This is a genomic window from Pseudomonas agarici (assembly GCF_900109755.1).
In the GTDB taxonomy this organism is placed as follows: Bacteria; Pseudomonadota; Gammaproteobacteria; order Pseudomonadales; family Pseudomonadaceae; genus Aquipseudomonas; species Aquipseudomonas agarici.
Map to the genome: position 1 here is coordinate 38259 of NZ_FOAR01000004.1, position 56463 is coordinate 94721.

53 protein-coding genes and 2 pseudogenes (1 of these 55 cut by a window edge) are annotated in these 56463 nt (G+C 58.3%); 23 read left to right on the forward strand and 32 right to left on the reverse strand.

What is annotated here, in order from left to right:
- On the forward strand, positions 1-1428 hold a 1428-nt coding region (locus tag BMX68_RS04950), incomplete at its 5' end, for an autotransporter domain-containing protein (RefSeq protein ID WP_074861908.1).
- A gap of 543 nt (positions 1429-1971) precedes the next feature.
- Positions 1972-2265: a hypothetical protein gene (locus BMX68_RS04955; RefSeq protein ID WP_017132320.1), complete on the forward strand. Its 294-nt coding sequence runs from the start codon at positions 1972-1974 to the stop codon at positions 2263-2265.
- A gap of 104 nt (positions 2266-2369) precedes the next feature.
- On the opposite strand, the gene BMX68_RS04960 is transcribed toward BMX68_RS04955, so the two are convergent.
- Positions 2370-2561, reverse strand: a complete 192-nt coding sequence (locus BMX68_RS04960; protein WP_017132319.1) for a hypothetical protein — start codon at positions 2559-2561, stop codon at positions 2370-2372.
- Positions 2562-2806: 245 nt separating this feature from the next.
- On the opposite strand from BMX68_RS04960, the gene BMX68_RS04965 reads away from it, so the two are divergent.
- Positions 2807-3139: a hypothetical protein gene (locus BMX68_RS04965; protein ID WP_017132318.1), complete on the forward strand. Its 333-nt coding sequence runs from the start codon at positions 2807-2809 to the stop codon at positions 3137-3139.
- Between the two features lie 82 nt (positions 3140-3221).
- On the opposite strand, the gene oadA is transcribed toward BMX68_RS04965, so the two are convergent.
- Complete coding sequence (gene oadA / locus BMX68_RS04970; RefSeq protein WP_017132317.1) at positions 3222-5036, reverse strand: sodium-extruding oxaloacetate decarboxylase subunit alpha; 1815 nt, start codon at positions 5034-5036, stop codon at positions 3222-3224.
- An 11-nt stretch (positions 5037-5047) separates the two neighbouring features.
- Positions 5048-6463 (reverse strand): acetyl-CoA carboxylase biotin carboxylase subunit, encoded by a 1416-nt coding sequence (locus BMX68_RS04975; RefSeq protein WP_060783087.1) that lies wholly within the window; start codon positions 6461-6463, stop codon positions 5048-5050.
- A gap of 199 nt (positions 6464-6662) precedes the next feature.
- Here BMX68_RS04975 and BMX68_RS04980 point away from each other — a divergent pair, with 199 nt between their 5' ends.
- A complete protein-coding gene (locus tag BMX68_RS04980; RefSeq protein ID WP_026013215.1) occupies positions 6663-7625 on the forward strand; it encodes a LysR family transcriptional regulator in 963 nt (320 codons plus the stop codon).
- On the opposite strand, the gene BMX68_RS04985 is transcribed toward BMX68_RS04980, so the two are convergent.
- The 3 genes from BMX68_RS04985 to BMX68_RS04995 form a co-directional block, all read right to left on the reverse strand.
- Entirely contained in the window at positions 7567-7758 is a 192-nt protein-coding gene (locus BMX68_RS04985) for a PA3496 family putative envelope integrity protein (protein ID WP_074861911.1), read from the reverse strand. The two genes, BMX68_RS04980 and BMX68_RS04985, sit on opposite strands and share 59 nt — an antisense overlap.
- A gap of 139 nt (positions 7759-7897) precedes the next feature.
- The gene (gene hexR / locus BMX68_RS04990) at positions 7898-8764 is read right to left on the reverse strand and encodes a transcriptional regulator HexR (RefSeq protein ID WP_017132313.1); all 867 of its coding nucleotides are present in this window, start codon (positions 8762-8764) and stop codon (positions 7898-7900) included.
- 192 nt (positions 8765-8956) lie between these two features.
- On the reverse strand, positions 8957-11818 hold the full coding sequence (locus BMX68_RS04995) for a putative bifunctional diguanylate cyclase/phosphodiesterase (protein ID WP_017132312.1): 2862 nt from the start codon (positions 11816-11818) through the stop codon (positions 8957-8959).
- A 315-nt stretch (positions 11819-12133) separates the two neighbouring features.
- Between BMX68_RS04995 and uvrD the strand changes: the two genes are divergently transcribed.
- From uvrD to BMX68_RS05015, 4 genes are all read left to right on the forward strand, one after another.
- Positions 12134-14314, forward strand: a complete 2181-nt coding sequence (gene uvrD, locus BMX68_RS05000; RefSeq protein WP_017132311.1) for a DNA helicase II — start codon at positions 12134-12136, stop codon at positions 14312-14314.
- Between the two features lie 38 nt (positions 14315-14352).
- Positions 14353-14793 carry an EamA family transporter gene (locus BMX68_RS05005; RefSeq protein ID WP_017132310.1) on the forward strand — a complete coding sequence of 147 codons (441 nt, stop codon included), beginning with the start codon at positions 14353-14355 and terminating at the stop codon, positions 14791-14793.
- A 191-nt stretch (positions 14794-14984) separates the two neighbouring features.
- Complete coding sequence (locus tag BMX68_RS05010; RefSeq protein ID WP_060783086.1) at positions 14985-15851, forward strand: Tim44 domain-containing protein; 867 nt, start codon at positions 14985-14987, stop codon at positions 15849-15851.
- 135 nt (positions 15852-15986) lie between these two features.
- Complete coding sequence (locus BMX68_RS05015; protein WP_017132309.1) at positions 15987-16394, forward strand: SMI1/KNR4 family protein; 408 nt, start codon at positions 15987-15989, stop codon at positions 16392-16394.
- 29 nt (positions 16395-16423) lie between these two features.
- On the opposite strand, the gene BMX68_RS05020 is transcribed toward BMX68_RS05015, so the two are convergent.
- Positions 16424-18187 carry a cation:proton antiporter gene (locus BMX68_RS05020; RefSeq protein ID WP_017132308.1) on the reverse strand — a complete coding sequence of 588 codons (1764 nt, stop codon included), beginning with the start codon at positions 18185-18187 and terminating at the stop codon, positions 16424-16426.
- A 286-nt stretch (positions 18188-18473) separates the two neighbouring features.
- Between BMX68_RS05020 and BMX68_RS05025 the strand changes: the two genes are divergently transcribed.
- Positions 18474-18959, forward strand: a complete 486-nt coding sequence (locus BMX68_RS05025) for an acyl-CoA thioesterase (protein WP_017132307.1) — start codon at positions 18474-18476, stop codon at positions 18957-18959.
- A gap of 31 nt (positions 18960-18990) precedes the next feature.
- On the opposite strand, the pseudogene BMX68_RS25325 reads toward BMX68_RS05025, so the two are convergent.
- Positions 18991-19099, reverse strand: a pseudogene (locus tag BMX68_RS25325) (pyridoxal kinase); the annotation flags it as partial.
- A gap of 114 nt (positions 19100-19213) precedes the next feature.
- Here BMX68_RS25325 and BMX68_RS05030 point away from each other — a divergent pair.
- Entirely contained in the window at positions 19214-19618 is a 405-nt protein-coding gene (locus BMX68_RS05030; protein ID WP_017132306.1) for a DUF3301 domain-containing protein, read from the forward strand.
- A 2-nt stretch (positions 19619-19620) separates the two neighbouring features.
- Here BMX68_RS05030 and BMX68_RS05035 read toward each other — a convergent pair whose 3' ends face one another.
- Positions 19621-20595 (reverse strand): CobW family GTP-binding protein, encoded by a 975-nt coding sequence (locus BMX68_RS05035; protein WP_017132305.1) that lies wholly within the window; start codon positions 20593-20595, stop codon positions 19621-19623.
- Between the two features lie 32 nt (positions 20596-20627).
- On the opposite strand from BMX68_RS05035, the gene BMX68_RS05040 reads away from it, so the two are divergent.
- A complete protein-coding gene (locus tag BMX68_RS05040; RefSeq protein WP_017132304.1) occupies positions 20628-20987 on the forward strand; it encodes a hypothetical protein in 360 nt (119 codons plus the stop codon).
- 70 nt (positions 20988-21057) lie between these two features.
- On the opposite strand, the gene zigA is transcribed toward BMX68_RS05040, so the two are convergent.
- Positions 21058-22269, reverse strand: a complete 1212-nt coding sequence (gene zigA / locus BMX68_RS05045; RefSeq protein ID WP_017132303.1) for a zinc metallochaperone GTPase ZigA — start codon at positions 22267-22269, stop codon at positions 21058-21060.
- A gap of 313 nt (positions 22270-22582) precedes the next feature.
- Between zigA and BMX68_RS05050 the strand changes: the two genes are divergently transcribed.
- The 5 genes from BMX68_RS05050 to BMX68_RS05070 all read left to right on the forward strand — a co-directional run bounded on the left by BMX68_RS05050 (position 22583) and on the right by BMX68_RS05070 (position 26518).
- A complete protein-coding gene (locus BMX68_RS05050) occupies positions 22583-22960 on the forward strand; it encodes a hypothetical protein (protein ID WP_017132302.1) in 378 nt (125 codons plus the stop codon).
- A 231-nt stretch (positions 22961-23191) separates the two neighbouring features.
- Positions 23192-24088, forward strand: coding sequence for a GTP cyclohydrolase FolE2 (gene folE2, locus BMX68_RS05055; RefSeq protein ID WP_026013213.1), 897 nt, complete (start codon positions 23192-23194; stop codon positions 24086-24088).
- Positions 24085-24753 (forward strand): metal ABC transporter ATP-binding protein, encoded by a 669-nt coding sequence (locus BMX68_RS05060; protein WP_017132300.1) that lies wholly within the window; start codon positions 24085-24087, stop codon positions 24751-24753. The genes folE2 and BMX68_RS05060 overlap by 4 nt, the downstream gene beginning before the upstream one ends.
- A complete protein-coding gene (locus BMX68_RS05065; RefSeq protein WP_017132299.1) occupies positions 24753-25619 on the forward strand; it encodes a metal ABC transporter permease in 867 nt (288 codons plus the stop codon). Before BMX68_RS05060 ends, BMX68_RS05065 begins: the two co-directional genes overlap by 1 nt.
- Before the next feature lie 11 nt (positions 25620-25630).
- Complete coding sequence (locus BMX68_RS05070) at positions 25631-26518, forward strand: metal ABC transporter substrate-binding protein (RefSeq protein ID WP_017132298.1); 888 nt, start codon at positions 25631-25633, stop codon at positions 26516-26518.
- A gap of 132 nt (positions 26519-26650) precedes the next feature.
- Here BMX68_RS05070 and BMX68_RS05075 read toward each other — a convergent pair whose 3' ends face one another.
- Positions 26651-27166 carry a DUF3617 domain-containing protein gene (locus tag BMX68_RS05075; protein ID WP_017132297.1) on the reverse strand — a complete coding sequence of 172 codons (516 nt, stop codon included), beginning with the start codon at positions 27164-27166 and terminating at the stop codon, positions 26651-26653.
- 128 nt (positions 27167-27294) lie between these two features.
- On the opposite strand from BMX68_RS05075, the gene cls reads away from it, so the two are divergent.
- Entirely contained in the window at positions 27295-28734 is a 1440-nt protein-coding gene (gene cls / locus BMX68_RS05080) for a cardiolipin synthase (RefSeq protein WP_017132296.1), read from the forward strand.
- 138 nt (positions 28735-28872) lie between these two features.
- Here the strand turns inward: cls and cfaB are convergent, their stop codons facing one another.
- The 5 genes from cfaB to hflK (BMX68_RS05105) form a co-directional block, all read right to left on the reverse strand.
- The gene (gene cfaB / locus BMX68_RS05085) at positions 28873-30057 is read right to left on the reverse strand and encodes a C17 cyclopropane fatty acid synthase CfaB (RefSeq protein ID WP_017132295.1); all 1185 of its coding nucleotides are present in this window, start codon (positions 30055-30057) and stop codon (positions 28873-28875) included.
- A 298-nt stretch (positions 30058-30355) separates the two neighbouring features.
- Complete coding sequence (locus BMX68_RS05090) at positions 30356-32263, reverse strand: heavy metal translocating P-type ATPase (RefSeq protein ID WP_017132294.1); 1908 nt, start codon at positions 32261-32263, stop codon at positions 30356-30358.
- The gene (gene hflK, locus BMX68_RS05095; RefSeq protein ID WP_017132293.1) at positions 32260-33318 is read right to left on the reverse strand and encodes a protease modulator HflK; all 1059 of its coding nucleotides are present in this window, start codon (positions 33316-33318) and stop codon (positions 32260-32262) included. Before hflK (BMX68_RS05095) ends, BMX68_RS05090 begins: the two co-directional genes overlap by 4 nt.
- Positions 33315-34337 carry a protease modulator HflC gene (gene hflC / locus BMX68_RS05100; RefSeq protein ID WP_017132292.1) on the reverse strand — a complete coding sequence of 341 codons (1023 nt, stop codon included), beginning with the start codon at positions 34335-34337 and terminating at the stop codon, positions 33315-33317. The genes hflK (BMX68_RS05095) and hflC overlap by 4 nt, the downstream gene beginning before the upstream one ends.
- Positions 34334-36295, reverse strand: coding sequence for a protease modulator HflK (hflK, locus tag BMX68_RS05105; protein ID WP_017132291.1), 1962 nt, complete (start codon positions 36293-36295; stop codon positions 34334-34336). The genes hflC and hflK (BMX68_RS05105) overlap by 4 nt, the downstream gene beginning before the upstream one ends.
- A 758-nt stretch (positions 36296-37053) precedes the next feature.
- Here hflK (BMX68_RS05105) and BMX68_RS05110 point away from each other — a divergent pair.
- Positions 37054-37392, forward strand: coding sequence for a hypothetical protein (locus BMX68_RS05110; protein WP_026013211.1), 339 nt, complete (start codon positions 37054-37056; stop codon positions 37390-37392).
- Positions 37393-37515: 123 nt separating this feature from the next.
- On the opposite strand, the gene BMX68_RS05115 is transcribed toward BMX68_RS05110, so the two are convergent.
- Positions 37516-38181, reverse strand: a complete 666-nt coding sequence (locus BMX68_RS05115) for a glutathione S-transferase family protein (RefSeq protein WP_017132289.1) — start codon at positions 38179-38181, stop codon at positions 37516-37518.
- 134 nt (positions 38182-38315) lie between these two features.
- A complete protein-coding gene (locus BMX68_RS05120) occupies positions 38316-39131 on the reverse strand; it encodes an alpha/beta fold hydrolase (RefSeq protein WP_017132288.1) in 816 nt (271 codons plus the stop codon).
- 232 nt (positions 39132-39363) lie between these two features.
- On the opposite strand from BMX68_RS05120, the gene BMX68_RS25335 reads away from it, so the two are divergent.
- Complete coding sequence (locus tag BMX68_RS25335; RefSeq protein ID WP_086009305.1) at positions 39364-39813, forward strand: hypothetical protein; 450 nt, start codon at positions 39364-39366, stop codon at positions 39811-39813.
- 139 nt (positions 39814-39952) lie between these two features.
- Here the strand turns inward: BMX68_RS25335 and BMX68_RS05130 are convergent, their stop codons facing one another.
- Positions 39953-41143, reverse strand: coding sequence for an MFS transporter (locus tag BMX68_RS05130; protein WP_017132286.1), 1191 nt, complete (start codon positions 41141-41143; stop codon positions 39953-39955).
- A gap of 108 nt (positions 41144-41251) precedes the next feature.
- Here BMX68_RS05130 and BMX68_RS05135 point away from each other — a divergent pair, with 108 nt between their 5' ends.
- Positions 41252-42172, forward strand: coding sequence for a LysR family transcriptional regulator (locus tag BMX68_RS05135; RefSeq protein WP_017132285.1), 921 nt, complete (start codon positions 41252-41254; stop codon positions 42170-42172).
- 156 nt (positions 42173-42328) lie between these two features.
- On the opposite strand, the gene BMX68_RS05140 is transcribed toward BMX68_RS05135, so the two are convergent.
- Positions 42329-43216, reverse strand: coding sequence for a LysR family transcriptional regulator (locus tag BMX68_RS05140; RefSeq protein WP_060783080.1), 888 nt, complete (start codon positions 43214-43216; stop codon positions 42329-42331).
- Between the two features lie 156 nt (positions 43217-43372).
- Between BMX68_RS05140 and BMX68_RS05145 the strand changes: the two genes are divergently transcribed.
- Positions 43373-44080, forward strand: coding sequence for an SDR family NAD(P)-dependent oxidoreductase (locus tag BMX68_RS05145; RefSeq protein ID WP_017132283.1), 708 nt, complete (start codon positions 43373-43375; stop codon positions 44078-44080).
- A 185-nt stretch (positions 44081-44265) separates the two neighbouring features.
- On the opposite strand, the pseudogene BMX68_RS25085 reads toward BMX68_RS05145, so the two are convergent.
- Positions 44266-44744 (reverse strand): annotated as a pseudogene (locus tag BMX68_RS25085) (isocitrate lyase/phosphoenolpyruvate mutase family protein); the annotation flags it as partial.
- 276 nt (positions 44745-45020) lie between these two features.
- Here BMX68_RS25085 and BMX68_RS05155 point away from each other — a divergent pair.
- Both BMX68_RS05155 and BMX68_RS05160 read left to right on the forward strand, forming a co-directional pair.
- Positions 45021-45281: a DUF4238 domain-containing protein gene (locus BMX68_RS05155; RefSeq protein ID WP_176986731.1), complete on the forward strand. Its 261-nt coding sequence runs from the start codon at positions 45021-45023 to the stop codon at positions 45279-45281.
- Between the two features lie 802 nt (positions 45282-46083).
- Positions 46084-46983, forward strand: a complete 900-nt coding sequence (locus tag BMX68_RS05160) for a LysR family transcriptional regulator (RefSeq protein ID WP_060783078.1) — start codon at positions 46084-46086, stop codon at positions 46981-46983.
- Here BMX68_RS05160 and BMX68_RS05165 read toward each other — a convergent pair.
- The 11 genes in view from BMX68_RS05165 to BMX68_RS05215 are tightly spaced (at most 42 nt apart) and all read right to left on the reverse strand, a layout consistent with a single transcriptional unit that may run on beyond the window.
- Complete coding sequence (locus BMX68_RS05165) at positions 46961-47584, reverse strand: LysE family translocator (protein WP_017132281.1); 624 nt, start codon at positions 47582-47584, stop codon at positions 46961-46963. The genes BMX68_RS05160 and BMX68_RS05165 overlap by 23 nt on opposite strands.
- 21 nt (positions 47585-47605) lie before the next feature.
- A complete protein-coding gene (locus BMX68_RS05170; RefSeq protein WP_017132280.1) occupies positions 47606-48226 on the reverse strand; it encodes a nitroreductase family protein in 621 nt (206 codons plus the stop codon).
- 16 nt (positions 48227-48242) lie between these two features.
- A complete protein-coding gene (locus tag BMX68_RS26615) occupies positions 48243-48509 on the reverse strand; it encodes a 2Fe-2S iron-sulfur cluster-binding protein (protein WP_081503035.1) in 267 nt (88 codons plus the stop codon).
- 31 nt (positions 48510-48540) lie between these two features.
- On the reverse strand, positions 48541-49368 hold the full coding sequence (locus BMX68_RS05180; RefSeq protein ID WP_060783077.1) for an ATP-binding cassette domain-containing protein: 828 nt from the start codon (positions 49366-49368) through the stop codon (positions 48541-48543).
- Between the two features lie 11 nt (positions 49369-49379).
- The gene (locus BMX68_RS05185) at positions 49380-50345 is read right to left on the reverse strand and encodes an ABC transporter ATP-binding protein (RefSeq protein WP_017132278.1); all 966 of its coding nucleotides are present in this window, start codon (positions 50343-50345) and stop codon (positions 49380-49382) included.
- On the reverse strand, positions 50342-51193 hold the full coding sequence (locus tag BMX68_RS05190) for an ABC transporter permease (RefSeq protein WP_017132277.1): 852 nt from the start codon (positions 51191-51193) through the stop codon (positions 50342-50344). The genes BMX68_RS05185 and BMX68_RS05190 overlap by 4 nt, the downstream gene beginning before the upstream one ends.
- 1 nt (position 51194) lies before the next feature.
- Complete coding sequence (locus BMX68_RS05195) at positions 51195-52223, reverse strand: ABC transporter permease (protein WP_026013208.1); 1029 nt, start codon at positions 52221-52223, stop codon at positions 51195-51197.
- Positions 52220-53815: an ABC transporter substrate-binding protein gene (locus BMX68_RS05200; protein WP_017132275.1), complete on the reverse strand. Its 1596-nt coding sequence runs from the start codon at positions 53813-53815 to the stop codon at positions 52220-52222. Before BMX68_RS05200 ends, BMX68_RS05195 begins: the two co-directional genes overlap by 4 nt.
- A 35-nt stretch (positions 53816-53850) precedes the next feature.
- Positions 53851-54636 carry a 2OG-Fe(II)-dependent halogenase WelO5 family protein gene (locus BMX68_RS05205; protein WP_017132274.1) on the reverse strand — a complete coding sequence of 262 codons (786 nt, stop codon included), beginning with the start codon at positions 54634-54636 and terminating at the stop codon, positions 53851-53853.
- Between the two features lie 42 nt (positions 54637-54678).
- Complete coding sequence (locus BMX68_RS05210) at positions 54679-55926, reverse strand: MFS transporter (protein ID WP_017132273.1); 1248 nt, start codon at positions 55924-55926, stop codon at positions 54679-54681.
- Positions 55923-56463, reverse strand: the 3' portion of a protein-coding gene (locus BMX68_RS05215) for an ATP-grasp domain-containing protein (RefSeq protein WP_017132272.1). 98 nt of this gene lie beyond the right edge of the window; the window shows 541 of its 639 coding nt (coding positions 99-639); its start codon lies off the right edge, out of view; its stop codon occupies positions 55923-55925. The genes BMX68_RS05210 and BMX68_RS05215 overlap by 4 nt, the downstream gene beginning before the upstream one ends.

Genomic DNA, 56463 nt, shown 5'->3' on the forward strand with positions numbered 1-56463 from the left:
GGAGAGCAAGGTCTGCGCGGCGAACAGGGCATGCCGGGAGAACGCGGAGAACAAGGTCTGCGCGGCGAACAGGGTGTCGCTGGCAGAGATGGCGCACAGGTCAACGCGCAAACGCTCGCGAAAGTCGACCAGAACGGGAAGAAACTCGAAACCCTGCAGGCCCAGTTCGACGAGCTGCGTTCAGAAGGCTCCAAGCGTCTGGAGGAAATAGCTAACAACCCGGAAAACATGCAAAGGATCGCAGACCTCGAACACAAGATCTCGAACCTTCAAACACAGGCCACGCAGCAACCCCAGGCGGACGCCCCCAAGGGCGGCCAAGGCGGCAATACCAAGCCACCCGTCCCAAGACCGATCGAGTCGCCACTGAACAAGGCCCTGGCTGGCCTGGGCTCCGTGGCCAAAAGAGATGCCTGGACGCAGCTTTCCGGCGCGGGCAACGCCAACCTGGGTGCAGCTACTCTCAGCGGCGCCAGCCAAGTGGGCAACAGCGCCCTTTCGGCCATGCGCCAGCTCGGCAACGATCCTTCGCAGCGCCGGCTCGCGGGTCAAAATGGCGGGCCCGGTCAGGTGTCGCTGTCGGGGCATTCGCAAATCAAGCCCAATGAAACTCGCCTGTGGGTCCAGGCCCTGAACAATGCCAGCACCCTGGAGCAAACACAGGGCCAGAAGGACTTTGAACAGAACACCAAAGGCCTGGCGATGGGCGTCGACTGGGCGCTGGACGATGGATGGCGCATGGGCTTGCTGGGCGCCAAATCACAATCCAAGCATAAAGGCAGCCGTTTCGAGGGCGACCTGGACAGTTGGCATGTCGGTGCCTACGCCCTGCATCAGAGCGGCCCCGTGGCTCTGCGCCTTGGCGCGATCCACAGCAACCACTACGGCAAGACCGAACGCAACGTGGAGTTCAGCGGTTATAAGGACCGTCTCACCGGCAACTACGACGCCACTAGCCAGCAAGCCTTCGCCGAAATCGGCTACAACTTGGGTAGCGACAGCTTGAGCGCCGAGCCTTTCGCCAACCTCGGCTACCAACGTTACTCGCGCAAGGGCTACACGGAAAAAGGCGGTGAAGCCGGACTGAAAGCCAGTGCACAGACCCTGGACAACTTCAGCACTACCTTCGGCCTGCGCACCGCCAGCATCAAGTACATGGACAACAAGATGAGCCTGGCTCCTCGCCTGAGCGCGGGCTGGAAACATATGTACGGATCGCTCGACAGCACCACCACCCAGGCAAACCAGGCAACCGGCAAGACCTTCACCACCAAGGGCATTGGTCAAGACCGCGACAGCCTGGTGATCGAAGCCGGATTGGACCTTAACCTGTCGGCTAGACACTCCATCGGCGTGGCTTATAACGGAGAAGTGGGTAACAGTAGCCGCAACAATGGGGTCATGGGCCAGTGGAAGATGGCTTTTTAAACAAGCCTCCTAACTGTAGGAGCGGTGCTCGCTCGCGAAGAGGTCCGTGAAAACGCTAGTGGCCTGTACAGTGAGTTCGTTAGCTCAAGTTCGGATGCCAGCAGTTCATGGCCAAGGCGCTGTGGCCCAGCCGGCTATGGCGAGGAACAGCAACGCCGGTCAGGGACTTGTGGCGCCGAAATTGACTCATAGAACTCACCACACAGACCACTAGATCCCGCGCCTACAGCTGCGCGTGCGACTTTGGCTGATGGGCATCGGCGTTTGCCTGCCCATCAGCCAAAGTCGCACGACAGCCACTTGCAACCCAAAGAGCTTGAACTCCGAGTTCAGCGTCTTGAGCCGTCGGGTTGCCCTCTGCATGTTCGATATGAATAAGGGACCTCACGAAACCCTGTACATCCTGGCAAAGCAATACCCGACCGTTGATCAGGACTGTCATTTCTGACAGTAGATATCCCGTCGACCCAGGCCTTAGCTTGAAGAGGCCCTGCTTACCTTTGGGTGGCAGGTTTCTATGAACTTTAAGGATGAGGTGTCGAAATGGGTAATTCGAAAGCCGAAAAATCGCTTCTTCCAGAACGGGCGGTCGTTGGTCAGAGAATCATTGTCGAAGGTCTTGCCGTAAGCGTCATGAGTGGACTTGAGTCGATCATCTTCAAAAGAGGAACGGAACCTGGTATGCAGAATGAGTTCATACGCGGCAGAGCCAAGGATATTAGCATTCAGATTCCTAATATGCCGGGAACTGTCGAGGTCACTGGTCGTTATGCTGCATGCAGTGCCGTGCGTCCGGAAGACCAGCTCCAAGGTACGATTGAAATCGTCGAAGCCTGATCTTTGTGCCGCATAATTAAGAAGAAGGAATACATGTCTGCGAAGTATAAGTCGCTGTGAGTCGAAGGCTGCGGTTCAGCCTTCGATCTCGATAAGCATTTCGCTCAGGTTTCCGATAAACCCTTCATTTGCCTACCCCGACAGACAGGCGCTGAACTGAGGATGTTCTCCAGGTGATCCAGCAGATAGCTTTGCTTATAGGCACCGTTGAAATACTTTTGTGGTTCCTCGAAAGCCAGGGTCATGGCGTCTGAACAAGCCCCGTGCGCATAGATCTGGAGTGTCAGCGTGTGCATGGTTCAACCTGCAATATAGTGCATATCAGTTCGCTCATGCCGCCAAAAAAAAGCAATAAAATGCATGCAGAACCCCAAAAGGAAACCATGTGCACAATAAAATCCAGACATCTCACCATCTGACCGCTGATCAGGACTGTCATTTCTGACAGTAGATGACCATTTCGAAACCCCAGTAACTTGAAGACGCCGCCTGTTCCTCGCCAAGGAGCGGGCTTGAATGAACTTCAGAGTTGAGGTGCGAGATGATCGATTCAAGCATGGAAAAACGGACCCCGGCAAAGCAACAATCACTTCTGCCGGAAGAGGCGGTCGTGGGGTCGACGATCGAAATCACGGGAAGGGTGGTCAATGCATTCAGCGGGCTCTACAGGATCAGGTTTTGGAAGGGCGGCGCCGACGCCCCATTTATCACCGGCTTCCGTCGTGACAACTGGGAGAGTGTCTCTGTAGTCATTCCCGATAAGGTCGGCGATGTCACCCTCGAGGGATTTTATGACTTATGCACCCCTCTTCCGGACGAGACACATATCTTCGGTACTCTCAAGATAAAGCCGGCTGAACCCGATAGAACGTGATTGCGCCAGATGAATGAAACACATAAAAAAAGGGGGCACATGCCCCCCGAGGTATAAATCGTTGTGAGTCGAGGGTTGCGGTTCAGCCTTCGATCTCGATCAGGACTTCGCCAGGATTGACCCGGTCACCCTTGGCCACATGGATGGCGGTGACCTTGCCGGCAATCGCGGCCTGCACTTCGGTCTCCATCTTCATGGCTTCGGTGATCAGCACGGCCTGGCCGGCTTTCACGGTGTCGCCGGCCTTGACCAGGACATCGACGATATTGCCCGGCATGGTGGTGCTGACATGGCCCGGAGCACTGGCCTGCTTGCGCTTGCTGCTACCACCGCTGACAAATTCGTTGAGCGGTTCGAACACCACCTCTTCCGGCATGCCGTCGATGGACAGGTAGAAGTGCCGCTTGCCTTCAGCCTTCACGCCGACACCGGTGATGTCCACGCGGTAGGTTTCGCCATGCACGTCGATGACGAACTCGGTCGGCACGCCCTCGCCGCCCGCCGAACGCACGCCGCCCGCTTCAGGGATCGGCAGCAGTGCTTCAGGCACCAGAGTGCCGGCCTCGCGCTCTTCGAGGAACTTGCGCCCGATATCCGGGAACATGGCGTAGGTCAGCACGTCTTCTTCCGACTTGGCCAGGGCACCGATCTCGCCGCGCAGCTTGACCATTTCCGGCTTGAGCAGGTCGGCCGGGCGCACGTCGATGACGTCCTCGCTGCCGATGGCCTGGCGCCGTAGTTGCTCGTTGACGGTGCCCGGTGCCTTGCCGTAGCCGCCTTGCAGGTACAACTTCACCTCGTTGGTGATGGTCTTGTAGCGCTCGCCAGCCAGCACGTTGAAGAACGCCTGGGTGCCGACAATCTGCGAGGTCGGGGTCACCAGCGGCGGGAAGCCAAGGTCTTCGCGCACACGCGGAATCTCCGCCAGCACTTCGCTCATGCGGTTCAGGGCGCCCTGCTCTTTCAACTGGTTGGCCAGGTTGGAAATCATCCCACCCGGTACCTGGTTGACTTGCACACGAGTGTCCACGGCAGTGAACTCGCTTTCGAACTGGTGGTACTTCTTGCGCACGGCGTAGAAGTACAGGCCGATTTCCTGCAACAGCTCCAAGTCCAGGCCAGTGTCGAATTCGCTGCCTTTAAGCGCCGCCACCATCGACTCGGTGCCTGGATGGCTGGTGCCCCAGGCGAAGCTGGAGATCGCGGTGTCGATATGATCGGCACCATTTTCCACCGCCTTGAGCTGACACATCGCGGCCAGTCCAGCGGTGTCGTGGGAATGAATGAACACTGGCAGCGACTGCTCGGCCTTGAGTGCCTTGACCAGTTCGCCGGTAGCGTAAGGCGTCAGCAAGCCAGCCATGTCCTTGATCGCCACCGAGTCGCAACCCATGGCCTCCATCTGCTTGGCCTGGGTCACAAAGGCCTCGATGGTATGCACCGGGCTGGTGGTGTAGGCGATGGTGCCCTGGGCATGTTTGCCCGCCGCCTTCACCGCTTCGATGGCGACCCGCAGGTTACGCACATCGTTCATGGCGTCGAAGATACGGAATACGTCGATACCGTTGACCGCCGCCTTGGCGACGAAGGCCTTGACCACGTCGTCGCTGTAGTGACGGTAGCCCAGCAGGTTCTGGCCGCGCAGGAGCATCTGCAGGCGGGTATTGGGCAACGCGGCGCGCAGCTCGCGCAGGCGCTCCCACGGGTCTTCCTTGAGGAAGCGCACACAGGCGTCGAAGGTTGCGCCGCCCCAGACTTCCAGGGACCAGTAGCCTACCTTGTCGAGCTTGTCGCAGATCGGCAGCATGTCTTCGGTGCGCATGCGGGTGGCGAGCAGCGATTGATGGGCGTCGCGCAGGATCGTGTCGGTAACGTGTATTTTTTTGCAAGAAGTCATTGGGGTAATCCTCACAGGCCTGCGTGGGCGGCAATGGCGGCGGCGATGGCCAAGGCCAGCTCTTCGGGTTTGCGCTTGATCGAATAGTTGGTCAGTTCCGGGTGGCTTTCCACGAAGCTGGTATTGAACTGGCCGCTGCGGAATTCCGGGTTACGCAGGATTTCCTGGTAGTAGGCGGCCGTGGTCTTCACGCCTTGCAGACGCATGTCGTCCAAGGCTCGCAGGCCACGGTCCATGGCTTCTTCCCAGGTCAACGCCCAGACCACCAGCTTCAGGCACATGGAGTCGTAGAACGGTGGAATGGTGTAACCGGTGTAGATCGCCGTATCGGTGCGCACGCCGGGACCACCGGGGGCGTAATAACGGGTGATCTTGCCGAAACTGGGCAGAAAATTATTCTTCGGGTCTTCGGCGTTGATCCGGAACTGCAGGGCAAAACCGCGATGGATGATGTCTTCCTGCTTGACCGACAGCGGCAAGCCGGAAGCGATACGAATCTGCTCGCGGACAATGTCGATACCGGTAATTTCTTCGGTGATGGTGTGCTCCACCTGCACCCGGGTGTTCATCTCCATGAAGTACACCTCGCCCTCGGCGAGCAGGAACTCCACGGTACCGGCGTTCTCGTAGCCCACCGCTTTGGCCGCGCGCACCGACAGATCACCAATATAGGCGCGCTGTTCCGGGGTTAGCTGGGGGCTGGGGGCGATTTCGATCAGCTTCTGGTTGCGGCGCTGGATCGAGCAATCACGCTCGAACAGGTGCACCACGTTACCGAAACTATCGCCAAGAATCTGTGCCTCGATGTGCTTGGGATTGACGATGCATTTTTCCAGGAACACTTCTGCCGAGCCAAAGGCCTTGGTCGCCTCGGAAATCACCCGGGGAAACGCCTGCTCCAGTTCTTCACGGCTGTTACAGCGACGGATGCCGCGACCGCCACCCCCTGAGGTGGCCTTGAGCATCACCGGGTAGCCGATGCGGTCGCCTTCGATGAGGGCTTCGGCGATGTCCGCGACGTTGCCTTCGGTGCCTGGGGTAACCGGTACGCCGGCCTTGATCATGCTGCGGCGGGCTTCAGTCTTGTCGCCCATGCGACGGATCACTTGCGCCGAGGGGCCGATGAACTTGATTCCGCGTTCGGCGCAGATATCCGCCAGTTCAGCGTTTTCCGAGAGGAAACCATAGCCGGGGTGCAGCGCGTCGCAGCCGGTTTCCACCGCCAGATTCACCAGCTTGCGCGGGTTCAGGTAACCGGCCAGGGGGTCTGCACCGATGCTGTGGGCCTCATCCGCGCGTTTGACATGCAGGGCATGGCGATCGGCGTCGGAATAGATCGCGACCGAGCGAATGCCCATTTCGGCGCAAGCACGCACGATGCGTACCGCAATTTCACCACGGTTGGCGATCAGAATCTTTTTTATCACTTGGAAATTCCTAAGCCGCTGGAACAAACAACCCCGTCTACTGCCAGGAAAACGGGCCGGCGCGTGACGAAATATTTCCAGTCAGTCGCCTTATCACACTAGTCCTACCCAGCGATAAACCAAAATCAATAATTATTGGGTCACTCATAAGCAATGACTTATAGTTGCTCAACCTGAGATCCGAGAGCGCTCGCCGAAAATGCGTAAATCATTGATGCGTATGACATTGCGTCAACTGCAGATTTTCAATGAAGTCTGCGACCTGCGTTCCTATAGCCGTGCAGCCGACGAAATGTCTCTCACACAACCAGCCGTCAGCCTACAAATTCGCCAGTTGGAGGAACTGATCGGACAGCCCCTGTTTGATTATGTCGGCAAAAAGCTCTACATGACCGAGGCGGCTGAAGCGTTACAGCGGGCGAACCGGGACATTTTCGGCCGACTGGAAAACCTCGATATGCAGCTTTCGGACCTACAGGGCTCGCTGCAGGGGCAACTGAAGCTGGCGGTGGAATCGAGCGCCAAGTACTTCGTACCGCACCTGTTTGCCGCGTTCAAGCGCCAGTATCCCGAGGTCAACCTGCACCTGACGGTGGTCAACCGGGCACAGGCGCTTCGACGCCTGTCGGACAACCGTGACGATCTGCTGATCATGTCCATGGTGCCCCAGGACATGGGCCTGGAGTTTCTCCCGTTCCTGAACAACCCGATTGTCGCGGTGGCTCCGCCCGACCATCCGCTGTGCCATAGGGGTCCACTGCACCTGCAGGACCTGGAGCCCTACACCTTATTGATGCGTGAACCAGGATCAGGGACGCGGATGGCGTGCGAAGAGTATTTCAAGGAGAAGCGCGTGCACTTCTCGCAGACACTCGAAGTGACCTCGGGCGAGGCCCAGCGCGAGTGTGTGGTGGCAGGGCTGGGGCTGGCGCTGTTGACGCGCCACGCCCTGAGCCTGGAACTGGCGACCGGCGTACTCCAGGAACTGCCAGTGGAAGAACTGCCGCTCTATCGCAGTTGGTGTGTGGTTCAGGCCAAGGACAAACGCCTGTCACCGGTCGCCCATGCGTTCCTGGGGTTTATCCGTAGTGAGCGGTTGCAGATCAGCGGACTGGTTGAGCGCTTCGACGGTCGGATGCCGGGTCCGCCTGCCAGTAATTGAGTGCGGCGATTTCCTGTTGCAGTTGGCGCAACTCGGTGCGGTCTTCGATTGCGCGACGAAATTCCATGCGACGCTGGTCTTCCTGCTGTCGACGGGTCTTGACGCTGCTTTGCTCTTCGTGGTGCCGGGCCATTTCGAGTCTCCCAGGGTAAGTAAGAGATTTTCAAGATGGACGCCGGGCATTACGCTTTGGCGGCAAGTGGGTGACAGACAGATGAATATTGACCGTTGCAACGCTGTGGTGTCGGGTTGAGACCCGTGGCGAGCGGGTCTCAGTCGTCCAGTGCCTTCACCGACTTGGGTGACAGCCGCAGACTGCGCAAGCTGCGCTTGACGCTCTTGAGGTGGTTCACCAAGCTCGGGCCACGGGCCATTGCCACACCCATCGCTAGCACATCGATCACCACCAGATGGGCGATCCGCGAGGTCAGCGGCGTATAGATCTCGGTGTCTTCATGTACATCGATCGCCAGGTTGACCGTCGACAGTTCGGCCAACGGCGTCTGGCTCGGGCACAGGGTGATCAGGGTCGCGCCGCTTTCACGCACCAGGTTGGCGGTAATCAGCAGGTCCTTGGAGCGTCCGGACTGGGAAATGCAGATCGCCACATCGGTGGGCTTGAGCGTCACCGCCGACATCGCCTGCATGTGCGGGTCAGAATAGGCCGCGGCGGTCAGCAGCAAGCGGAAGAACTTGTGCTGGGCATCCGCCGCCACCGCACCGGAGGCACCAAAGCCATAGAACTCCACGCGCTGGGCTGCCGACATGGCCGTCACCGCCCGCTGCAACGCGGCCGGATCGAGCTTCTCGCGCACTTCCATCAAGGTGTGCAGGGTGGTGTCGAAGATCTTCAGGCTGTAGTCGGCAACCGAATCGTCTTCGTGGATCGCGAACTGCCCGAAGCTCGCACCGGCCGCCAGGCTCTGCGCCAGCTTGAGCTTGAGGTCCTGGAAACCCGAGCAACCGATGGCTCGGCAGAAGCGCACGATGGTCGGTTCGCTGATGCCCACGCAGTGGGCCAGATCGGCCATTGAACTGTGCATCACCGCCGCCGGGTCGAGCAGCACGTGATCGGCAACCTTGAGCTCCGATTTGCGAAGCAGGTTGCGGGACTGAGCGATGTGTTGCAACAGATTCAAAGGACTGGACTCGATTGTTATGGGCGAACGCCTGGGATGTAGCAGTCTTGTAGTTATACTACATGAGTGTGCCAATTGCCCGTGCAATCCGTAGCAGCAGGTCCACAGGCATCTGCTCTGCCTAGCTTACCGCCGGAAAGCCGCGCCGCCCTGAGAAACGCCGGATCGGACGGGCCATCACCCAGCATCGTTTCAATAACGACTCAGTAACCCAGCCAGCGCCTCTGCCGCCACTGGCCGACTGATCAGATACCCCTGCACCTCGTCACAGCCATGCAGCTTGAGAAACTCCAACTGCTGCGGGTTCTCCACGCCCTCGGCCACCACCTTCAGCCCCAGACTGTGAGCCATGGCGATGATTGCCCGGGTGATCGCCGCGTCTTCACTGCCCTCGCCAAGACCGCGAATAAAGCTCTGATCGATCTTCACGTAGTCCACCGGAAAACGCTTGAGATAACTCAGGGACGAATAGCCGGTGCCGAAGTCATCGATGGCCAGCTTGACTCCCAGGTCGCGCAACTGCTGGAAGGTTGCGATGATGTGCTCGACGCTGTCGAGCAACTGGCTTTCCGTCAGTTCGAGCTCCAGCAGATGCGGGGCCAGGCCAGTTTCCGCGAGCACCTGGCGCACCAGGCTGACCAGCTTGCCCTGGCGCAACTGGTGCACCGACAGGTTCACCGAAACCCGTGTCGGCGCCAGTCCCTGGCGCTGCCATTCACAGGCCTGCCAACATGCCTGGCGCAGCACGAACTCACCGATGGCGCCGATCAGCCCGGTCTCTTCGGCCAACCCGATAAAGTCCCCAGGCGGTACTTGGCCCATCGACGGGTGATCCCAACGGACCAGGGCTTCGGCGGCGTTCAGCCGGTCGGTCGCCAGGCAGAGCTTAGGCTGGTAGAACACCGTCAGTTGTTGTTCGTCGATAGCCTTACGCAATTGGTTTTCCAGTTGCAGCCGTTCCAGGGTACTGGCCTGAAGGCTGTCGGTGTAGAACTGAAAGTTGTTGCCGCCCAGGTGTTTGGCATGTTGCATGGCGATATTCGCCTGACTGACCAGCGCCGGGATTTCCCGTGCGCTGTCCGGCAACAAGCTGATGCCCATGGACGCGCTGACTACCAGCTCATGGCCCGCCACCGTCAGCGGCAGCCGCAGCTTACCGAGCAGACGCGTTGCCATCCGGGCCAGACTGGAGAGATTGCCGTAGGCATCGAATAGTACCGCGAACTCATCCCCGGACAACCGGGCAATGGTTTCCGCTTCCGGCAGCGCATTGATCAGGCGTCGGGCCATTTTCTGCAACAACTGGTCGGCGACTTCATGGCCAAGGCTGTCGTTGAGCAGCTTGAAGCGGTCCAGGTTGATATGTAACAACGCCAGGCTGCGACCGCCCTGACGGGCACGCTGGTTGGCTTCGTGCAGACGCTCCTTGAACAGCGAGCGCTTGGCCAGTCCGGTCAGTTCGTCGTAGTGGGTCAGGTAGCGCATGCGTTCTTCGGACTCTCGTCGTGCCGAAAGATCGGCGAAGAAGCCTACGATATGACTGACCTTTCCACCCGCATCGCGCACGACATTGAGCTGCAACCATTGAGGATAAAGCTCGCCGTTCTTGCGTGCCTCCACCAACTCGCCCTGCCAACTGCCGTGCTGCTCCAGGGACTGACGGATCATCGAATAGTGCCGCCTGGCATCGCGACTGCACGGCAGTTCGGCCACATTGCGCCCCAGCATGTCCTCGATCTGATAGCCGGTCACCCGGCTGAACGCCTGGTTGACCGCCAGCAGCGCGTAATTCGGATCGAAGATTACGATGCCTTCGCTGGCGGCCTCGAATACCGTCGCCGCCAGCTGCCGTTGCACCTCCAGCTCCTTGCGGGAATTGATGTCGCGCCGGGTACCGACCATTCTGAGTACGCGGCCGCTGGCACTACGCTCCACGGCTCGCCCACGGTCCTCGATCCACACCCAACGGCCGTCGCCATGGCGGACACGGTATTCGATCAGATAGTCATCGGTGCGGCCCTTCAAGTGCTCCACCAGGGCGCGCTTGAGCGCAGGCAGATCGTCGGGGTGCAAACGCGGCTTGAGGTGGCTGAGCATTGCCGTCACGTATTCGGGATCCAGGCCGAACAGTTCCTTGATCTGAGTGTGATGCACTTCGTCGGTCTGCAGGTTCCAGTCCCATAAGCCGAGTTCACTGGCTTGCAGGGCCAGCGCCAGGCGCGTCTCGCTTTTGCTCAGCGCCCAATTCGCCCGGTCCAGTTCCAGGCTGCGCTGGGCGACACGGGTTTCCAGGCCAACCTGGGCTTCGCGCAACTCCAGCTCGGCACGGCGACGCTGTTCGACTTCCCGGGCCAGCTCCTGGTTGAGCTGCTCGCCGCGGGCCTGGGCCTGTTGCAGGTTTTCGATCAGGGCCTGGTTCTGGAAGCGTCGCAGCAGGCCACGCTCGATCAGTCGGTTGATCTGCAAGGCCACCACGCTCAGGGAGACCAGCAGGATCAGACCGAGCCAGCCCCAACCTTGTTGTGCCTCGGTCCCACCCCAGAACAGATAGCCGATGGCCGGCAGCAGACAGGGTAAGGTAAAGCTCAGGAAAGCCGTGATGCTCACGGCATAGGCGACGCTGGCGGACAGGGTCGCCGCGCCGATCAGGCCAAAGACCCAGGCTTGTTCAAGCAAGCTGTCGGTGGGCACCAGGGCGATGCCGGCACAGGCCAGGGTCAGGCCGCTGACGGCGGAGCCCAGCAGGAACATGCGGCGCCAGATCGGCTGCGCCTGGCGGCTGGGAATCGCCGAATCGAACGCCGCCACCTGGATCACTCGCAGCGCCACCAGCGCCATCAGCCACACCAGCCAGATGCTGACCAGCAGGTACCGCTGCGGGCTCCAGAGCAACCAGGCGCAGACCACGCCATTGATCAGCATGAACAGAGTGGGCAGCAACGAGCCCTGGTACAACAGGCGAGTACGTTCGACCGCCAACTCAGTGGCGAACTGCTTGCGGATAACCCGCCCCACCTCCGCAGAGGGGCTCAGCGCGTCGAAGCTGTGAGTCATGGGCATTGTTCTTATAATGATTGAGCCATAAACATCGCAGGAGCATACACAAGCATCCACCCGGACCAAACCACTCCCGGTCATAAAATGTAATAGATTTACCTCGGCAACAGCCCTCGATATACAGTGAAGTCAGCACTGACACCGTTTGCAGGCGATAACCGACCGATCGTCATCGGCGCTGCTTTTCCTCTGCTGGGTCCCCGAATCGTTCAGACGAACGGGCACGACTCCCTTGGCAGCCCTCGACAGGCCGAGATCGACCATCCGGCATTAGGGTTTGCCCGTGCGCAGCCAGCACCCTAGAATGCGCCGATGCGCGATGATCTCTCCCTTCTGCTGAACTCCCTCAACGATGCCCAACGCCAGGCCGTAGCAGCCCCCGTTGGCCGTCAGTTGGTCCTGGCTGGCGCCGGCTCCGGTAAAACCCGGGTGCTGGTGCATCGTATCGCCTGGTTGATCCAGGTCGAAAACGCCTCGCCCTACTCGATCCTGTCGGTGACCTTCACCAACAAGGCCGCCGCCGAGATGCGCCATCGTATCGAGCAGTTGATGGGCATCAGCCCCGGCGGCATGTGGGTCGGGACCTTTCACGGCCTTGCTCACCGTCTGCTGCGGGCGCACTGGCAAGAGGCCGGGCTGAGCCAGACCTTCCAGATCCTCGACAGCGACGATCAGCAGCGGTTGGTCAAGCGGGTGATCCGCGAACTGGGCCTGGACGAACAGCGCTGGCCGGCGCGCCAGGCGCAATGGTTTATCAACGGCCAGAAAGACGAAGGGCTGCGTCCACAGAATATCCAAGCCAGCGGCGACCTGTTCCTGGCGACCATGCGCAGTATCTATGAGGCCTATGAAGCCGCTTGCGCCCGCGCCAACGTGATCGACTTCTCTGAACTGTTGCTGCGTGCCCTCGACCTGTGGCGCAACAACGACGGTTTGCTCAAACACTACCAAAAGCGCTTCCGGCACATCCTGGTTGACGAGTTCCAGGACACCAACGCTGTCCAGTACGCCTGGTTGCGCCTGCTGGCCAAGGGTGGCGACAGCCTGATGGTGGTTGGCGACGACGACCAGTCGATCTACGGCTGGCGCGGCGCGAAAATCGAGAACATCCACCAGTACTCCGAAGACTTCCCGGACGCCGAGACCATCCGCCTGGAGCAGAACTATCGCTCCACCGCCGGCATCCTCAAAGCGGCCAATGCCCTGATCGCCAACAACACCGGGCGCCTGGGCAAGGAGCTGTGGACCGACGGCGGCGAAGGCGAGGCAATCAACCTTTACGCCGCATTCAACGAACACGACGAAGCGCGCTATGTGGTGGAAACCATCGAAAGCGCGCTGAAGACCGGTCTGGCTCGCAGCGATATCGCCATCCTGTACCGTTCCAACGCCCAGTCGCGGGTGCTGGAAGAAGCGCTGCTGCGCGAGCGCATCCCTTACCGGATCTACGGTGGGCAGCGCTTCTTCGAACGCGCCGAGATCAAGAACGCCATGGCCTATCTGCGCCTGCTCGAAGGCCGGGGCAACGATGCGGCGCTGGAACGGGTGATCAACGTGCCGGCGCGCGGCATCGGCGAGAAGACCGTGGAATCCATTCGCGAACACGCCCGCCACAGCCATGTGTCGATGTGGGAAGCCATGGGCCAGTTGATCGCCCATAAAGGCCTGACCGGTCGCGCCGCCAGTGCGCTGGGGACTTTTATCGAGTTGATCGAGAACCTGGCCGCGAAGACCAAGGATACGCCATTGCACCTGATGACCCAGATCGTCATCGAGCAATCCGGCCTGATCGCCTACCACCAAGCGGAAAAAGGCGAGAAAGGCCAGGCCAGAGTAGAAAACCTCGAGGAACTGGTCAGCGCCGCACGCAACTTCGAGGTTGCCGAAGAAGAGCAAGAGCTGTCGCCGCTAGCCGCCTTCCTCGGTCACGCTTCACTGGAAGCCGGTGATACCCAGGCCGACGAGCACGAAGACAGCATCCAACTGATGACACTGCACAGCGCCAAGGGCCTGGAATTCCCCTACGTGTTCCTGGTGGGCATGGAAGAAGGCCTGTTTCCCCACAAGATGAGCCTGGAAGAGCCTGGCCGTCTCGAAGAAGAACGGCGCCTGGCCTATGTCGGCATTACCCGGGCCATGCAGAACCTGGTCATGACCTACGCCGAAACCCGTCGCCTATATGGCAGCGAGACCTATAATAAAGTGTCACGTTTCGTCCGCGAAGTGCCGAAGGGACTGATCCAGGAAGTGCGGCTGTCCAATAGCGTCAGCCGCCCGTTCGGTGGCGGCCAGCAACAAAGCAGCAGCCTGTTTGGCGGTAGCAATATCCCCGATACCGGTTTCAGCCTGGGTCAGGCGGTTCGTCACAGTGTTTTCGGCGATGGGGTGATCCTCAACTTCGAAGGGGCCGGCGCCCAGGCACGGGTGCAAGTCAACTTCAGCGAAGGCAGCAAGTGGCTGATGCTCGGTTACGCCAAACTGGAAGCCACCTGAGGTCGGTAGGACGATCCGTCAACGGAGATCGCAATCTCATGGGTTCAGGCTTTTTTTCCTCCTGGATATTCTGGGCCCTGTTATCGGCTATCTTCGCCGCTCTGACCGCGATTTTCGCGAAGATTGGCATTGATAGCGTCAATTCTGACTTCGCCACCCTGTTGCGCACGATAGTGGTGCTGGTCAGTCTGGCCTTGATTTTGTACGTAACGGGCCAATATCAGTCATTGAGATCGATATCCGCCAAGAGCTATCTGTTCCTGATACTGTCAGGCTTGGCCACCGGTGCCTCCTGGCTCTGCTACTTTCGCGCCTTGAAAGTCGGCCCGGCATCGCTGGTGGCGCCGGTGGACAAGCTCAGCGTGGTGCTGGTGGCGATCATCGGTGTGCTGCTGCTCGGCGAGAAACTCGACCCGCGGCAGTGGGCCGGCATCGGAATGATTACCGCCGGCGTGGTATTGCTGGCTCTTCGACGCTAACCCAGAAAACTTCATACAAAACTTGACGACATGCATGACAGACCAATGAGCATTGGTCCTGCTGCCTTTCATGAAACGTTCAGCTTTGGAATGAGAGGATCAGGCAAAAGCTGGAAACACTCTCCTGCTAGCCAGTAACATTTCACCTGTGCAGTATGGCGCGCGTGCACTCCACAAACGGGAATTCCCTTATGCAACGTTTTCTTAGCATCGCCCTGGCGCTCTGCATCGGCCTGACGATGAGCCTCGACGCCAACGCCAAGCGCTTTGGCGGCGGCAAAAGCATGGGCTCGGCTCCGAGCCACCAGACCAGCCAGATGGCTCCTGCCGGCGGCAGCGGCGCAGCGGCTGTAGGTGCGGCCGGTGCCGCGGGCGCGGCAGCCAAGGCCGGTGGCGCCTCGCGCTGGCTAGGCCCTCTGGCCGGCATCGCCGCCGGTGGCCTGCTCGCGTCCATGTTCATGGGCGGCGGCTTCCAGGGCATGCAGTTCTTCGACATCCTGATCATGGCGGTCATCGCCTTCGTGATCTTCCGCTTTATCGCCGCCCGGCGCCGCAAGCAGCAGGAGCACATGGCTCCCGCCGGAGCGCCCTACCAGCGTGAAGTGTTCGAACAGCCAGCTCCGGCACAGAACTCGATCTTCGGCGGTTCGGCAGCCCCGACAGCCCCTCGTCGTGTGATCAACGCCCCGGCCTGGTTCAACGAAGAGCGCTTCCTGGAAGCCGCCCGCAGCCACTTCCAGTCGCTGCAGCAGCACTGGGATGCCAATGAAATGGACAAGATCAGCGAGTTCGTGACCCCGCAGATGCTGCAATTCCTCAAGCAGGAACGCGCAGACCTGGGCGACGGCTTCCAGTCCACCTACATCGACAATCTGCACGTACAGCTAGACGGCCTGGATGATCGCGCCGACAAGACTATCGCCACGCTGACCTTCAGTGGCGTGTCGAAGACCTCGCGTTTCGACCAGGGCGAGGCCTTCAGCGAAAGCTGGAACATGGAACGCCCGCAAGGCGACAACCAGCCCTGGCTGGTCGCCGGTATCCGCCAGAACGGCTAATCCAGGGGCTTTGCCCACGGCAACACAAAAACCCCGGACTTGTCCGGGGTTTTGCATTTCACGATTGCACTTGTAACAAGCTACTGTATAAAACGCGTCATACACACCGCGCCATGAAGCGAGAGGATTGAGGCCGTGGAAGAAGTCATCGAACAATTGCGTAAAGACAACGAACTGGTTCCGGTGCCCCTGGAGTTGCCCGACGAGGATCAGTTGGTCGAAGTGGAAGAGGAGCTGTTCATCAACATCCCCTTCGTCTTCAAAGAGTTCCTGCTGACCGTCAGTGACGTGGTCTATGGCAGCCTGGAGCCGGTGACCGTCACCGACCCACAGTCCCACACTTACCTGCCCGATGTGGCGGCCAATGCCTGGGACAGTGGCGTACCTCGGGACCTGATCCCGATCTGCCAGGACGGTGACAACTACTACTGCGTCGAGGAGGACGGCACCGTGGTGCTGTGGTCCGGTGAAGAAGAGCTGATTACCGAGGAGTCCTGGGAGTCGGTCTGGCACTGGGCGCGGGACGTCTGGCTGGAAAGCTGATTCACCCAACCACGGGGCATCTGGAGGTCTCAGTGCCCCGCCGCATCCTTGTTGTTCTCCAGCGTCTCCAGCAGGGCGACCTGCATCCGCGTATGCACGCGGATGAACCAGCGCCACAGCACCGCCGCCACCGCTGCCGCAACCACGGCGATCAGCATCAGCAATTCTCTGGTCGGCAGGATGCTCGCTGACAGCGCCGAGAGCAGCAGGAAAATCAGCAGCAGCGAAAGGATCGGGATCACTTCGGCGATCACCCGCCGTACACGCTGGGTATGTCTGCCGGCCATCTCTGGCTTCACCCCCATTTCCGCCAGCAGCATCGACAGTGCCTTGAGTTTGCGATAGGCAGCGATCAGGAATGGCAGCGACAGCAGCAGTGCACCGCCCCAGATCAAAGCCTTGTGCCAGCTCGGCTCGCTGACCCAATCTTGCAGATAAGCAGCGATCGGCAGCGCAAAAAAGCCACCGGCAAAGAAAATTGCCACCACCAGCGCCAGGTTAACCCCGACCTGCAAGAGGATTCGCCGGATCATCGACGCCAGCAACGCACCCTCGCCCTGGGGTTGGATGCTGCGCAACCACTCGCCATAGAGGCTGAACACTCGCCCGATGCGTGGCGGCACCACTGCGGCCAGCTTCAACGACAGCGGGTCCGCCGCCCGGATCAGGTAGGGCGTGAGCAAGGTGGTGATTACCGATACCGCGACGGCCACCGGATAGAGGAAGTGGCTGGTCACCTGCAAGGTCATCCCCAGCGCCGCAATGATGAAAGAGAATTCGCCAATCTGCGAAAGCCCCATGCCGACCCGCAACGAAGTGCGGCCATCATTGCCGGCGATAAAAGCCCCCAGGCCGCAGGAAAGCATCTTGCCCAACACCACCGCCACGGTGATCACGACAATCGGCCAGGCGTAATCGAGCAGCACCGCCGGATCGAGCATCAGGCCGATGGCGACGAAAAAAATGGCGCTGAACAGGTCGCGAACTGGCTCGATCAGGCGCTCGATCTTCAGCAACTGCCGCGACTCAGCCATGATCGCGCCGATCAGAAACGCACCCAGCACCATGCTGTATTCGAGCCTCACTACCAGCAGGCAGAAGCCGAAGCACAGCCCCAGCACAGTGATCAGCAGCATCTCGTTGCTGTCGAAACGAGCGACGTAAGCCAGCAGGCGCGGTACTAGCAGGATGCCGATCACCAGGGCCACGATCATGAACAACGACAACTTGCCGACGGTGGAGAAGACTTCGCCGGAGCTCACCGTGCCGCTGACCGCAATGCTCGACAGCAGGGCGATGATGCCAATACCGAGAATGTCCTCGACGATCAGTACGCCAAAGATCAGTTGCGCAAAGCGCTGTTTTTTCATCTTCAGGTCATTGAGCGCCTTGACGATGATGGTAGTCGAGGAAATGGCCAGGATCGCCCCGAGGAACAGCGAATCCATGGTGTTCCAGTCAAACCAGCGGCCAATCTCGTAGCCGATCCAGATCATCAGCACGATTTCCATGAACGCCGCGATAAATGCCGTCGCCCCGACCTTGAACAGCTTACCCAGGCTAAACTCCAGCCCCAGGCAGAACATCAGAAAGATCACCCCGAGCTCGGCCAGGATCCTGATGGTCTTTTCGTCGTGAATCAGGCCGAAAGGCGGCGTGTGCGGGCCGATGATAAAACCGGCGACGATATAGCCGAGGACCACCGGCTGCTTGAAGCGGTGGAACACGATGGTGACGACACCCGCCACCAGCATGATCACAGCCAGGTCCTGAATAAAACTGACGGCATGCATGGCGTGACGCTCCTGGTGTTTTTACAGAGAACCGGACAACCCACGACCGCTCGGCGAGCAGTCAATCCTCACCGTTCCCAGTGCAAAAAATTTTCCATGGCAGGCTTTTTGAAGATTAACACCGGGACTTTCAACAAAAAGCCGGTGCAATATGTAGAAACAGATCGCAGGGTGCGTGACCATGGCCCAATCGGTGGCGTCCCGTTATCGAGCATCTGAAAAAATGAAGAAAGCGCCTGCCGAGGTGCCTGACCCCGTCCTTGCCTACCCTATCAGTGAGCGTGCTATGGAACCCGGAAATGCCCAGCTATCGATGACCGTTTTGATGACCCCGGATATGGCCAACTTCTCTGGCAATGTCCATGGCGGCACGCTGCTCAAGTACCTTGATGAAGTGGCCTACGCCTGCGCCAGCCGCTATGCCGGCCGCTATGTGGTGACCCTGTCGGTGGACCAGGTGATTTTTCGCGAGCCGATCCATGTCGGCGAGCTGGTGACCTTTCTCGCCTCGGTCAATTACACTGGCAACACCTCCATGGAGGTCGGGATCAAGGTGGTGACGGAGAATATCCGCGAGCGTTCGGTGCGCCACACCAACAGCTGCTTCTTCACTATGGTTGCGGTGGACGACCAGCGCAAGCCAGCGGCGGTCCCACCGCTGCAACCGCAGAGCAGCGAAGACAAGCGGCGCTTCATGCAGGCGCAGCAGCGCCGACAGATTCGCCAGGAGCTGGAAAAGCGCTACCGGGAAATCAAGGCCGACGCGCCCTGACACTTACAGGCTGACCGGCAAGGCCTCGAAACGGCCAGACATTCCCCCCAACCCGCTGCATGGGGAAAACCGCCGCTGTTGCCGACATGACCGAAAATCACATGGGATTGAATGGCGAGCAGATAAGGAGTGCGTTTCATTCCGGACTCCCGAAAGGCCGATGGATTCAAGCCACGCAGTATGCGACGAAACAGAACCTGTACGACAGGCCGGCGAGCCAGTTAAGCTGCTCTTAACTTGTTGGAGTGGCATTCATGCTGACCCTGGGAAATATGTTCGTGCTGATGTTGCTGGCGACCGGTGCGGCCTGGCTCTGGCACAACCACGGCTTGCGCGAGCGGGCCCTGGAGCGGGTCAAGCAACACTGCGTCAGGCTTGATCTGGAGTTGCTCGACGGTGCGGTGGCCCTCAAGCGTATCGGCTGGGTCCGTGACGCCAATGGCCGACGACGCCTGGCCAGGATCTACAACTTCGAATTCACGGTCACCGGGGATCAGCGCCACGTGGGCACCATTACCCAGTTCGGCGCCCATAGCGCACAGATCGAACTGCCGCCCTATCCGTTCGAGGCCAAGCCCGATCTGCCCAGCGCCGAAGTGGTCCAACTGAGCCAATGGCGCCAGGATCACCCCAAGGACCATAGCCAGTCGCTCCACTGATTTCAGCCCACGCGACACGCCAGCATATCGGCCTTCAGCCGCGCGATATCCTGGGGTTGGTCGAAGATCAGTTCCAGTCGCGAATCCCGCCGCCACTCACTGGGTTGCCAGTGCAAAGAGGCATTGTCCACAGCGTTGCAGGAAACCCAGCCTGCCGAGCTGTGAATCACCCACTTGGCCCTGATCCAGCCCAGACCTGACAACCACTGGCCGATACGTTCGGGGTCCAATCGCTGGCTCGGATGCCAGCGCCAACCGATGCTCCAGTTGCCCTCCTGGACATGATCCAGGCAGATCGGCTGGCTCGGATCGGCCCAGATCGCCGGCAGAACTGCGCTCGCCGGGACCGCGGGCAACATCCCCGGCTCGTGCGGTTCATCCGTCGATGGCGCGGCCAGCGCCAACAATTCGTGCAGTTTCAACGCCCCGTGCTCGGTCCAGCGCAGCGGACATTCCGGCAAGCGCGCCAAGACCTGCCTGCGTTCTGCCTCGTCCAGCCCCTGCGACTTGTTCAACAGCAGCAGGCCAGCCAGCGCCAACGCCTCCTGCTGCGATTCGGGCAGAGGTTTTCCAGCCGCCAGCGCCCGGGCATCGAGCACCAACACGCATGGCTGCAAGCTCAATACCCCGAGCCATGGCGCCGCCCCTAACTGCCTGAGAATCTGTGTCGGGTGCCCAAGGCCAGACGGCTCGATAAACAACCGGTCAGGTCTGGCCTGGCGCAACAGCCGACTGAGACCGACCTGGAATGGCGCGCCATTGACACAACACACGCAGCCGCCAGCCACCTCGCCCAATGCGATACCCTCTTCAACCTGAGTCAGCAGCGCGGCATCGAGACCGATCTGGCCGAACTCGTTGATCAGTACCGCCCACCGCTCGCCCCGTGGCTTGTGCGCCAACAGGTGACGAATCAGGCTGGTCTTGCCGGCACCGAGAGGACCGGCGATGACATGCGTGGGAATGTTCTGCAACATAAGTGGGCCGATATGCTTGAAGGGGTGAATGAATGATACGGTCGACTGGCCTGGGACTGCTGATAGCGCTGGGTTCGAGCCAGGTCCTGGCGCAAGCCTGCGTGGTCCACAGCCATAGCGAACGGCTCGACGTCAAAGTCTGCCAGGAAAATCTCAATATCCCGACCAAGCTGTTTAGCGACGGCTTCTGCCAGCCGAGCCTGGCGGGACAGAAGGTCGAGGTCGAATACGTCGAGCAGTGTCCGGGCGGCTCGTTTGGCGTCTGTCAGAACGCACTGGTCGCTAATATGCCCTACCGCCAGAATATTCACTATTACGGTGTGGCGACAGATGCGGCTTACCTCAAGCCATTCTGTGAAGGCCGGAGCGACGGACACTGGCAAATACCATAGCGATTACGGCTCAGGCCAGCCAATCCGGGGTTAGGACCAATCGGCTGGCGAACCGGCGATTGCACCTGCATCACGCCGCCGCCTCTTCGTCGTGCCATGGATCGAACGGATCGCGCAACAGTCGCCAGCCCTCGACACCAAGAGCCATTTCCTCATCGGTCAACAGACAGTTGTCCAGGCATGCGGTCACCTGCGCAAAGTCGATGTTCTGACCGATAAACACCAACTCTTGCCGGCAATCGCCCGCGTCGGCCGTCCAGTTTTGCGTGATCGCCGCCGTGCTTTGCTCATCCTGCGGCCAATGTTGTTGCGGCACGAAACGCCACCAGCACCCGGCAAAACCGTGCCGCATCAGGCCACCGGCCTGGGACCAACTGCCCGCCTCCTGGTATCTGCTCGCCAACCAGAAGAAACCCTTGGACCGCAGCAACTTGCCGTTCACCCAGGGCTGGTTGATAAAGTCAAAGAAACGCTCGGGATGGAACGGTCGCCGCGCCCGGTAAACGGTGGAGGCGATCCCGTATTCCTCGGTTTCCGCCACGTGCCCGCCGCGTAGCTCCCGCAACCAGCCAGGAGCTAGGGCCGCCCGTTCGAAGTCGAAACGACCGGTGTCGAGAATTTTCGCCAACGGCACCTCGCCCATCACCATCGGGATGATTTCGGCCTGCGCATTCAGGCGTCCGAGGATCGCGATCAGTTCCTCGCGCGCCTGGCTGCTGATCAGGTCGATCTTGCTGACCAGAATTACGTCGGCAAACTCGACCTGCTCGATCAACAGGTCGGTGATCGAGCGCTCGTCTTCCTCGCCGAGGGTTTCACCATGGGAGGCCAGGCTTTGCGCGGCCTGGTAGTCGAGCAGGAAATTCATCCCGTCGACCACCGTGACCATGGTGTCGAGTCGGGCGATGTCGGCCAGGCTCTGGCCTTGCTCATCGCGAAAGGTAAAGGTCTCGGCCACCGGGAGCGGCTCGGAGATACCGGTGGATTCGATCAGCAGGTAATCGAAGCGACCGTCGCGGGCGAGTTTGCCGACCTCTTCCAGCAAGTCCTCGCGCAACGTGCAGCAGATGCAGCCGTTGCTCATCTCGACGAGCTTTTCCTCGGCGCGGTTAAGGGTAACGTTGCGCTGGACCTCGCCGCCATCGATATTGATCTCGCTCATGTCGTTGACGATCACCGCCACCCGCAGGTGCTCGCGGTTGCGCAAGACATAGTTGAGCAGGGTACTTTTACCGGCGCCGAGAAAGCCGGACAGCACGGTAACGGGAAGACGTTGGGTCATGGTTGATTCCTCATCAGATTGGCCGGGTCAAAGCGCCCGTTTAAGGCCTTCGCGCAGGACATCGAACTCGCCGCCGATACGCTCCTGCAGCTTGCGGCGCTGGCTCGGCAACAGAACTCACGGAAGAACCCCTGCTGCGCATCGCTCATGTAGTTCGCCTCGGGCCGGGTGGGTGGTGCTTGTTCAGTCATGGGAATTAGGCATTGGTGATTTAGTGTATGTTATATTATAACAATTCAATTTAGCCAATCGCCACTTGCTCGTCACGACGAAGGGCGCAATGCTGATGTCGACTTCACCCACGAGAATGCCGATGCACCCTGCCCTGAAACACGTGCTGCTGAGTCTGCTGCTGTTTACCGCCAGCGCCCCGGCGCAGATCCTCGGCCCGCCGACCCACTGCACTCGCAGCGCCACCCTGCTTGCCTGCACGGACGCGGTCGGCAACGCCTATGGCGTCGCCACTGCGGGCAAGACGATTTATCTGCAGGGTTTCGAAGTGATCGGCAAACGCTACTGGGCGCAGACCAGCAGCCGCTACGGACAACTGACCTTCTTTACCGGCATCGCCTCGGATGGCGAGACCTGGGTGGGTTACAGCCGCCGGGTTGGCTGGACTACCCAGAATCGTTTTTCAAGTTCAGGTGGATTGAGCAGAAAATTCATCTGCGACCGCCTGGTTGGCTGCTAGTAGCCGGTGAGGTTTTGTAACGAGCGGCTCCGCAGCCAGGCTCAGGAGTGTGCGAGCCGCACCGACCAACAGAAAATTGAACACCTGACGTCTATACACGCATAAACCGCTAACCAACATAAGCGCAGGTCCGTACTCGATATCGTTGCGTGAAAGCTCTAGAAAAAAAGCATCGTCGACTCAATGGAAACGATATAACATATCTTTTTATTTTCAACGATGGACCTGCTCATGAATGCGTTGACGCTGCCGGATATCGCCGCGCAGTCATCCCGGCAAGCCTTTCCCTTAGAGTGGGTGGGTATGTGCGGCGTGGCTCTACCGCTTGAAATTGACGGCCAGCGCCTCACTGCGAAAGCCGACGCGGGTGTCAGTCTTGACGACGGCAAAGCACGTGGCATCCACATGTCACGCCTGTACCTGGCCTTGGAGCGCCTGGAACAGCAGGAACTGGCGCCCGCACTGATCCGCGAGGTGCTACAGCAATTCCTCGACAGCCACGCCGGCTTATCCCGCAACGCCTACTTGCGTATTCATAGCAATCTGCTGCTCAAACGCCCGGCGTTGGTCAGTCCGCTGACCGGCTGGAAAACCTATCCAGTCAGTGTGCTCGCCGAACTGAAAAACGGAATGTTCCACGTGGAACTAAAGATTGACGTCGCCTATTCCTCGACCTGCCCTTGTTCGGCAGCCCTCGCCCGGCAACTGATCCAGCAGCAATTTGCCAACGACTTCGCCAACAGGCCCCTAGAGCACAGCGATATCTTGAACTGGCTCAGTGGCACCCAAGGTATCGTTGCTACGCCTCATAGCCAGCGCAGCATCGCACACCTGCAAATTCGCCTTGATGAAAACATCCGACGGTTGCCCTTCGAAGCGCTGATCAACGATGTCGAGGCCGCCCTCGGCACCGCGGTGCAGACCGCCGTAAAACGCGCCGACGAACAAGCCTTTGCCCTCGCGAATGGCCAGAACCTGATGTTCTGCGAAGACGCGGCGCGCCGCCTCAACCGGGTGCTCAAGTACTCGGAAGCGGTGCAAGGCTTCCACCTGCAGGTGGTCCATGCCGAAAGCCTGCACGCTCACGATGCCGTGGCCGAAAGTCGCTGGAACTGGAGGTCGGTATGATCCGGTGCCAACACCTGCTCTGGGGCGCGCCGGGCCACCCCCTCACTCCCGCCGTGGATTTCGAACTGGCCGCCGGTAGTCTGACGGCTGTGATCGGCGCCAACGGCACTGGTAAAAGCAGCTTGTTGAAAGTCATCGCCGGTTTGCAAAAACCATTGGCCGGCAAAGTGATCCTGGATGTTCCACGGCGCGGCAACCTGTCATTTCTGCCACAACAACTGCACCTCGATCGACAGTTTCCCATCAACCTCCAGGAACTGGTGGCCGCGGGCTTGTGGGGCATCCAGCAAACCCCGCAACAACGCAGAGAACGCCTGCAAGGAGTCATCGACGACTGGCACCTGGGTGGATTGGAACAACGCTCGTTAATGGCCTTGTCCGGCGGTCAGTTGCAGCGCGCCCTACTCGCCCGCCTGAGCCTGGCCGAAGCGCCGATCCTCCTGCTCGACGAGCCCCATGCCGCCCTCGACGAGGAAGGTCAGGCGTTGTTGTGGAGGCATATTCACGCCTGGCATGCCCAGGGCCGCACGCTGATGCTGGCCTGCCATGACTTGGCCGCTGTGCGCCAACATATTCCCAGCGCCTTGCGAATCAAGAGCAGCGGTTGCGTGCTGGCGCCCAGCACTGAACTGATCGTGCAACAATCGATCACGCAGGTGGCCTAATGCTGATGGTCGTCCACCATTTCTGGCAGCCGTTCCAGGATTTCGTCTTTATGCGCCGGGCCCTGCTCGGCGGCCTGGTGCTGGCCTGCAGCACCGCGCCACTGGGGGTGTTCCTGATCCTGCGGCGTATGAGCCTGATCGGTGACGCGGTGGCCCACGGCATCCTGCCGGGCGCTGCACTGGGTTTCTGGATCGCCGGTCTGAGCCTACCGGCCCTGGCTCTCGGTGGGCTCGGTGCGGGCCTGGGCATGGCCGGCCTGTCAGCCTGGATCACCCGCCGCACCGGTCTGCGGGAAGACGCCAGCCTCGCGGCGATCTATCCGATCTCCCTGGCCAGCGGCGTGCTGATCCTGGGCATCGCCGGTAAGCGCCTGGACCTGCTGCACCTACTGTTCGGCTCGGCGCTGGCGGTGGACGGCCCAACCCTGACCGGTATGCTCTGGGTCTGCGGCAGCAGCGTGCTGCTGTTCGCGGCGATCTATCGTCCGCTGCTGCTGGACACCCTCGACCCGTTGTTCCTGCAGACCGTCAGCCGTCTCGGCCCACTGGCCCACGGCTTGTTCCTGACGCTGGTGGTGCTCAACCTGGTGATCGGCTTCCAGGCCATCGGCGCTCTGATGGTGGTCAGCCTGATGATGCTGCCGGCCATCGCCTCGCGCTTCTGGAGTCGGCGCCTGCCGGTGCTGATGGCGCTCGCCGCGCTAATCGGCTGCGTCTCGGTAGCCTTCGGATTATTGCTGTCGTTCTACTATTCGCTGCCCAGCGGTCCGGCCATCGTGCTGGTGGCAGGCGGCTTCTATCTGCTGTCCGTGGTTTTCGGTCCGGTGCACGGTCTGCTGCGCCGACCGCCCCTGCCGTCCCAATGAGGTGTCATCCGATGCGCGCACTCTTCGTGCTGTTCAGCTCCATATTGGTTTTGTCATTGAATCCGTCCAGCAGCCAGGCGGCGGACAAACTTGCAGTGGTCGCCAGCTTCAGCATCCTGCGAGACATCACCCAGCAGATCGGCGGTGACCGTATCGAGGTTACCGGCATGGTCGGCCCGGACACCGATGCCCACACCTATGAGCCGACTCCGGATGACGCCAAGGCGTTGCTTAAGGCCAAGTTGATCGTCAAGAACGGCCTGGGTTTCGAACCCTGGCTCGATCGCCTGGTGACCAGCACCGAGACCAAGGCCACCGTGGTCACCGCCAGCAAGGGAGTGATTTCCCACACGCTGCAAGAAGACGGCAAGACCCTTGCCGATCCACACGCCTGGCACAACCTGGCGAATGCCGAGCTGTATGTGAATAACATCACCAAGGCACTGATCCAGGTCGACCCGACCAACAAGGACGACTATACCCGCAACAGCCAGGCCTACCTGAAAGAGATCCATCGCCTGCTGGCCGAAGCCAAGATCAAACTCGGCAACCTGCCAGCCGGCAATCGTCGTATCGTCACCTCCCATGATGCCTTCGGTTATCTGGGCCAGGCCTACGGTATCCAGTTTCTCGCCCCCCAGGGCCTGTCCACCGAACGAGAGCCGTCCGCCGCCGAAGTCGCCAACCTGATCCGGCAGATTCGCCAGGACAGGGTCAAGGCCGTGTTTATAGAGAACATCAAAGACGCCCGCCTGCTCAAACAGATCGCTGACGAGAGCGCCGCGCGAATCGGCGGCACCTTGTATTCCGACGCCCTTGCGGCCGAGGGTCCGGCGAGCACCTTCATCGGGCTGTTCGAATACAACATGAACACCCTGCACGCGGCGCTGAGCCAATGACTACTCGGTGAGCGCGGGCTGCCTATCTCGATGATTTCGCTTCTGCACCCCAGCACGGATGCAGGTCGAGTGCGAAACGGATGCTCCTTGGCGTTCGATTTCTATCGTGAATTCGCCAGGGAACGGGGCCATTCAGGAGCGCGGCTTGACCACTCCACAATCCTGCCCTAGCCAGACAGCCTTGGTGTCCATGTTGCCGTTCTGCTGAATACCCGTGACATTGAAGGTGCCGCGCACCTGAGTAGTGAACTCGCGATCACTGACAAAGTGCGCCGTGCCCACTCCCTGAGCCTTCGGACAACTGAACCTGAACTTCCAGTTCGGGCCATTGCGCTCAGTAATCTGCTGGCTGCAACCGGACTGCGGATCGGTCAACGGAATCGACTCGGAAGCCACCTGCTGTCGCGTCAGGCACATCCGTACACCTTGCCCACCGAGATTGATCCCCTGTTTTTCCAGGGCCGCTTGCTGCTCAGGGGTGGTGTTTTGCTTGAGCATGCCCAACAGCATGCCGACATCCAGCGATTGGTTTTCGACCTGCACGTTGCTTGAAGTCAACTCCCACAAACCGGGTTGTAGCACTTGCGCCTGGGCCACGGGAATCACGAAAGCACCGGCGATGGTCAGACCCAGCAGACGAAGGTTCATCGTATTGCTCCTAAAGAATTGTCCTGCTTAGACGCTGGAATGATGCTTGGGTTGCGTGGTGAATTAAATAGCGACAACCGTGACGGAACGTGGTCTGTTAGTTATCGAGAAATCAGGATCAGGACCTTATGGATTATTTTGGCCCCCATGTTTTCGGCTATCTGATTGCGCTGATTCATTCACTCGGCACCGTCGCGGCGATCCATGCCGTGCTGACGGTGCGCACCGCACAGGGCTCGATTGCCTGGGCGCTGTCGCTGATTTTTATTCCCTATCTGACGTTGATCCCCTACCTGGTCTTTGGCCGCAGCACCTTCGACGCCTATATCAAAGCCAGGCGCCAAGCCAACGTGGAAATGCGCAAGGCCATCGCCGACCTGAACTGGCGCCCATGGGTCGAGGAAGCCATGGCGGCGAGTAACTCCCAGGCCTATGCCGCGCTGCGGGCAATGCCCAAGCTCGGCCGCATGCCGTGCCTGGCGAATAACCAGGTACGCTTGCTGATCAATGGCGAAGCCACCTTCGAGGCAATTTTCCAAGCCATCGACCAGGCTCGTCATGTCGTCCTGGCGCAGTTCTTCATCGTCCACGACGACCAGCTCGGGCGCCGCCTGCAAAGCCTGCTATTGAAAAAAGCCGCCGAAGGGGTCGAGGTCTATCTGCTGTATGACGGTATCGGCAGCCATGCCCTGCCCCACGGCTACGCCGATACCCTGCGCGGGGGCGGTGTGCGGGTGAAAGCCTTCGCCACTCGTAGCGGCTGGCTCAACCGCTTCCAGGTGAATTTTCGCAATCACCGCAAGGTCGTGGTGGTCGACGGTTTGACCGGATTTGTCGGCGGACATAACGTCGGTGACGAATACCTCGGCTCAAGGCCCGCACTGTCGCCCTGGCGTGACACCCATGTGCAGGTCAGCGGCCCGGTGGTGGCCTGCCTGCAGGAGTCGTTCGCCGAGGACTGGTTCTGGGCCTCGCGACAGTTGCCGCCGTTGATCCTGCCAGACGACTATCCCGATGACGGCGTGCTCTGCCAACTGCTTGCCAGTGGCCCCGCCGATCCCTTCGAGACCTGTTCACTATTCTTTGCCGAGGCAATCCACGCCGCTCGCGAGCGAGTCTGGATCACCAGCCCCTACTTCATTCCCGACGAAGCGGTGTTCGCCGCCCTGCGCCTGGCCGTGCTGCGAGGAGTGGACGTGCGCCTGCTGCTGCCCTCACGGCCAGATCACCGGATCGTCTACGCCGCCTCCAGCCTCTATGCCTTCGAGGCGGTGCGGGCCGGGGTTCGGGTGTTCCGTTATGGCCCAGGCTTCCTGCATCAGAAGGTGGTGTTGGTAGACAACGAAATCAGCGCCATCGGCAGCGCGAATCTGGATAACCGCTCGTTCCGGCTGAATTTCGAAGTGATGCTGCTAACGGTCGACAAAGCCTTCGCCGACGAGGTTCAGAACATGCTCTTGAAGGACTTTGACCTGGCCAAGGAGATCAGCCGCGACGAAAGTCGGGAAACCCACCGTCTGCAACAACTCGGCATGCGGGTCGCCCGACTGATCTCGCCGATTCTCTAGGGTTTGTACGAAATATTTTCGAGGGAAGGCCAGGCAAGGCGAAAGCAGGCGAGCAAGCGCAGTTGACGAGTGGTCAATGAGCATGGCGAGCCGGCTTTCAACACCGCATGAGCGAGCGCAAATACATTTATACAGAGCCTAGCGGTACAAGTCCTCGCGGGTCCATGGCAGGTCATGGCTACCGTCGGCGAAGGGTTTTACCGCGAGGATCTGGTGTAGATTGATCCAGCCTTTCTCGAAGGCATAGGCGCAACCGGCCAGATACAACCGCCAGATTCGCAGGGCTTTTTTTGGAACTTGCCGGGCGGCGGCTTCAAGGTTGTTTTCCAGGCGCTGGCTCCAGAAGTTCAGGGTTTTGGCGTAATGCAGCCGCAGGCTTTCCACGTCGACCACTTCCAGCCCGGCCTCGCTGATGTATGCCGAAATCATCGACAGGTGCGGCAGCTCACCGTTGGGGAACACGTAACGATCGATAAAATCCCCAGCCCCGCGCCCGACCGGACGCCCGTCGGTGTGCTTGGCAGTGATGCCATGGTTCATCACCAGGCCGCCCTCGCGTACCGCACCGAACAGGATATCGCTGTATTGCTTGAGGTTGGCGTGGCCGACATGTTCGAACATGCCGACACTGACCACCTTGTCGAAACGTCCATCCTGAGGCAGATCGCGATAATCGAGCAGTTGCAGTTCGACCTTATCCTGTAGGCCTTCGGCGATGACCCGCGCCTTCGCCAGGGCCAACTGTTCCTTGCTTAGCGTAATACCGAACACTTTCACTCCGAACTCTCGGGCCGCGAAACGCGCCAGGCCACCCCAACCGCAACCGACATCCAGCAGGTATTCGCCCGGTTGCAGGCGCAACTTGCGACACAAGTGGCGGAACTTGGCCTGTTGGGCCTCTTCGAGGCTGGCATCTTCGGTTTCGAAGTAGGCGCAGGAGTAGACCATGTCACGGTCCAACCAGAGCTGGTAGAACTCATTGGAAAGGTCATAGTGATAGGAAATGGAAGCCGCGTCGGTTGCCTTATCGTGGGCCTGGCGCACCGGAAGGTTGTCCCCTTCATCTTCCAGCAAAGCCTGGCTCAACTCGTCACAGACTCGCACCACTTCACTGACCGAGCCTTCGAGCTCCAGCTTGCCCTCGACAAACGCAGTGCCCAGCAAATCCAGCGTGGGATGAGTGAATTGCGCGACCAACTGCGGGTCGTTGACGATGATGGTGACCCGGGGCGTCGGCCCAAGATTGAATTCATGGCCGTCCCAGAGTCTTAGACGTAGCGGTAGCTGAAGATTCTGTAAGGCCGGTGGAAGTTGCGCGAGCATGAATGGTCCCTCTTGTTTCAGACGTCTGATTAAAGGGTAGCGCATCCACGGGAACTGTCAGCCTATCGAGATAATAGTCCCGAATTATGGGGTTAATCCGACATTGGAGAACGGTCGCTTTCTGTCGTTACAACCCTCGACAAAAATATTCGAAAAAATAGAGACCTTGAAATCTCGCAAAACCCGATAAACGCAGCGAGCTTACCCACGAAAGCAGCCTTGATACCACCAAAGCTTCATGGGCAAGCCCCCGCATAAACCGGCGCCTACCATTGCGCCCCATCGAGCTTGCGGCCAGTCATTCGGGTAACTTGGGCAACGGTTCTTGGAATCGCAGCAGGCGTCCGGCATTGCCCAGCACCAGCAAGGTACTGAGGTTGTGCAGCAACGCCGCAATCATCGCGCCCGCCGCCCCCAGCCAGCCGAAAGCCGCCGCCGCGACAATGGCCAGGGTCCAGCCCAGGCCGATCACCACATTGGCTTGCAGGGTTCGTCGGCACTGGCGGCTCAGGCGTACACAGGTCCCCAGGCGACGCAGGTCGCTGCCGATCAACACCACGTCCGCCGAAGCCAGGGCGATATCCGCCCCACCCGCGCCCATTGCCACACCCACCACCCCGGCCTTGAGCGCCAGCGAGTCGTTGATACCATCTCCCACGACCATCGGTCGGAAGCCGCTACCGATCTCACCGAGCACGCGGGTGAGCTTGTCCTCGGGCAAGGCCTGGGCCTCGATATCGCTGATTCCGACTTCCCGCGCCAAGCTGTCCGCTACGCTCTGACGATCACCCGTCAACAGCAGTTGCCGACCCAACCCCAACTCGCGCAACTCGGCCAACGCCTGGCGGGCTTCAGGCTTGACGCTGTCGGCCAACAACAACCAGGCGAGAAACTCGCCATTGAGCGCCAATCCGGCAATCGGCCCGTCGTGCTCGGGCACCGCCGGTGTGGCAATTGCCAGTTGCTTAAACAGCTCGGGCCGGCCCAGCGCCGCCTGGCCCTGAGCTGTACGCGCCACGACACCCAGTCCCTGGCGCTCATGGACCTCGCTCAATTCAATCCACTGCGTCGGCACCACCAATCCGGCCAGCGCCCGACTGACGGGATGGCTGCTGGCCGAACCAAGGCTGGCGGCCAGACTCAGCAAGGGCGCCTGATCGACAACCTCGGTTTGCAACGAGTGCAGGCGCAGGGTGCCATGGGTCAAGGTGCCGGTCTTGTCTACCACCAGCGAGGTCAAGTCCGCCAGTTCTTCGAGAAACGCCGAACTGCGAATCAGGATACCGTGCCGCGCCGCCACTGCGATCCCGGCAACCGCCGTTGCCGGCGCCGACAACACCAACGCACAAGGACAGGCCGCCACCAGTACCGCGAGCATCGCTTGGGCATTGTGAGTGACAAACCAAGTGACCGCCGCAATCATCAGCACCAACACCATATAGCTGCCGGCATAACGCTCCAGAAGACGGGTGATTGGCGGTTTCGCCCGTTCGGCGCTCTGCATCAATGCAATGACCTTACCCAGGGTCGACTCATCGCCGGTCCGGGTCACTTCGATACGCAGCAAGCCATCGAGATTAATCGCCCCACCGAACACCAGCACCCCGGCGCAAGCTTCCAGCGGCACCGACTCGCCAGTGATTGGTGCGGTGTCCAGGCTCGCCTGGCCCGACAGCACCACGCCATCGGCTGGCACCCGGTCGCCGGCGCGTACCTCGACCTGGTCGCCAGCCTTGAGCGTGGCGTTATCCACTTCCAGCACGCTGCCATCGGCCTGTACACAGCGAGCATGACTGCGGGTCAGGCGGCCAAGGGCGCCTATGGCTTCCTGAGAGCCGATCACGCTACGCTCTTCAAGCACATGACCGAAGATCATAATGATCGGCAGCAAGGCGGCGGTCAGCAGGTCGCCGGTGGCCCAGGCACCGAGCATCGCCAGAGCGATCAACTGGTCGGTGATCCCGTGCAAGCTCGGATAGCGCAGGCTGTACCACGCCGAGCGCATCACCGGCACGGCCACCAGAATCGAGGCGAAACCCAGCAGTAACTGGCTGACACCGGTCTGTTCGGGCGCCAGCCAGCGCCACACCAGGCCCAGGCCGAGCAGACCAAGGGCAAGCATCGCCAGCACCAACTGGCGCGCCGCGCTGCGTTGTTCGGCGCCGCTCAACAGGCTTGGTGCAGGTAGTGCGAGGTGACTACTCATTGTTCAGCTCCCTGGATGATCAGGCGGGCATCGTCTCGAGGATCGACCGTGGTCACCGACCCGGCTTGACCGAGAATCTTCGGCAAACGCTCGCGGTACAGACGCAGCAACAGGCCCGGATCGCTGCCGTCCTGCTGCGCCTTGGCCAGACTCATCACCGTCGCCGTATCGGCCTGAGCCTTGGCCAGGCGCTCGCTGGCCTGAGCCTCGGCGACCCGGACCAGACGATCAGCGTCCTGGGTCGCCGACTGGCTGAGCTTGGCCGCTTCGTTATGGGCATTGGCAACGGCCTTGTCCGCCTGCTGACTCGCAGTCAGCACCGCGTTGAAGGCATTCACAGCCGGGCCTGGCAGGCTCGACTGCACGTCGACCCGCGCCACTTCGACGCCAATCCCCTGCCCGGTGGTCGCTAGCTCGGCCAGACGCCGGTTGACCCCCTGTAACAGATCGCCCCGCAAGCGCTCACGACGTTCGGCGGCCTGGCCGTCGCTGCCGAGCAGTTCGGGCCGAGCCACCAGGATGGTGTCCAGGTCACGCGCCGCCGTCAGCGCCACAGCGCTGCGGGTGACAATCCGGTCGAGGGCCGGTAGCACATGCTCGGCCTGGAGCACAAAGGCGTAGGGGTCGGTGACCTTGTAGAACACCCGCACATCCAGTTGCACCACTCCCGCATCGCCGGTCAACAGGTAACCGGAGCCGGCCAGCGTGTCGTTGACCGGTGTCGTCAGGGCCGCCTGGCGATCAGCCTTCAGGGCTGCATCGGAGCGCAACAGGCCTTGCACTCGACGCTCGATCACCCGATCCGCCGCTGGCAGAATCACCACCTGCTCGAACGGCTGCGGCCAGGCCAACAACAGCCCGGCATCCTGGACCCGTTCCAGTGCGCCGAGACGCAGAACCACCGCACGGTCCTGTGGGTCGATCTGCCGGACATTGGAAAAGACCCAGGCCAACGCCGCCAGCAGCGTCACCCCATACAGGCCGAGAAACGCCAGGCGCCCAGCCTGAATCCACGGGCTGTGCAGACCCGTTTCCTGTTCAGGACGCTCGTTCATGGCTGCGATCCACTCTTGCCATCAGCGCCGGGCGGACCGTCCACCAAAATCCGGAACGGCGCCGCGTCGGTGCGTAGGATCAACCGGCTGCCGGGGGTGACGATGGTGCCAAGGGTGTCCAGTGAACGCAGCAAGTTGTACAACTGTGGCGAACCGGCGTAGGCCCGCCCGTAGATCTGGGCCGCCTCGACCCGCGACTGCGCTTCGATATCCGCCGCCTTGACCGTGGCATCGGCTTGCAGAATGCGCGCGTCGCGTTCGGCGGCGGAACGGATCTGCGCGGCTTCGCGTTTGCCGATTGCCGTGCGTTCGGTGGCGATGGTTTCACGTTCGGCACGCATCCGGTCGACAGTGGCCGAGAGCGTGACCGACGGTAAAGTCAGGCGCTCGACGCCGACCTGCAAAACTCGCACGCCATAGGTCGAAAGCAATTGCTGGTCGATCTGCTGGCGCAAATGCGCTTCGAAATCGGCGATCCGTACTTGGCTGGCATCGGTGTTGACCAGGCTCGACAGGTCGAAGCTGGCGGCGGTGGTTTCCAGGGCCGAGCCGACGAAGGTGCGAATCTGCCGTGCCGCTTCGTCCGGCTGATTGCGCACCGCACGCATGAAGCGCTCGACATTCTGCGGGTCGCCCTGGACCTGCCACGCCACGTAGGCCTGGATGATGATGCGCAGGCCATCGCGGGTACCGACATCCTGCAAGCCGCTGGAGGTGGTGCGCAGGCGCAGATCGACCGGAATCGCCGCTTCGAACGGTGCCGGCCAGCGCCAACCGAGGCCCGGCTCCAGCAACACCCGCGATGGGTTGCCGAAGCGGGTGATCACCGTGGCCTCGCCGGAACGCACCTGCACCAGGCTCGCCGCAGCGACCGCGAACAGAATCAGCAACAGCACCCAGCCCATGCGTCGCCACGGAAAAGGTCCGGCGCTGGCGCCTTCGCCAGCATGATGATGGTGGCCGTGATGATGACCATGACCGGCATGATCGTGATGGTCGTGTGAATGAGACAGACTCAAGGGGTGACTCCTTGCTGAACGGCTTTACGCGGCGGCGACGAAGGATCGACCGGCAGCGTGAATGAACGCAGATCAATGGTGGGCGCACTGTGGCCCCCCAGACGATGATCGAGAATAAGCAACCTGGCCTTGCCCAGCCCCTGGCTCAGTCGTGCCAGGTACTGCTCCAGCACGAAAGCCCGTCCGGCCTGGGCATAAGCTTTCTGTTCGGCGGTGAAACGCAGGTCCGCCGCCCGAGCGTCGGCCTGCACTTCACGCGCCGTCGCCTCAGCCTGGTCACGGAGAATGCTGGCCTGCAATTGCGCCTGGTTAGCTTGTTCGCTGGCGGCACCGCGCTCACGCGAGATCAGGGCCTGAGCGCTGATCTGTGCGGCCTGCACCGCGTGATAGGCATTAGCCGCACCGGCCGGCGGGTGAATCGCCTCCACCACCGTGGCGAGGATCTCCACGCCGCTGTCGAGTTGCTGCAGGTCGGCCTGCACCGCACGACCGATATCGTCAGCCAGCGCGCCGCGTTGTTCGCCCAACAGGCCGTCGAGGGTGCGCGAGGCGAAATCATGCACAAGCACCCGGCTGGCAGTGCTGCGAATCAGCGTCGGGACATCGGCGCTGTTATAGGTGGCTGCCAGTGCCGCCTGATCGCTCAGGCCGATACGATAGACAAATCGCACATCCATGTTGACGATCTGAAAGCCCTGCTTGTCGCCGCTGCTGCTGGCGATCACCTGGGACTTTTCGTTCACATGACTGGCATCCCACAACCGATTGGCGCTGGCAGGTGGCGGGCCTTCGGCGGATTCGAGTTCGGCTGAGGCGGCGTCGACGCTGGTCGCCAGTTCGTGGACCACGCCGTTTTCCACCGCCAGCACGCGACCCAACGGCCAGGGCAGACCGATATGCAGCCCAGGGCCGAAAACCTCCACGGGTTTGCCGAACCGTTCATAGATACCGCGGCCCTGAAGCGGTACTTCGCTGATCCCGCTCAGCAACCAACCGACCGCCATGACCACCGCCAGCACCGGGATAAACGCCCGGCGCATAAAGCTGAAGGCCCAGATCTGGCGCAGGTCAATGCCGAAGCGGTTGTGCAGTTCATCTTGCAGCGCCATCAACGGCCGCGGCGGCCAACGCAGCAATCCGGCAATAAAGCTGGTGGCGATCAGCCGGGGCTCAAGGCGTTCACGGCGAGGGCTGAACAGCGACAGCAGCGCCCGTAGCAGCAGCTCCGCCGCCACAGCGGCCGGCAACAGGCCGATCAGCGCGGCCAGGCGGGCCGGCCACAAAGCCTGCGGACCGCTGAATAACAGGCACAGGGCGCTGAACGCCAGCACTGTGATCGCGACCCTGAGCACTTGGGCCAGGGCCTGCGCCTCCGGCCATTCGGCATCATGGGCCTGGGCAAGCTGACGCTCCAACACCAGCAGGACGAACGCCAACAGCAGGCCCAGCGCCGCCGCGACGGAGCCGCTCAGGCCCAGGTCTGTCCCGACCGGCGCCAGACTCCAAGCCTGCTCGATACTCCACAGTGCCAGCAACGACCAGCCGGCCAGCCATAGCGTGTCGGGGCCGATCTGGACCAGGGCGTTGCGCCAGACGCTGTTGCAGCGAGCGACCAGCCGTTCATAGGCTCCCGGCAGTTCAAGTGGCGGTGGTGCGAAAACCTCGCCGGTTTCGACCGCGATCGGCGACCTCGCCTGCTCGCGCCAGCGTGCCACCCCGGCGGCCGATTGCAACGCCGCGACCACCACCAGCAGCGCAGCGACGTTATTGTTCAGCAACATCGACCAGATCGAAGTCGGCGCAAAGAGCCCGACAAAGAACCCCACCACCAGGCCACTGACCGCCAGGCCGGTCAGGCCGATTCCCAGCCACCGTAGCCGGCGAGCCTGATAACCCGCACGTTGGAAGCGCGGCAGGCTTTCCAGATCGGCCTTCGGCGCTTCAAGATCCACTCGCATGTCTACTCCAAAACCCGATGCCACCATCGAGGTCATCCATCGTCAAAATCACTGGCGTGCCGAGATTCTCGTCGAGCCACCATGACGGTGCGCATCGTCGGACACCTTGAAGCATTTGGTTACGATATAACAGAAAGAGTGAATTTTTTGTTCACAACGCACTTTTTATTCACGCCACCGAAAAACTCCGGCATTGCTCCGGGCATACCGATAGCCTCCATAGGCCTGTACACCTGGATGTCGGCTCCTCGCGCAAGTGATTGCCGGCCATGAAGCGCCATAAAGCGCACAATAGAACCCAGGACACCTATAGCTCCGAGTAGTGTTGTCATAATATGTGAAAATCGAAAAAAGATTGTTCTTACATATATTTAAAACCACTCCTACAGACCGACATATCCAGATAAACTGCTACTATCAAAAACGACACCAATGTAACAAAATTCAATAGCTACGCGGCTTGATTGGCGATTCACCAGTGACTAACATCCTGCCACTTGAATATTTATATGGCACCTTTTCCGAAATCCCATCCTATTAAACGCGAGGTCATTGAAAAAGTTGAAGATAGTGCCTGAAGCCTGGCAATAGAAGTCGAACACTTCTGTTGCTTGTTGAAATATTCATGTAGTCGAGCCTATAAACTCGAAAATCCATAACTATAGGCCAAACGGCCAAAACACTTGATACACTCCGTGCGTGCCGGTGACCCATAATATCGCCAACACTCGACACGCACTCCGAGCGACGGAGCCGCCATGAGTCGAAACCTGAGTCAATATCGTTATTTCCAACGGCCTCCAAGGCCTGTCGGTCATTCCAGCAGCATGAGTTGCCTGACCATCAATCAACCCGGAGCGCGGTTGGCATTGAACAACCTGCTGGATTTGATCAGTCATGAGATTCACCAGCAAGACGATGAAAAAGTTCATCGCCTGACCTTCAAGAGCGGCCAGACGCTCTGCATAACAGTCGACGCCAGACTGATTACGGTTCGGGGTCCGCGCATCGATTTCCATACCGACTCACATTATCCCTCGACGACCTATCTCGAAGATCCTGCATTGAGCAACGATACCAATAAGATACTCTCTTAACCGTCCTGCCCATGAATCCAGGCACGTAGTAGCTGGATTCATGGCTATGGGCCTGCAGTTTTATCCAGACGCTAATGTCAGCCCTTGTCATGGATGGCACTATTCAACTGCCCAAAAGAGCAATCATGGCGACTTCGTGCCGCTGCGGGCCTCACCGCCTCCGGCGCTCTGCAAACCGACAGCGGTCCGCGGCATCGGCACAAAGCCTGGCAGGGCTTCGATACGCGCCAACCAGACCCGCACATTCGGGTAGTCGGCCAGCGATACGTTACCTTCCGGCGCATGGGCCACGTAGCTATAGCCAGCGACATCGGCAATGGTCGGCTCGCTGCCCACCAGATACGGCGTATGGCTCAACTCCTGCTCAAGCACCTGGAGCAATGCGTGGGAACGGCTGATAGCGTCCTCGGCGTCAAAAGGGGCGCCAAACACCGTGATCAATCTTGCTCGCGCCGGACCGAAGGCAATCTCCCCCGCCGCCACCGACAACCAGCGCTGAACGCGGGCGGCGCCCACCGGATCGGTTGGCAACCAACGACCGTCGCCGTATTTGTGTGCCAGGTACACCAGGATCGCATTGGAGTCGGCCAGGATCACACCCTGGTCGTCGATCAGCGGCACTTGGCCAAAAGCGTTCAGTGCCAGGTAATCCGATTTCTTGTGAGCGCCACTGGGAAGATCCACATGGATCAGTTCGACCGGAAGACCAAGCAGCGACAGCATCAATTCGACACGATGAGCATGACCGGAACGGGAAAAGTTGTAGAGCTTGATGGCAGTCTGGGGCATGAGTGACTCCACGGGGCAGTAGGCGAACCAGGATGGTTCACACCCATGGCATCATCTTCCACCTTCAATGAAAACAACAGATGTACCATCGGTCACTTTTTTTCGTCTATCAGCGCCCCAAAAAGCCAAGTTAATTACCTGGGCAATTTTGCCAGAAATGCCAACAGTGCCTGGTTAACGAATGCCGGGTTCTCGATGCTGGAGATATGGCCGGCCTCGGGAATGCCGATATACGGGCAACCGATTAGTTCGGCCATCTCCCGCGCTTCACTCGGCGGGCGTGGTTTGTCCTGCTCGCCACACATCACCAGTGTGCGCTCGGCATCAAGGGCCGCGAGCGCCGCCAGACGATCGTCCCGACCAAAGATCAGGCGACCCAGGGGCACGATGCTGTTGCGCAGGCGCTCGCTGGAATAGGTCGTCAGCGAAGCGCGGAAGCTCTGGTAGTACGGCGTTTCAGGGTCGATGCCGGCCTTGAAGAAAATCGGCACGATGGCGTCGAGCAACGGTGGTGGAATACTGCCGGTGTCCTCGATCATCTTCAGCATGGAGAAGTAATACTGCCGGGTGCCTTCCGGTTCGGCACCGGCATAGGTGTCCATCAGCACGAGCCCGCGAATACGCTGTGGCGCAGCCAGCGCCAGACGCGCACCCCACATACCACCGACTGACAAGCCGACCACGCTGAAACGCTGGATATCCAGATGATCGAGCAGGGCCAGGGTCTGGTTGGCCAGATCATCCAGGCTGTGGGTATTTTCTGGCAGTGATCCGGATTGCCCATGACCCCAGAGCTCCGGCACGATCACTCGGTAGTGCTGGGCCAAAACGGCGACCTGGGGTGCCCACATGGCGCTGTCCCACAGGTAGCTGGAGCCGAGGACAACCACGTCGCCCGCGCCCTGGTCCAGGTAATGAACCGATTGCCCATCGATAGTCGCAACTGACATTGAATCTCCCTCATGTCGTGGATCAAACAACGAATGCCCGGAGGCGATAATAAGCCATCGAACAGTATTGACCGTACAGGGCACGCACGCCAGAAATCTGAGGTAGCAGGCCACCTGGCCGCGAACTTTTATTCATGAGGATTGCGTTTTTTACACTTTGAAACCTTCGTTTTCCGTCTGATCCAGGCGACTGCGCTAACCTCGTGGGCTTTCAAGCACAGAAATTGCCTTCATGACTTCTACCCAGTTTCTCTGCGTTGTATTGCTGTTTTCGCTTGCCGGATGCGATCAGTCAACAACTTCCAAGGACGTGCCGCCAAAAAGCACCCTGTCCGATCATACGTTCGACTCCCCGAACTCACCCTGGGTTAAAGCCAAAAAACGCAATGTCAGCTTTCGCGCCGTGGGTAATGAACCGGGTTGGTCGGTGGAGGTCGGTCGAGGCAAAACTCCAGCGCTGCATTTGGAAATGTACTACGGCGAGCAGAAAACCGATGTTGCGAAGACCGAAGTAACCCCTGAGGGCTTCTTCGGTAACGCCGCTGACGGTACCGAAATCCAGGTGCTGATCGACCGCAAAACCTGTATCGACGATATGAGTGGCCAGGAATTCGAAGCGAGCGTGCTACTCAAGGTCGGGGATCGAGACTACCGCGGGTGCGGGGTTTCCCTGTTGGACTGAAAGACATTCAGACAGATCCTTCGGATCGAGTATTCAGCACAACCATAACAAACAACTTTTCTCAGATCTTGGCCCACCCATTCCCCGTCACTCGGCGCCAGGGGTGCAACTGGACATCCACAAGCTGGAGTCGGGATGATTACCGGCGACGCATCATCATCAACGCGACGGCGACCGCCAGGGCGGCGATCAGGGTAGCGATGACGCCGATCGAACCCAGACCGTAGTGGCTGATACCGATACCGCCGAGGGTCGCGCCCAAGCCGATGCCTGCGTTGGCCGCAGAAACATTCATGGTGGCAGCCAGGGCTTGAGCTTGTGCACCTGCCTGCATGACCCGCACTTGGCACACAACGAAGAGAGCGGTATAGCCGATACCCCACACTACCAGTGCGACCACCAGCCAGATGTGATGAGGGGCAAGCGGTATCGCGGCAAGCATGCCGGCACCCGCCAGCACCAGAAAAAGCACCATGGCGGCCAACGGCTTACGGTCTACCATGCTGCCACCCAGATGGTTACCGAGCATGCCGATTGCGCCGAAACCCATCAGCCACCAGCCAACTTGGCCAGCAGGAATGTTACCCAGTCGCTCAAGGATATCGGCCAGGTAGGTGTAGGCGGTGAACAACGCGGTGAAGGTCAGGATCGACAACAGCAAATGGGCCAGGAAGCGCGGTTGGCGTAAAATCGCTGTCTGCTTCTGGTCGGGGTGCGAGCTGCCGGAGACCGGAAGCTTAGGCATCAGCAGATGCATCAGTACACCGATGAACAGGGCGACCACCGCCAGGATCCAGAAGCTTCCACGCCAGCCGACGAAGTCTGCGGCCAGGGTACCCAACGGCACGCCGAAGACCAGCGCCGCTGTAATGCCCAGGTACACTTGGCCAACAGCCTTACCCGATTGACCGGGCCCGGCAAGTTGCCCAGCGGTCTCACTGGCAGTCCCCCAAAATACCGGCAACGCCAGGGCAGGAATAAAGCGAGCCAATGCCAGCACCCAGATATTAGGGGAGACCGCCGCCAAAACATTGGAAGCGGCGAACACCATGAGTATCAAGGTGAAGAGTTTCTTACGCTCCACATGAGCCAGCTTAGCGGTGAGCACCGGCCCGAACAGCATCACCGTAAAGGCGAACAAGGTAACGACCTGGCCAGCCAAGGCGATAGAGATGTTCAGGCCTCGAGACAGCGCCGGCAACAGGCCGACAATCACGAATTCGGTAGTGACAATAATGAAGCCCGCGACCGCCATGATCAGGATCTGAAGCCCTGAACGTGACGTTTCAGCGGGGGACAGCGTGGCGTCTGCCACTGACGACGAATGCATGACACTTAACTCCACATAGGTTTTCACATAGCCTATTGGAGAAACTGTGTTTGATCTTGGCTGGTTTTTATCAACTGAGTGGAATTGAATTCATCAATCGGGGCAGCCATGTTTTCCTCTGAACGCCTTAAAGGCATCGATGTTTTCGTGATCGTTGCCGACCTGGGCAGCTTTACCGCGGCAGCCGGACGCCTGAACCTGAGCACCTCCGCCGTCAGCAAGAGCATCGCACGCCTGGAGAGACGGTTAGGCATCCGTTTGTTCCAGCGCACCACGCGCCGCCTGTCACTCACCGAAGCGGGAGATACGTTCTACCGTACCTGCACGACGGTGCTTTCGGATCTGGAAGAAGTCGAAATTGCCCTGACCTCGACTCAGACCGAGCCCCAAGGCAAGGTACGCATTGATTTGCCTGCGTCCTATGGGCGGTTGCACGTACTGCCGCTAGTTCTAGATTTCGTGAAGCAACACCCACGCCTATCGCCGCATGTGTCATTTTCGGATCGTTACGTCGACCCGGTACACGAGGGCATTGACATCGTTGTCAGGATTGGCGGTTCGGATGCATGGCCAACGTCTCTCGGACACCAATTTTTCGGCACGCAGAAACTTATTTTTTGCGCCTCGCCCGATTACCTCCGCCGTTACGGGTGGCCCCAGTCGGAATCGGATCTGGACGGCCACCTCTGTGTCGGCTATGGCCAGAACGACGGAATGGCGATTCCCTGGTATTTCAAAGGCCGTCAACCGGGTGATATGGAGCGCAGGATTATGCATCCGCACATTGCAGTAGCGGATGGAGAAGGAGAAGTGATGGCTGTCCTGGCCGGTCTGGGCATCGCCCAACTGCCTACATGGTTGGTTCAGACACATTTGAAAAGCGGCAGCCTGATGGAGGTTCTTCCCCACCTTTCCACCGAAGGTCTGCCCATGAATCTGGTATGGCTCAAGAGTCGCGAGGCGTTGCCCAAGGTCAATGCCCTGATAGCCTACCTCGGGGCAAATCTCACCCCTGCGGGGCGTCGCTGAATACTTCGTTCTTTAACGGCTTTGGGCGCCCAGGTTCTTCGGGCACTCCCGAGCCCGACCGACACTGCCGGCTCCCAGGGTCCAAAGCCGACACTCCTCTTGGAATACGGGCGAGCCTCGAAAACGGCCAAAGACCGTTTCGCGTGTCCCTGTCGGCTAATCGGCAAACAGCGCGCGCTCGCGTTCAAAGATGGATTGCAGGTAATCCGCAACCGTTCGGATGGGCGGATCTTTTCGGTCCTGTGGACGCATTAGGAGCCAGATATCCAGCTCAGGCGGCACGCTGTCCAGTCGACAGATTCGCAGGTTGGGCTCCTGACGCCCCAGATAGTGCGGCACAAGCGCCAGCCCCGCACCGGAACTCGCTGCCTTGGCCTGAGCGAGGTGGTTGTTGGTCCGAAAGGTGATACGTGCAGAAGGGAAATGTTGCGCAAGCCAGCGAGCTTCCCGAATGTCCGAATTTTCTTCATCGAAACTGATAAAGCTGGGCGCGCGCCCGCTTTCGACGGCCAGGCACACCTCATCGGTACCGTAATAACCGAAGGCCAGATGCCCCAACGGCTTGGCAATAAAGTGACCGTCCAGCGGACGACCCACTCGCACGGCGATATCCGCTTGATGCCGTTCAAGGCTGATTGAACGCAGGCCGGCTGCCAGGTCGATATCAAGGCCGGGGTACATCACCGGCAGTTTGGACAGATGCTCAATCAGGAACCCCTGGCTCAGGCCCGGCGGGGCGTTTACGCGAACCAGGCCTGTGAGCGGATCGTCGCTACCTCCACGACCCAGTGTCTGGGCGGCCGCCTCCATATGGCTGGCGGCATCCATTGTGCGAACCCCCGAAGGCGTCAGGACATAACCGTCGGATCGGCGCTCGACCAGCTTTTCGCCCAGCGTTGCTTCCAGAGATTGGATGCGACGCGCAACGGTTGCGTGATTGACCGAAAGTGCCCGAGCGGCCGCCGATAGGCTGCCGTGCCGACCTAGCGCGAGGAAGACCCTGACATCCTGCCAATCTACTTCTGTGCGTTTTTTATCAGTCATTGATAAAGAATAGCGGATTTTTAAGAATCGTAAATGACCCTAGTATCACTCCCAACCCAGCAAGCGATCGATCCTGGATGAAGCCTGATAGCGAGCAACAGCCGCGATGCTCCTCCAATGCCAGTAGGTCGGTCCACCCACCCGGAGAGCTAAAACATGAGCAGTGAACAAAAGGTCGTCATCGTCACCGGCGCGTCACAAGGCATAGGCGCCGCAATCGTTAAGGCATTTCGCACACTTGACTATCGCGTCGTTGCGACCTCGCGCACGATCAAGCCGTCAGATGATCCGAATATCGTGACCATTGCTGGCGATATCGGCGACCCCGCCACCGCGAAGCGCATTATGTCCGAAACCGTCGAACGCTTCGGCCGTGTGGACACACTGGTCAACAACGCCGGCATTTTTATCGGCAAGCCTTTCACCGAGAACACCCTCGAGGATTACGACGCCGTGATGAACGTCAATATGGCGGGCTTTTATCACATTACCCAATTGGCCCTTGCCGAAATGGAAAAGCAGGCGAGCGGCCATGTAGTGACTGTTACAGGCAGCATTGGAAATGGCAGCAGCGGTGGCTACACGGCGCTGGCGGCGTTGACCAAAGGCGGCCTGAATGCAGCCACTCGCGTATTGGCGATCGAATATGCCAAACATGGCGTCCGGGTGAACGCCGTTGCGCCGGGTATGATTAAGACGCCAATGCATTCCGAGGAACATCACGATTTGTTTGCCAGCTTCCATCCATTGGGCCGTATGGGCGAGACGGACGAAGTGGCCAATGCCATCGTATTCCTGGACTCCGCGGAGTTCATCACGGGAGAAGTCCTGCACGTCGACGGTGGTCGGCACGCCGGCCAGTAGGCGGGTGCGGGGCAGCGTTGCGGGTTGACCGCAAGAGAATCAGAGTATCGGCCCAAGTTCTGTGGGTCGTTACCCATCGGCGGTGCAGTTCAAAGCCATGAATAGCTGCCCGCCAATCCCTGGCTTCACCTCGACATGAAGACTGTCGAGCACCGGTGATACTGCCAGGGGATGCGGCGCCAGCATCACTCGGGTTGGCCGGCCATTAGCGCGTTGAGTTCGCCGTAGGTGTGCGCTTTCAAATCGTGAGTGTCGAGCTGACCGCTTTCCAGGAAGCCACGAATCCCCCCCCATGGCACCATACAAGAACTCAGCGATGGCCGAACCCACGCTCAAGCGCCGCACACCCATGCGCACCTCTTAAGGTAAACGTCGCAGCTCACGTTGACGAACAAGTTGCCCCCCGTTCGCGACTTTTCGGGCCGTGTCGATCTTGTGGATAAGCCGCTCTGGCGTCGCGATTCCATCCTCGATATTGATCCCGACCGCGCCGGCGTCGACGACGGTGGCGATGACTTTGGCGACTTGCCTGAGGTCGTGCGAATAGCCTCCTTCGATATCCACCGTCAGCGGCACGCTGAGCACCCGAGCCATCGAGCCATCGAGCCATCGAGCCGACCGTACTGCTCAACAGCTCGATGGGCAGCTTATCGCCATCTTGATGGGTTCTAGCGGCCTGTACGGTGAGTTCGTTAGCTCAAGCTCGGATGTCACACGTCCATGGCCAAGGCGCTGTGACCCGTCTAGCCGGGCTATGGCGAGCGGGCTGCCATTCGGCCCAAATGCCTCTGTGCGTGCAATGACTGAGCCGAGCCTATGTTAATGAAGTGTCAGTACCGATGCAAAACTGACCCACCGGGGATGCGGCGATTAATTCGCCCTGCTCGAAACCTTCGCCTGTGAAAGCCTTGCTTTTCTTGTGGTGGACAAGGGGACAGATGTGGAGGATAAAAAGAGCCAGTATTTCGTACCACAATATTATTTTAGGTTTTTCTCTAACGACAAAAAATTTATTCCTCTGCTACGATTAACAGATGGAAAAGTCGTCCCAGCCGCTTCCATTAGAGACCAAGCGTCGAAAAGCTATTTTTACGGCGACAAGAAAATAGAAGAAAGGATTAGCGAGTTAGAGAACTTATTTTTACCGGAATTAAAAAAGCTGAAAGACACCAAGTCTTTCGATCAGTTTTCCCTAGAATAAACAATCCTGGTGATACAGGGTATTGTGTTTCAGAGATCCAGAACGCTGGCCACTAGGCTTGACCAAGAATCAACAGATCAGGAATGGGCTAACATGATGTTATAAATCGCGATCAATACTAGTGAAAGCCTTTCGGAAGAGGATCGAGCGAGGATTAAAGAAAGTGTCGTGGCCATCCCAATTATGTCTGAAATTCAAAAAATTCAGATAATGGAGGCATTGAAAAATGCACAACTCTTAGCCGACCTCGGGTTGACATTACTAAAAAACAGAACTAACGATAATTTATATTGGCGATGCTCAAGTAATATATTTAAACTATTTCCAGAAGAACATAAAGGGTAGATGAGTGCTGGGCATGCGTAACTCCAGCCTTTAGATTTATTTTCCAATAAACCCCAGGACGGCAATTTTCCTTTACGACATCAATGTGTACAAACCTGTGTTCAACAAAATGCCACAGATTGATATCCGGCAAAAAGCCGATATTGATAGCCTGAATATGCTTCAAATTCATAGTTCAGCCACAAAAAATTTATACTTTTTCAACTTATGCTTTATCTTTTTCTAAGGCGTTAAGGACAAATTGGGGCTAGCATGCAGGCATGCTAAAAACTCTAGAACGCACAAGCTATTGTAACATACTGATATAGCTCGGCTTTCCTAGATATATAAGACCTAAGCTTGTCAAAAAACGACTTTTTTGACGAAAGCATTTCCTGAGCCTATCAGGAATGCTACGTTACTGATCGAAAGGACTCGTAGCCTTACCCTGGATGCCTCGTTGCTGAGTTGAATATAGATGATTGAAGATATACGCTATTTGATCGTGTTCGCGAAAATTGTAGAGGTAGGATCAATATCCGGCGGTGCTGAAGCACTGGGACTTGCAACAGCGACGGCGAGCCTACATCTCTCCAAATTAGAAAAAAACTTAGGCAGCGCACTGCTTTACCGTAATACTCGTAAGCTTTCGCTTACTCACGACGGAACTAAGCTTCTAGAAACAGCAAAATCCATGCTAGAGCTTTACGAAAAAGGTGTAATCGACTTCAAACAACGCTCCATTTCAACCAAAAATAATCTACGTATTTCTATCCCCGCCGTTTTCATAAACAGTGAGTTTACTAGACACATAGTAAATTTCATTGAAAAGTACCCTGATGTCTGTCTTAGCATTTCCTGCAACGACAGTCGCCACGACATAATTGCTGAGAGCATCGACGTTGCCTTCCGCATCGGCGAGCTACCTGATAGCTCATTGAAAGCGCGCCACCTGTTTGCATTGCCCCGCCAAGTAATTGCAGCCAAAAGTTTTTTAGCCGAAAGCGAGCCAGTTAAACACCCTCGCGATCTCGAATCGATGAAATGGATTGGCCTTACTATGCGACCAAACACAAGGTTGTTCCGGCATGTGGGGAGCGAAGAGGTAGCACAAATAAAGTATACGCCTCATCTTCGCGTGGACAGCGTGGAAGCCTCCTACCGATTTGCCCAACTCAAGGTCGGGCTCGCTGCTCCGCCGAATTTTCTAAGCTGCGAAGGCATTCAACGAAATGAGGTCGTTGTGGTACTTCCAGAGTGGATACTGGACCCCCTGAAAGTCTATGCTGTATGGCCGCCAAACATTACAACTAGCAGCATCGCATATACGCTCATTAATGACATATACGACTCGTTCAGCTCCCGTTCGCTGGAGTAGAGGCGAAGAACTGCAGGTAGAACATGTAAAAAGCGGTAGCAATTAACATACCGCCCATCGCCAAGTTGAATATACGAATGCGCATGGTACCGTTTAGCAGAACTGAAACCCGATCTCCCAGCACCGCCCAAGCGGCCAGCGATATGTAGCAGACTACAAAATAAATCGCCATAAAGGTTATCAGCGTGGTGTGCGTATGAGGGCTCGAGAAAAGTGCTGCGCCGGAAGCGCAGGCGACCCATGCTTTAGGGTTGAGCCATTGGAGCAGGAAGCCCTGCATGAAACTAGGGACATCGCCCTTCTCCACCACCAACTCAGGACGCGACGATGCAATCTTGTAGCCTACGTAGATAATGAAGACTGACCCGGCCACGCCTAAGTACTCAAAAAACACCGGGTAGCTCTCAATCACTCTGAGGAACCAAAACCCTACGAAAATCAGCAGCAACGTAAAGCCGATTGTCGCCCCAGAGACGAACGGAAAAGTCCTCCAGAAGCCGTGGTTCGCCCCGGAGGCGATTATCACCATATTCACCGGGCCAGGGGAGATGGACATACTCAGCGAAAACATGCTCATCGTTAAAATTAGCGCAAACTCCATTTTATGTTCTCCGTAGCGTGGTCAGAATCGAGGAAACCCAAGTTCGACAGCCTCAGCTAAATAAGCCGGGGTGACCAACTCTTCAACCGAGATGAAATGGTCGGCGTATGCCGCACGCGCCATCGACCTAGGCGTATGGGCAGTTTCGGCATTCTTACCGAAGCCCAGGAATGCAGTAATTATGGTATCGGGGTTGAGGGAAAGTTTTTCGTGTAATCTCATGTTATAGGCCCACTCTCCTGTCTTCCAGTAGCATTTGTGGCCTTGCCCTTCGGCCGCGATGATCATGTTCTGAATCGCCGCGCCTGCGGATAGCACTTGCTCTACCTCCGGCACCGTGCAAGAGCGATTAATTTCTAGCAAGCAGATTACAATATGCGGAGCAAAGCCGAGCTTGCGCCGAACCTGCTCGACCTGGTTCTCTCGCAGGTCCGCGGAGGTTTCCGGCAGGCTGGAGACGATCAACCAAGTCAAGACCTCCTTGTGCTCAGGATGACATACAATATAACGCCAAGGTCTGAGCCGTTTGTGATCTGGCGCGGTTAATGCGCAAGACAGAATACTTCGCAACTCGTCGCGGTCTATCTCGCCGCCGATCAGCGGCTGGGAGCGACGTCCGAGAATACTGTGAAAATTGATCATTGAGAGTCCTTACAGGTTAGTCAACCACGACGGAAGCGTCGCTGGTAAGAAGGGAGCAGCAGGACAAGACGTAGCCGTTCTCAAGAATATGCCGCTCCGGATGCAATCCACCTACCTCGAGCCGTACCTTGCAAGATCCACAGCGTCCGCGCCAGCAAGCGCTCCGGATCTGAAGCCCCATAGCCTCGATATTCTCCAGCAGAGTTCTTTGTGGGTCGCACACTCCGTTGAAGCGTACTTGTAACGTCATATACCCGAGTGGAGGTGTCAGAGTCTTGCTCATGCGATACCTCTAATCTGCAGAGACGAAGCTTCTACGTACGGAAAAGCTCCTGCTCTTCAGGTTCAGAACGTACTGATCGGACAACGAATGAGGCCCCTACCAGCGCTTGGGTGTAAGTGTGTGTGGGGCGATCAATAACATCTTCGACTGGTCCAACCTCAACCAACTGGCCAGAACGCATAACCGCGACTGTGTCAGCGATGTGTCGGACGACGGCAAGATCGTGTGAAATGAACAAATAAGTCAACCTCATACGTTCCTGCAATTCCAATAGCAGGTTGACGATCTGCGCTTGTATCGAGACGTCCAACGCGGAAAGCGGCTCGTCCAGCACTAAAATCTCGGGCCTCGCCGCTAGCGCCCTGGCTATGGAGACCCGCTGCCGTTGACCACCGCTCAAATGGTCTGGATAGGCGTTCAGATATGCTGCAGGCAGCCCCACCGACGCCAAAGCCTCCTCCGCGGCTTCGCGGAGGTCAGCGCGCGTACGTTTCAAACCCAAGTTAGCCACTCCGGCGCTGACTATCTCCCATACACGCCCGCGCCCGTTCAGCGAACCGTATGGGTCCTGAAATACCATCTGTACCCTACGATAGAAATCACCCGTGGCGATTTCAGCGATGTCACAGGCCACGCCTCCTTGATCCAAACAAATCCGTCCAGAGCTGGGCGATTCGAGTTTCATCAGCAGACGTACTAGGGTGGATTTTCCGCTGCCGGACTCGCCGACGATCGCCAGCGTCTCACCACGCCTCACTTGCAACGAAACTTCGCTCACGGCTTTTACCGCCTCTGCGGCGGAAGCAGTTTCGAAAGTTTTAGTTACCCCCTCGAACAACAAGACATTTCGGTTAGGCACTTTGCTTCTCCTCATTGATTGCAACGGACCATAACGTTCGTAGTACCGTGGGGACGACGAAGCGTTTGTTCCGCACCGCATTGCTCTCTAACCGATGAGCAGCGACTGGCAAAACGGCAACCGATTGTTTCGCTGTCAAGAGAAGGAACTTGCCCACCAATCGCAGGAAGGAGAGTTTTGCGCGCTCTGCCCACGTAGCCAGGCTGAGACGAAATCAGGCCCCGAGTGTAGGGATGCCTAGGTTGCTCCAGCAACTCGTTCGCAGGGCCATGTTCGACCAGTTCACCGGCGTACATGACCTGGACGTGATCGGCATAGGCACTAACCAAACCAATATCATGGGATACCAGCATCATGGCCATGCCTTTTTCATCCCGAAGACGCAAGAGCAGATCCATGATCTGCCACTGGGTAGTGGAGTCAAGCGCGGTAGTCGGTTCGTCGGCAATTAGGAGCGCTGGCTTTAGCGCTAGCGCCATAGCGATCATCACCCGCTGTGCCATCCCGCCAGAGAGCTCGTGCGGATAGGCCTCGGCGCGCGCCGCTGGACGCAGAATGCCGACTTGGTCAAGAAGCGCCAGCAACGTCTCGCGAACTGTAGCCCGAGAAGCTTCCTGATCGGCCAGCCACAAGGCCTCCGCCAACTGCGTGCCTATCGTCATTACCGGGTTCAAAGAACCCATCGGATTCTGGAAGATCATCGCCGCGCAACGTCCGCGTACTTTCCTCCAGTCGCCAGCTCCTGACAGTGCGAGTAGATTTCGGCCGCACAAATCGAGGCGCTCGGCCGATACTTCAGCCCCTGCCGGCAATAGTCCCATTAGTGCGAGATTGGTCAGGCTTTTGCCGCATCCGGACTCACCTACAATGCCCAGGGTCTCGCCTGCGGCGACGGTGAAACTGAGATCGCGAACCACGTTGCGCATCTGACCTGCCAGTGGCAGGCGAATGCAAAGCTTCTCCACCGAAACGATCATCGTCTGCCCCCCAACCGAGGATCAAGGAGATCCTGCAATGCATCGCCAAGCAGGTTGAAACTGATCACAGTCAGGAAGATACACAGCCCAGGGAATAACATTAGTTGAGGTTCGGAAGCAATGAAGGCGCACGAGTCGGCCAACATTGCGCCCCACTCTGCGGTGGGCGGCTGTGCACCAAGCCCCAGGAAACCGAGGGCGGCAATCTCCAAGATCGCGTCGCTGAACCCCAGTGAGGCCTGGACGATTATCGCCCCCCAACAGTTGGGCAACACCTCACTCCAGATAATTCGTTGCGTCGATGCGCCACAAGTTCGTGCGGCCGAGATGTACTGCTTCTGCATTTCCGCAAGCGCTACCGCACGAACGATCCTTACGAAACGAGGCATGGAGACAAGGGCCACGGCGAACATCGCATTAACTAGCCCAGGTCCAAGTACCGCAACTATTACGATTGCTAGCAAGATGCTAGGCAACGACATAATCACATCGACGAGGCGCGTAATAGCCCGATCAACCGCACCGCCAAAGCAGGCGGCGTAGAGACCAAGCAGCGCACCGACAGTGCAGGAAATAAATACCACCACTACGCCGATAGCCAACGAACTGCGCGCACCATAGACCAGCCGTGCAAGCTGATCGCGCCCCAGGTCGTCGGTACCTAGAACGCCGCCATTGCCGCCCAGCCAGTTCGGGGCTGAAAGTAGGTCGTCGCTCATCTCATAGGGTTCTAGCCCAAACAGAACCGGACCGAACAGGCAGAACGCAATAATCATTAAGATCGTCAGCAGACCAAGGGATCCAGAACTATTTAGAGAAAAGGGAAACAATGGCAAGACATTGCGCATCTCAGCTCCTCATTTTCGGATTGGCCATGCGATAGAGCCGGTCAACTGCCCGGTTTGTCACGATCACTAACACCCCTATTAACAGGATGCAGCCTTGGATTACTGGATAATCACGGGCGTTAACGCTACTGACAACGTAGTTGCCGATACCTGGCCACCCGAAGATAGACTCGGTAAGAATGGCGCCCGCTATGGCAGCACTGACGAAGAACAGACCGCCTACTGTGATGATCGGCAGCAAAGCATTCTTCAACGCATGCTTCCAGATAACCTGCCGCTCGGCCAATCCCTTGGCGCGCGCGGTTCGGATATAGTCTTCGCCGAGAACGTAAAGCATGCTGCTGCGAGTGATCCTAGCGAACACCGCCAACGGTACCGCCGCCATGGTTAAAGACGGCAAAATGAGGTGATGCAACGCGCTGAAGAACGCAGCCAGGCCATAGGCCCGAAAAACATCGGGGAATACAGTGTCGATTAACAGGAAGCCGCTCCTAACGGGAACCTCATACTCGATTCCAAGACGACCGGATACAGGGGTCCAGCCTAGCAAGACTGAAACCAATAGGATGAGCACCAAGCCCAGCCAGAAAATCGGCATCGAATAGCCGACCAGAGAAACCATTGTTACCAATCGATCAAACCAAGTGTCGTGCTTGACAGCGGCGAGTACTCCCGCTGGCACACCGACTATGAGAGCAACCGCTATCGCTGCGAAACCCAGTTCCATAGTCGCTGGCCACCTCGATAAGATTTCGGAAAGCACCGTGCGACCGCTGACCACGGATGTGCCCAAGTCGCCAAGCAACGCGTTCCCCATGAAGTGCAAATACTGCAGCGGCAGCGCCTCATCGAGTCCGAGGCGCTCGACCATCTGTCTGTACTGAGCTTGGTCTGCGCCGCGTTCGCCAATCATCAGTAGGACCGGATCACCGGGCGCAAAGCGGATCACGAAGAAAGCGATTAGGCTGATGCCGAATAGAGTGGGTAACACTCCGAATAGCCCTTGGGCACGAGCCATCCACCACCTCATTGATCACGCAACGACAGCAGGGAGAAGTAATCCATGTCAAATGGATTCATCTTATATCCTGCCAGCTTCGGACTTAGCACCCTGTACACCTTCGAGTGTGCGATAGGGATTACCGGTACGTCCTGGCTCAATAGTCCTAACGCCCGCTGATAGAGGCTAGCGCGCAACACTTGGTCCGACTCGACACGTGCCTGGCTGATCAACCGATCAAACTCTGCTGAGCAGTAGCGCGAGTTGTTTGAACCGCGGGTGACCGAATCACAACTTAACAGGGTATAGAGGAAGTTGTCGGGATCGCCATTATCTCCGGACCAGCCTAACTGGACCATCTGGTGCTCACCGCGTTTCACCTTGTCCAGATAGGTACCCCAATCGAAGGTCGCAAGCTCCACCCGGATACCCACACGGGCTAGGTCTGCCTGCATCATCTCTCCCATTTTGCGCCCATTAGGATTGTAAGGACGGCTAACGGGCAAGGTCCATAGCGTGGTCTTGAACCCATCGGGATAGCCAGCTTCGGCCAATAGCTTACGCGCCAAAGCGGAATCATAATTATAAGTGGAGACGTTGCGGGTATATGACCATAGGCTGGACGGATAGGGATTAATAGCAACTTCACCGGTCCCTTGATAAACAGCATTGATGTAGTTCTGTTTATTCAGCGCATGGGCAATTGCACGCCTCACCTTTACATCGTTAAACGGCGCCTTTTCTACATTCATCGCCAGGTAGCCGACATTCATTCCCTCAGCCTCATCGAGAACTAGGCGTTTGTCCTTGCGTATTGCGTCAAGGTCGGCCGGTGCCGGCGAAACAGCGATTTGACAGTCACCAGTCTTCATCTTCTGAAGACGAACACTAGGATCGGGAGTGATCGCAAACACCAGATTTTCGATCTTAGCTGGCACTCCCCAATAGCCAGGGTGCGAGGCGAAACGCAGGACACTGTCCTTCTGGTAACTACGATAAAGATAAGGACCTGTGCCGATCGGCAACTGGTCTATCTTATCAGGTGTACCGTGCGCCATTAACTGCTCACCGTACTCAGCAGAGAGAATCGACATGAATGGCATAGCCATGTCTGCCAGGAAAGGCGCCTCCGGCTGGTTAAGAACAATTCGTAGACGATGCTCGTCAAGCTTTTCAACCCGAGCAATCAACTTATCCATACCCATGCCCTGAAAGTACTGATAACTTCCGCCGCCAACGCGGTGGTAGGGATGGCTGGAGTCGAATTGGCGGTTGATCGAGAAAAGCACGTCGTCTGCCGTCAGCTCCCGCGTCGGCGTGAAATAATCCGTCTTCTGAAACTTAACCCCGCGGCGCAGGGTGAATTCATAGACCTTGCGATCCTCGGAAATGGTCCAGCTTTCCGCTAGCGAGGGGACGACATTGGTAGTGCCAGATTCGAAATCGACGAGACGATCGTAGATAGTGGTAGCAGTCGCGTTGCGCGCTGTACCAGACAGAGTGCGCTGCGGGTTTAGTGCCTCTGGACTGCCCTCAGAACAGTAAACCAGCGTCTGCGCGGCTAGCGCTGGCAGTGAAAGCAATCCTGCTATACCGAGGGCCATACGCCTGAATAATCTCATTTTCTTGCCTCCATTACTCGAACCGTAAGAAGCCTTCACGACCACAACCCCAATGAACCATCTGCCTTTATGCCGATGAAGGATGTCTGTGAGACACGATGACCACCACTGCTGTTGCCTAGGATTTCGTGGAAGTTCTGGGTGTTGAAAATAATCAGGTCGCCCACTGTAGGTATAAGGCTTATGCGGTCCTTGCCCTCCAGCACCTCGTAAGGAAAGTAGTAGTCCCCAGCAACCTTCATCGGCTCGTTCTGAGACGTATGAATGGTGTCGTAAATGACGAGCTCGCCTCCGCTGTCCAACTGCGAATAATAGAGATTCCAGGTCATCTGCCGGCTAATCTCAGTCACCGCCCAAGGCTTTAGTATGTGAGTAGGGGCATGATCGACGTGAAGTTTCCCGTGCCCGCGAAAGCTACGGAAAGCACCAGCAAAGTAGCGACCGAAACCGGGCTCTTCGAATATCGCAGCCGGGCGGCCACTTCTTTGAGTGAGCGTCTCGGTGACCATCTTGACCGGATCAATGCTCAGTTTCTCGTAGATGTTGTCGATCACCAATTGGGCTTGTTGCTTTTTTCCAAAATAGACGTCTTTCTGATCGTTCGCCCACTGGTTATGGCAAAGCCCAATGTGATTAACGGGAATCTCTTTAAGGTGGTCGTAGGTGTCAAAACTTAAGGCCACAAGACTCCTCGCGACTTCCTTGCACAATTCAACGGGTAGAAATTCTTTGACAATGATTCCTGGGATCTTAAAATCGAGAAGAAGGTTCATGTTCTCCTCATTCAGCTCGCACAACTCAGACGTAATCCAGTTACCCATTTTTGACGTTCCTTCTTGGTTGTTCGGTTAGAACATTCTGTATTAGTCCTGGACAGGAACAGCTGCAACACTCTGTTCTGGTCGCAGTAAAAGTACGACACACGATAAATAAGCGAACATCAGCAACGCGATGAGGTAAAAATAATTATTACCGAAGAAATCCAATACCAAGCCAAGCAGCGTCGAAAGGAGACTGGCAAACAAGCAACCTAAAGCGAATGAGATGCCGAAGACAGAACCCAGTCGGCTGGCAGGGGCGAAGGCTACGGTACCGGCATAGCCCATCATCCAGAGAAATTCGAAGACCACGATCATCAACGAAAAGCATACTGCGCTAAGTAACGGAGTAGGTGCGCTAACAACGCCGATGTATAACGCAGCAGCGAGCGCTGAGCAGCCTACTGCCAACATCCTAGAGTTGTAAAAAGAGCACTCAAAGAGCCTGAACCTTTTACAAAATAGACTGAATGACCACGAGCCGATTACAATGCCGATGCTTGCCAGCACGTACGATACGGATACTGCTGATACATCAAATCCAAAACGAGACACAGGGAAAATCGGCTGCAGTACGCTGTAGGTACCCTGGAAGAAAGTTGCTGTCAAAGGCATCAATGCAGCGCAAAGGAGTAGACAAGGATCATTGGACAGAGCTTGACGATACTCCCGAAAACGAGCGGCCAAAGAACTATTAGAAACAGCATCTGCCCTGACTAGTTCGGATATTGAGCGAGTTAGCCATATAAGCCCGGCGGAAAGCACGAAAGTAAACGCATCGATCAGCACAACTATTTTGAGGTCGATATAGCTAGCGAAAAAAACTCCCGCCATTGCCGCTAGACCGATGCCTACATGATAGCTGGACTGCAGAAAGGACGCATAGTGAGTTGCCTTTTCTTTAGGAAAAAAAACTCGCGTTGCGATAGTTTTGTTGATGCGGTTAATTTGGTCTACCACGCCACGGATCAGCAGAACCAACACAATAGCCAAATAGTTTTGCCCATCAGCGATGAAAAATATTGGGAGTGTCAGCGCGGCTGATAGCAGATCGAGGAGATACCAGCGTACCCGTGGATCAAGCCCGTGCTCCCAATCACTCCGGAAGAGCACTACCAGGAAGGCAGGCAGCCATTGCAGCGACACGAATAGCGAGGTCAACAGGGCTGAACCAGTCTGTTTATAGACGGCCAGCGCTAAGACGATGTGCAACAGTACCGAACCAGCCGAAGACAATGTAAACGCCGCGCTGCCTAGTAGCAGATTGAGGCGCCCCCGATTGAGCCCGATCATGCCGTTTCCTGCTGTTTTATGGCGGTGCGCTGAGAGGCGAAGTCGATCACTTGGGCCGCGTTGCTCTTGGCCTCTTGCTGATCACGGCCGACGCACATGACCTGCAAGATCCAGCTGTAGTTGGAATGCGTACCGTCGATGCTGTCACCCACCTCATGGTGCAGCCAGACCTCGCGTACAGATGGGAAATTGTGTTTTATCGACTCAACCGAAGGCAGGCTAGCTATCACACCCTCTAATTCACTGACTAGGCATTTCCAAGCCGCGCCTTGGTGCGGCTCATAAAGTGGGCGCTGAGATATCAGACTACCTAAACAGAGTTCGATGCAGTCGCCAACGATTGAGTGGCCGCTGGCTAAGTCCAGCATGATGGAGTGTCCGCTGCCGCCGACTCGAGTGTTCACTTCGACCAAATGGGGGCCGTCGGCGGTGACTATAATCTCGATGTGACTCGGCCCGAAGTTATAACCGATTGCGTCCAGCGCCGAGCACGCTTTAGATTGAATCTCGCGCAAATTTTCGTTAAGTAAAGGGAAG

What these genes read in the sequence shown, in the direction of transcription:
- BMX68_RS04985 (WP_074861911.1), bottom strand. Translation starts at nt 7,758, where the DNA reads ATGGCCCGGCACCACGAAGAGCAAAGCAGCGTCAAGACCCGTCGACAG.
- BMX68_RS26615 (WP_081503035.1), bottom strand. Translation starts at nt 48,509, where the DNA reads ATGAGCAAGACTCTGACACCTCCACTCGGGTATATGACGTTACAAGTA.
- BMX68_RS05140 (WP_060783080.1), bottom strand. Translation starts at nt 43,216, where the DNA reads ATGACTGATAAAAAACGCACAGAAGTAGATTGGCAGGATGTCAGGGTC.
- BMX68_RS05160 (WP_060783078.1), top strand. Translation starts at nt 46,084, where the DNA reads ATGATTGAAGATATACGCTATTTGATCGTGTTCGCGAAAATTGTAGAG.
- BMX68_RS05120 (WP_017132288.1), bottom strand. Translation starts at nt 39,131, where the DNA reads ATGTCAGTTGCGACTATCGATGGGCAATCGGTTCATTACCTGGACCAG.
- BMX68_RS04955 (WP_017132320.1), top strand. Translation starts at nt 1,972, where the DNA reads ATGGGTAATTCGAAAGCCGAAAAATCGCTTCTTCCAGAACGGGCGGTC.
- BMX68_RS05065 (WP_017132299.1), top strand. Translation starts at nt 24,753, where the DNA reads ATGCTGATGGTCGTCCACCATTTCTGGCAGCCGTTCCAGGATTTCGTC.
- BMX68_RS05030 (WP_017132306.1), top strand. Translation starts at nt 19,214, where the DNA reads ATGCTGACCCTGGGAAATATGTTCGTGCTGATGTTGCTGGCGACCGGT.
- BMX68_RS04995 (WP_017132312.1), bottom strand. Translation starts at nt 11,818, where the DNA reads ATGACTCACAGCTTCGACGCGCTGAGCCCCTCTGCGGAGGTGGGGCGG.
- BMX68_RS05075 (WP_017132297.1), bottom strand. Translation starts at nt 27,166, where the DNA reads ATGAACCTTCGTCTGCTGGGTCTGACCATCGCCGGTGCTTTCGTGATT.
- oadA (WP_017132317.1), bottom strand. Translation starts at nt 5,036, where the DNA reads ATGACTTCTTGCAAAAAAATACACGTTACCGACACGATCCTGCGCGAC.
- BMX68_RS05170 (WP_017132280.1), bottom strand. Translation starts at nt 48,226, where the DNA reads ATGATCAATTTTCACAGTATTCTCGGACGTCGCTCCCAGCCGCTGATC.
- BMX68_RS05060 (WP_017132300.1), top strand. Translation starts at nt 24,085, where the DNA reads ATGATCCGGTGCCAACACCTGCTCTGGGGCGCGCCGGGCCACCCCCTC.
- BMX68_RS05130 (WP_017132286.1), bottom strand. Translation starts at nt 41,143, where the DNA reads ATGCATTCGTCGTCAGTGGCAGACGCCACGCTGTCCCCCGCTGAAACG.
- uvrD (WP_017132311.1), top strand. Translation starts at nt 12,134, where the DNA reads ATGCGCGATGATCTCTCCCTTCTGCTGAACTCCCTCAACGATGCCCAA.
- folE2 (WP_026013213.1), top strand. Translation starts at nt 23,192, where the DNA reads ATGAATGCGTTGACGCTGCCGGATATCGCCGCGCAGTCATCCCGGCAA.
- BMX68_RS05185 (WP_017132278.1), bottom strand. Translation starts at nt 50,345, where the DNA reads ATGATCGTTTCGGTGGAGAAGCTTTGCATTCGCCTGCCACTGGCAGGT.
- BMX68_RS05115 (WP_017132289.1), bottom strand. Translation starts at nt 38,181, where the DNA reads ATGCCCCAGACTGCCATCAAGCTCTACAACTTTTCCCGTTCCGGTCAT.
- BMX68_RS05090 (WP_017132294.1), bottom strand. Translation starts at nt 32,263, where the DNA reads ATGAGTAGTCACCTCGCACTACCTGCACCAAGCCTGTTGAGCGGCGCC.
- hflK (WP_017132291.1), bottom strand. Translation starts at nt 36,295, where the DNA reads ATGCGAGTGGATCTTGAAGCGCCGAAGGCCGATCTGGAAAGCCTGCCG.
- BMX68_RS05010 (WP_060783086.1), top strand. Translation starts at nt 14,985, where the DNA reads ATGCAACGTTTTCTTAGCATCGCCCTGGCGCTCTGCATCGGCCTGACG.
- BMX68_RS05110 (WP_026013211.1), top strand. Translation starts at nt 37,054, where the DNA reads ATGAGTCGAAACCTGAGTCAATATCGTTATTTCCAACGGCCTCCAAGG.
- BMX68_RS05135 (WP_017132285.1), top strand. Translation starts at nt 41,252, where the DNA reads ATGTTTTCCTCTGAACGCCTTAAAGGCATCGATGTTTTCGTGATCGTT.
- hflK (WP_017132293.1), bottom strand. Translation starts at nt 33,318, where the DNA reads ATGAACGAGCGTCCTGAACAGGAAACGGGTCTGCACAGCCCGTGGATT.
- zigA (WP_017132303.1), bottom strand. Translation starts at nt 22,269, where the DNA reads ATGACCCAACGTCTTCCCGTTACCGTGCTGTCCGGCTTTCTCGGCGCC.
- BMX68_RS05035 (WP_017132305.1), bottom strand. Translation starts at nt 20,595, where the DNA reads ATGTTGCAGAACATTCCCACGCATGTCATCGCCGGTCCTCTCGGTGCC.
- BMX68_RS05020 (WP_017132308.1), bottom strand. Translation starts at nt 18,187, where the DNA reads ATGCATGCCGTCAGTTTTATTCAGGACCTGGCTGTGATCATGCTGGTG.
- BMX68_RS05025 (WP_017132307.1), top strand. Translation starts at nt 18,474, where the DNA reads ATGGAACCCGGAAATGCCCAGCTATCGATGACCGTTTTGATGACCCCG.
- BMX68_RS05165 (WP_017132281.1), bottom strand. Translation starts at nt 47,584, where the DNA reads ATGGAGTTTGCGCTAATTTTAACGATGAGCATGTTTTCGCTGAGTATG.
- BMX68_RS05005 (WP_017132310.1), top strand. Translation starts at nt 14,353, where the DNA reads ATGGGTTCAGGCTTTTTTTCCTCCTGGATATTCTGGGCCCTGTTATCG.
- BMX68_RS05050 (WP_017132302.1), top strand. Translation starts at nt 22,583, where the DNA reads ATGCACCCTGCCCTGAAACACGTGCTGCTGAGTCTGCTGCTGTTTACC.
- BMX68_RS05200 (WP_017132275.1), bottom strand. Translation starts at nt 53,815, where the DNA reads ATGAGATTATTCAGGCGTATGGCCCTCGGTATAGCAGGATTGCTTTCA.
- BMX68_RS04980 (WP_026013215.1), top strand. Translation starts at nt 6,663, where the DNA reads ATGCGTAAATCATTGATGCGTATGACATTGCGTCAACTGCAGATTTTC.
- cfaB (WP_017132295.1), bottom strand. Translation starts at nt 30,057, where the DNA reads ATGCTCGCGCAACTTCCACCGGCCTTACAGAATCTTCAGCTACCGCTA.
- BMX68_RS05145 (WP_017132283.1), top strand. Translation starts at nt 43,373, where the DNA reads ATGAGCAGTGAACAAAAGGTCGTCATCGTCACCGGCGCGTCACAAGGC.
- BMX68_RS04965 (WP_017132318.1), top strand. Translation starts at nt 2,807, where the DNA reads ATGATCGATTCAAGCATGGAAAAACGGACCCCGGCAAAGCAACAATCA.
- BMX68_RS05190 (WP_017132277.1), bottom strand. Translation starts at nt 51,193, where the DNA reads ATGCGCAATGTCTTGCCATTGTTTCCCTTTTCTCTAAATAGTTCTGGA.
- BMX68_RS05040 (WP_017132304.1), top strand. Translation starts at nt 20,628, where the DNA reads ATGATACGGTCGACTGGCCTGGGACTGCTGATAGCGCTGGGTTCGAGC.
- BMX68_RS05070 (WP_017132298.1), top strand. Translation starts at nt 25,631, where the DNA reads ATGCGCGCACTCTTCGTGCTGTTCAGCTCCATATTGGTTTTGTCATTG.
- cls (WP_017132296.1), top strand. Translation starts at nt 27,295, where the DNA reads ATGGATTATTTTGGCCCCCATGTTTTCGGCTATCTGATTGCGCTGATT.
- BMX68_RS04960 (WP_017132319.1), bottom strand. Translation starts at nt 2,561, where the DNA reads ATGCACACGCTGACACTCCAGATCTATGCGCACGGGGCTTGTTCAGAC.
- BMX68_RS25335 (WP_086009305.1), top strand. Translation starts at nt 39,364, where the DNA reads ATGACTTCTACCCAGTTTCTCTGCGTTGTATTGCTGTTTTCGCTTGCC.
- BMX68_RS05210 (WP_017132273.1), bottom strand. Translation starts at nt 55,926, where the DNA reads ATGATCGGGCTCAATCGGGGGCGCCTCAATCTGCTACTAGGCAGCGCG.
- BMX68_RS05205 (WP_017132274.1), bottom strand. Translation starts at nt 54,636, where the DNA reads ATGGGTAACTGGATTACGTCTGAGTTGTGCGAGCTGAATGAGGAGAAC.
- BMX68_RS05195 (WP_026013208.1), bottom strand. Translation starts at nt 52,223, where the DNA reads ATGAGGTGGTGGATGGCTCGTGCCCAAGGGCTATTCGGAGTGTTACCC.